The 56,314-nt window shown below is 72.6% G+C and carries 52 protein-coding genes and 4 tRNA genes (2 of these 56 only partly in view); 18 read left to right on the top strand and 38 right to left on the bottom strand.

Features of this window, described 5'->3' with window-relative positions:
* The 3 genes from betA to LN652_RS16550 all read right to left on the bottom strand — a co-directional run.
* Positions 1–1,699: the 5' portion of a choline dehydrogenase gene (betA, locus tag LN652_RS16560; RefSeq protein ID WP_230441698.1), read on the bottom strand. 20 nt of this gene lie to the left of the window's left edge; only the first 1,699 of its 1,719 coding nucleotides appear in the window; it begins with the start codon at positions 1,697–1,699; the stop codon falls past the left edge of the window.
* The gene (locus LN652_RS16555; protein ID WP_230441697.1) at positions 1,696–3,174 is read right to left on the bottom strand and encodes an aldehyde dehydrogenase family protein; all 1,479 of its coding nucleotides are present in this window, start codon (positions 3,172–3,174) and stop codon (positions 1,696–1,698) included. Before LN652_RS16555 ends, betA begins: the two co-directional genes overlap by 4 nt.
* A gap of 95 nt (positions 3,175–3,269) precedes the next feature.
* A complete protein-coding gene (locus LN652_RS16550; protein ID WP_230441696.1) occupies positions 3,270–4,100 on the bottom strand; it encodes an IclR family transcriptional regulator in 831 nt (276 codons plus the stop codon).
* 103 nt (positions 4,101–4,203) lie between these two features.
* On the opposite strand from LN652_RS16550, the gene purU reads away from it, so the two are divergent.
* On the top strand, positions 4,204–5,070 hold the full coding sequence (gene purU, locus LN652_RS16545) for a formyltetrahydrofolate deformylase (protein ID WP_230441695.1): 867 nt from the start codon (positions 4,204–4,206) through the stop codon (positions 5,068–5,070).
* 54 nt (positions 5,071–5,124) lie between these two features.
* Complete coding sequence (locus LN652_RS16540; protein ID WP_230441694.1) at positions 5,125–6,804, top strand: formate--tetrahydrofolate ligase; 1,680 nt, start codon at positions 5,125–5,127, stop codon at positions 6,802–6,804.
* Positions 6,805–6,826: 22 nt separating this feature from the next.
* Here LN652_RS16540 and LN652_RS16535 read toward each other — a convergent pair whose 3' ends face one another.
* Together LN652_RS16535 and LN652_RS16530 are read right to left on the bottom strand one after the other, a co-directional pair.
* Positions 6,827–8,260: a glycoside hydrolase family 68 protein gene (locus tag LN652_RS16535; RefSeq protein ID WP_230441693.1), complete on the bottom strand. Its 1,434-nt coding sequence runs from the start codon at positions 8,258–8,260 to the stop codon at positions 6,827–6,829.
* A gap of 228 nt (positions 8,261–8,488) precedes the next feature.
* Complete coding sequence (locus tag LN652_RS16530) at positions 8,489–9,928, bottom strand: trimethylamine methyltransferase family protein (protein ID WP_230441692.1); 1,440 nt, start codon at positions 9,926–9,928, stop codon at positions 8,489–8,491.
* Positions 9,929–10,034: 106 nt separating this feature from the next.
* Between LN652_RS16530 and LN652_RS16525 the strand changes: the two genes are divergently transcribed.
* From LN652_RS16525 to LN652_RS16505, 5 genes are read left to right on the top strand one after another with little or no spacing between them, the layout of a single operon-like run.
* Positions 10,035–10,841, top strand: coding sequence for an IclR family transcriptional regulator (locus tag LN652_RS16525; RefSeq protein ID WP_230441691.1), 807 nt, complete (start codon positions 10,035–10,037; stop codon positions 10,839–10,841).
* Positions 10,838–11,503, top strand: a complete 666-nt coding sequence (locus tag LN652_RS16520) for a corrinoid protein (protein ID WP_230441690.1) — start codon at positions 10,838–10,840, stop codon at positions 11,501–11,503. Before LN652_RS16525 ends, LN652_RS16520 begins: the two co-directional genes overlap by 4 nt.
* The gene (locus LN652_RS16515; protein ID WP_230441689.1) at positions 11,503–12,384 is read left to right on the top strand and encodes a dihydropteroate synthase; all 882 of its coding nucleotides are present in this window, start codon (positions 11,503–11,505) and stop codon (positions 12,382–12,384) included. The genes LN652_RS16520 and LN652_RS16515 overlap by 1 nt, the downstream gene beginning before the upstream one ends.
* A 10-nt stretch (positions 12,385–12,394) precedes the next feature.
* Entirely contained in the window at positions 12,395–14,383 is a 1,989-nt protein-coding gene (locus LN652_RS16510; protein ID WP_230441688.1) for an ASKHA domain-containing protein, read from the top strand.
* Between the two features lie 19 nt (positions 14,384–14,402).
* Positions 14,403–14,984 carry a DUF1638 domain-containing protein gene (locus LN652_RS16505; RefSeq protein ID WP_230441687.1) on the top strand — a complete coding sequence of 194 codons (582 nt, stop codon included), beginning with the start codon at positions 14,403–14,405 and terminating at the stop codon, positions 14,982–14,984.
* A 13-nt stretch (positions 14,985–14,997) separates the two neighbouring features.
* Here LN652_RS16505 and LN652_RS16500 read toward each other — a convergent pair whose 3' ends face one another.
* The 4 genes from LN652_RS16500 to rplJ all read right to left on the bottom strand — a co-directional run bounded on the left by LN652_RS16500 (position 14,998) and on the right by rplJ (position 18,009).
* The gene (locus LN652_RS16500) at positions 14,998–15,816 is read right to left on the bottom strand and encodes a hypothetical protein (protein WP_230441686.1); all 819 of its coding nucleotides are present in this window, start codon (positions 15,814–15,816) and stop codon (positions 14,998–15,000) included.
* 23 nt (positions 15,817–15,839) lie between these two features.
* The gene (locus LN652_RS16495; RefSeq protein WP_230441685.1) at positions 15,840–16,685 is read right to left on the bottom strand and encodes a methylenetetrahydrofolate reductase; all 846 of its coding nucleotides are present in this window, start codon (positions 16,683–16,685) and stop codon (positions 15,840–15,842) included.
* A gap of 203 nt (positions 16,686–16,888) precedes the next feature.
* Positions 16,889–17,281 (bottom strand): 50S ribosomal protein L7/L12, encoded by a 393-nt coding sequence (rplL, locus tag LN652_RS16490; RefSeq protein WP_056907137.1) that lies wholly within the window; start codon positions 17,279–17,281, stop codon positions 16,889–16,891.
* 77 nt (positions 17,282–17,358) lie between these two features.
* Positions 17,359–18,009: a 50S ribosomal protein L10 gene (gene rplJ, locus LN652_RS16485; protein WP_230441684.1), complete on the bottom strand. Its 651-nt coding sequence runs from the start codon at positions 18,007–18,009 to the stop codon at positions 17,359–17,361.
* A gap of 290 nt (positions 18,010–18,299) precedes the next feature.
* Here rplJ and LN652_RS16480 point away from each other — a divergent pair, with 290 nt between their 5' ends.
* Positions 18,300–19,298, top strand: a complete 999-nt coding sequence (locus LN652_RS16480) for a DnaB-like helicase C-terminal domain-containing protein (protein ID WP_230441683.1) — start codon at positions 18,300–18,302, stop codon at positions 19,296–19,298.
* Positions 19,299–19,363: 65 nt separating this feature from the next.
* Here the strand turns inward: LN652_RS16480 and LN652_RS16475 are convergent, their stop codons facing one another.
* The 6 genes from LN652_RS16475 to LN652_RS16450 form a co-directional block, all read right to left on the bottom strand.
* Positions 19,364–20,224, bottom strand: a complete 861-nt coding sequence (locus tag LN652_RS16475; RefSeq protein ID WP_230441682.1) for a hypothetical protein — start codon at positions 20,222–20,224, stop codon at positions 19,364–19,366.
* 148 nt (positions 20,225–20,372) lie between these two features.
* The gene (gene rplA / locus LN652_RS16470) at positions 20,373–21,095 is read right to left on the bottom strand and encodes a 50S ribosomal protein L1 (RefSeq protein WP_230441681.1); all 723 of its coding nucleotides are present in this window, start codon (positions 21,093–21,095) and stop codon (positions 20,373–20,375) included.
* Between the two features lie 95 nt (positions 21,096–21,190).
* A complete protein-coding gene (gene rplK, locus LN652_RS16465) occupies positions 21,191–21,619 on the bottom strand; it encodes a 50S ribosomal protein L11 (protein ID WP_056907132.1) in 429 nt (142 codons plus the stop codon).
* Between the two features lie 101 nt (positions 21,620–21,720).
* Complete coding sequence (nusG, locus tag LN652_RS16460; protein WP_230441680.1) at positions 21,721–22,533, bottom strand: transcription termination/antitermination protein NusG; 813 nt, start codon at positions 22,531–22,533, stop codon at positions 21,721–21,723.
* A 68-nt stretch (positions 22,534–22,601) separates the two neighbouring features.
* Positions 22,602–22,859 (bottom strand): preprotein translocase subunit SecE, encoded by a 258-nt coding sequence (secE, locus tag LN652_RS16455; protein WP_230441679.1) that lies wholly within the window; start codon positions 22,857–22,859, stop codon positions 22,602–22,604.
* A 41-nt stretch (positions 22,860–22,900) separates the two neighbouring features.
* Positions 22,901–22,973: transfer RNA gene (locus LN652_RS16450), tRNA-Trp, on the bottom strand.
* 114 nt (positions 22,974–23,087) lie between these two features.
* Here LN652_RS16450 and LN652_RS16445 point away from each other — a divergent pair.
* Entirely contained in the window at positions 23,088–24,137 is a 1,050-nt protein-coding gene (locus tag LN652_RS16445; RefSeq protein WP_230441678.1) for an adenosine deaminase, read from the top strand.
* Positions 24,138–24,261: 124 nt separating this feature from the next.
* Here LN652_RS16445 and LN652_RS16440 read toward each other — a convergent pair whose 3' ends face one another.
* From LN652_RS16440 to LN652_RS16395, 10 genes are all read right to left on the bottom strand, one after another.
* The gene (locus LN652_RS16440; RefSeq protein WP_230441677.1) at positions 24,262–25,329 is read right to left on the bottom strand and encodes a UDP-N-acetylmuramate dehydrogenase; all 1,068 of its coding nucleotides are present in this window, start codon (positions 25,327–25,329) and stop codon (positions 24,262–24,264) included.
* Positions 25,322–25,720: a MaoC/PaaZ C-terminal domain-containing protein gene (locus tag LN652_RS16435; protein WP_230441676.1), complete on the bottom strand. Its 399-nt coding sequence runs from the start codon at positions 25,718–25,720 to the stop codon at positions 25,322–25,324. The genes LN652_RS16440 and LN652_RS16435 overlap by 8 nt, the downstream gene beginning before the upstream one ends.
* Positions 25,717–26,115, bottom strand: coding sequence for an FAS1-like dehydratase domain-containing protein (locus LN652_RS16430; protein WP_230441675.1), 399 nt, complete (start codon positions 26,113–26,115; stop codon positions 25,717–25,719). The genes LN652_RS16435 and LN652_RS16430 overlap by 4 nt, the downstream gene beginning before the upstream one ends.
* Before the next feature lie 286 nt (positions 26,116–26,401).
* Complete coding sequence (gene rpmG / locus LN652_RS16425; RefSeq protein WP_090969093.1) at positions 26,402–26,572, bottom strand: 50S ribosomal protein L33; 171 nt, start codon at positions 26,570–26,572, stop codon at positions 26,402–26,404.
* A gap of 41 nt (positions 26,573–26,613) precedes the next feature.
* Positions 26,614–26,690: transfer RNA gene (locus tag LN652_RS16420), tRNA-Met, on the bottom strand.
* A 35-nt stretch (positions 26,691–26,725) separates the two neighbouring features.
* Positions 26,726–26,798 (bottom strand) — tRNA-Thr (locus LN652_RS16415).
* A gap of 59 nt (positions 26,799–26,857) precedes the next feature.
* The gene (locus tag LN652_RS16410; protein WP_230441674.1) at positions 26,858–28,261 is read right to left on the bottom strand and encodes an amidase; all 1,404 of its coding nucleotides are present in this window, start codon (positions 28,259–28,261) and stop codon (positions 26,858–26,860) included.
* Between the two features lie 22 nt (positions 28,262–28,283).
* Positions 28,284–28,871, bottom strand: a complete 588-nt coding sequence (locus LN652_RS16405; RefSeq protein WP_230441673.1) for a DNA-3-methyladenine glycosylase I — start codon at positions 28,869–28,871, stop codon at positions 28,284–28,286.
* Positions 28,872–28,904: 33 nt separating this feature from the next.
* Positions 28,905–29,819: a pirin family protein gene (locus tag LN652_RS16400; RefSeq protein WP_230441672.1), complete on the bottom strand. Its 915-nt coding sequence runs from the start codon at positions 29,817–29,819 to the stop codon at positions 28,905–28,907.
* A gap of 84 nt (positions 29,820–29,903) precedes the next feature.
* A complete protein-coding gene (locus LN652_RS16395) occupies positions 29,904–32,318 on the bottom strand; it encodes an FdhF/YdeP family oxidoreductase (RefSeq protein ID WP_268932192.1) in 2,415 nt (804 codons plus the stop codon).
* Positions 32,319–32,395: 77 nt separating this feature from the next.
* Between LN652_RS16395 and nemA the strand changes: the two genes are divergently transcribed.
* From nemA to LN652_RS16380, 3 genes are all read left to right on the top strand, one after another.
* Positions 32,396–33,490, top strand: a complete 1,095-nt coding sequence (nemA, locus tag LN652_RS16390) for an N-ethylmaleimide reductase (protein WP_230441671.1) — start codon at positions 32,396–32,398, stop codon at positions 33,488–33,490.
* Positions 33,491–33,579: 89 nt separating this feature from the next.
* Positions 33,580–35,463: an ABC transporter ATP-binding protein gene (locus LN652_RS16385; RefSeq protein ID WP_230441670.1), complete on the top strand. Its 1,884-nt coding sequence runs from the start codon at positions 33,580–33,582 to the stop codon at positions 35,461–35,463.
* Positions 35,460–37,382 carry an ABC transporter ATP-binding protein gene (locus LN652_RS16380; RefSeq protein ID WP_230441669.1) on the top strand — a complete coding sequence of 641 codons (1,923 nt, stop codon included), beginning with the start codon at positions 35,460–35,462 and terminating at the stop codon, positions 37,380–37,382. Before LN652_RS16385 ends, LN652_RS16380 begins: the two co-directional genes overlap by 4 nt.
* 6 nt (positions 37,383–37,388) lie before the next feature.
* On the opposite strand, the gene LN652_RS16375 is transcribed toward LN652_RS16380, so the two are convergent.
* On the bottom strand, positions 37,389–38,138 hold the full coding sequence (locus LN652_RS16375; RefSeq protein WP_230441668.1) for a TetR/AcrR family transcriptional regulator: 750 nt from the start codon (positions 38,136–38,138) through the stop codon (positions 37,389–37,391).
* Between the two features lie 183 nt (positions 38,139–38,321).
* On the opposite strand from LN652_RS16375, the gene LN652_RS16370 reads away from it, so the two are divergent.
* Positions 38,322–39,071 (top strand): mechanosensitive ion channel family protein, encoded by a 750-nt coding sequence (locus tag LN652_RS16370; RefSeq protein ID WP_230441667.1) that lies wholly within the window; start codon positions 38,322–38,324, stop codon positions 39,069–39,071.
* Between the two features lie 96 nt (positions 39,072–39,167).
* On the opposite strand, the gene LN652_RS16365 is transcribed toward LN652_RS16370, so the two are convergent.
* The 4 genes from LN652_RS16365 to LN652_RS16350 are packed head-to-tail and all read right to left on the bottom strand — an operon-like array spanning position 39,168 to position 44,927.
* Positions 39,168–40,391: a multidrug effflux MFS transporter gene (locus tag LN652_RS16365; protein WP_230441666.1), complete on the bottom strand. Its 1,224-nt coding sequence runs from the start codon at positions 40,389–40,391 to the stop codon at positions 39,168–39,170.
* Positions 40,388–42,226 (bottom strand): glycoside hydrolase family 15 protein, encoded by a 1,839-nt coding sequence (locus LN652_RS16360; RefSeq protein WP_230441665.1) that lies wholly within the window; start codon positions 42,224–42,226, stop codon positions 40,388–40,390. Before LN652_RS16360 ends, LN652_RS16365 begins: the two co-directional genes overlap by 4 nt.
* Complete coding sequence (gene zwf, locus LN652_RS16355) at positions 42,219–43,640, bottom strand: glucose-6-phosphate dehydrogenase (protein WP_230441664.1); 1,422 nt, start codon at positions 43,638–43,640, stop codon at positions 42,219–42,221. The genes LN652_RS16360 and zwf overlap by 8 nt, the downstream gene beginning before the upstream one ends.
* Before the next feature lie 51 nt (positions 43,641–43,691).
* Positions 43,692–44,927: a homogentisate 1,2-dioxygenase gene (locus LN652_RS16350; RefSeq protein WP_230441663.1), complete on the bottom strand. Its 1,236-nt coding sequence runs from the start codon at positions 44,925–44,927 to the stop codon at positions 43,692–43,694.
* A gap of 65 nt (positions 44,928–44,992) precedes the next feature.
* On the opposite strand from LN652_RS16350, the gene LN652_RS16345 reads away from it, so the two are divergent.
* Genes LN652_RS16345 through LN652_RS16330 form a run of 4 tightly spaced genes read left to right on the top strand, consistent with a single transcriptional unit; the run spans position 44,993 to position 48,699 of the window.
* A complete protein-coding gene (locus tag LN652_RS16345; RefSeq protein ID WP_230441662.1) occupies positions 44,993–45,829 on the top strand; it encodes a hypothetical protein in 837 nt (278 codons plus the stop codon).
* Entirely contained in the window at positions 45,826–47,058 is a 1,233-nt protein-coding gene (gene fahA / locus LN652_RS16340) for a fumarylacetoacetase (protein ID WP_230441661.1), read from the top strand. Before LN652_RS16345 ends, fahA begins: the two co-directional genes overlap by 4 nt.
* Positions 47,059–47,080: 22 nt before the next feature.
* Complete coding sequence (locus LN652_RS16335) at positions 47,081–47,989, top strand: phosphodiesterase (protein WP_230441660.1); 909 nt, start codon at positions 47,081–47,083, stop codon at positions 47,987–47,989.
* 29 nt (positions 47,990–48,018) lie between these two features.
* Positions 48,019–48,699: a histidine phosphatase family protein gene (locus tag LN652_RS16330; RefSeq protein WP_230441659.1), complete on the top strand. Its 681-nt coding sequence runs from the start codon at positions 48,019–48,021 to the stop codon at positions 48,697–48,699.
* A 141-nt stretch (positions 48,700–48,840) separates the two neighbouring features.
* Here LN652_RS16330 and LN652_RS16325 read toward each other — a convergent pair whose 3' ends face one another.
* The 4 genes from LN652_RS16325 to LN652_RS16310 all read right to left on the bottom strand — a co-directional run bounded on the left by LN652_RS16325 (position 48,841) and on the right by LN652_RS16310 (position 52,554).
* Entirely contained in the window at positions 48,841–50,181 is a 1,341-nt protein-coding gene (locus LN652_RS16325; protein ID WP_230441658.1) for an MFS transporter, read from the bottom strand.
* Positions 50,178–51,128, bottom strand: coding sequence for a carbohydrate kinase family protein (locus tag LN652_RS16320; RefSeq protein WP_230441657.1), 951 nt, complete (start codon positions 51,126–51,128; stop codon positions 50,178–50,180). The genes LN652_RS16325 and LN652_RS16320 overlap by 4 nt, the downstream gene beginning before the upstream one ends.
* A 7-nt stretch (positions 51,129–51,135) precedes the next feature.
* Positions 51,136–52,377 (bottom strand): AGE family epimerase/isomerase, encoded by a 1,242-nt coding sequence (locus tag LN652_RS16315; RefSeq protein WP_230441656.1) that lies wholly within the window; start codon positions 52,375–52,377, stop codon positions 51,136–51,138.
* Between the two features lie 95 nt (positions 52,378–52,472).
* Positions 52,473–52,554, bottom strand: a tRNA-Tyr gene (locus LN652_RS16310).
* Between the two features lie 85 nt (positions 52,555–52,639).
* On the opposite strand from LN652_RS16310, the gene LN652_RS16305 reads away from it, so the two are divergent.
* Entirely contained in the window at positions 52,640–53,131 is a 492-nt protein-coding gene (locus tag LN652_RS16305; protein WP_230441655.1) for a YajQ family cyclic di-GMP-binding protein, read from the top strand.
* Positions 53,132–53,173: 42 nt separating this feature from the next.
* Here the strand turns inward: LN652_RS16305 and LN652_RS16300 are convergent, their stop codons facing one another.
* The 4 genes in view from LN652_RS16300 to cysT are tightly spaced (at most 59 nt apart) and all read right to left on the bottom strand, a layout consistent with a single transcriptional unit that may run on beyond the window.
* A complete protein-coding gene (locus tag LN652_RS16300; protein WP_230441654.1) occupies positions 53,174–53,818 on the bottom strand; it encodes a cobalamin B12-binding domain-containing protein in 645 nt (214 codons plus the stop codon).
* A gap of 59 nt (positions 53,819–53,877) precedes the next feature.
* Entirely contained in the window at positions 53,878–54,855 is a 978-nt protein-coding gene (locus LN652_RS16295) for a sulfate/molybdate ABC transporter ATP-binding protein (RefSeq protein ID WP_230441653.1), read from the bottom strand.
* Between the two features lie 27 nt (positions 54,856–54,882).
* Positions 54,883–55,692: a sulfate ABC transporter permease subunit gene (locus LN652_RS16290; RefSeq protein ID WP_230441652.1), complete on the bottom strand. Its 810-nt coding sequence runs from the start codon at positions 55,690–55,692 to the stop codon at positions 54,883–54,885.
* Positions 55,685–56,314 carry the 3' portion of a sulfate ABC transporter permease subunit CysT gene (gene cysT / locus LN652_RS16285; RefSeq protein WP_230441651.1) on the bottom strand. 243 nt of this gene lie beyond the right edge of the window, so 630 of the gene's 873 nt are visible here — the last part of the coding sequence; its start codon lies beyond the right edge, outside the window — the gene reads right to left on this strand; its stop codon occupies positions 55,685–55,687. The genes LN652_RS16290 and cysT overlap by 8 nt, the downstream gene beginning before the upstream one ends.

Here is a 56,314-nt window from a genome sequence, read left to right as displayed (position 1 = left end):
CCCCCGGCGGGTGGAGGGGGCTGTCGTCGCGGTGGCGGTAGTAGGGGACGTCGGCCGGCGGCAGCGGCGTGTTGCCGGCGATCAGGTCGGCCGCCTTCTCCGCAACCATCATCACCGGGGCGTAGATGTTGCCGTTGGTGACGTAGGGGAAGACCGAGGCGTCGACGACCCGCAGGCCCTCGGTGCCGTGCACCTGCATGGTGGCGGGGTCGACGACCGCCATCTCGTCGGTGCCCATCTTCGCGGTGCACGACGGGTGGAGCGCGGTCTCGGCGTCCTTGCGGACCCAGTCGAGGATCTCCTCGTCGGTCTCGACCGACGGGCCGGGCGAGAGCTCGCCGCCGTTGAACGGCGCGAACGCCGGCTGGTTGAGGATGCTGCGCGCGACCTGGACGGCCTCGACCCACTCGCGCTTGTCGTTGGCGGTGGAGAGGTAGTTGAACAGCATCTTCGGCTTCTGCCGCGGGTCGGTCGACGCGATCCGCACCCAGCCCCGGGTGTCGGCGTACATCGGGCCGATGTGGACCTGGTAGCCGTGGGCGTACTTGTCCTGGCCCGCGGGCGGCGACCCGTCGTAGCGGATCGCGATGGGCAGGAAGTGGAACATCAGGTTGGGCCAGTCCACGTCCTCGTTGGAGCGGCAGAAGCCGCCGCCCTCGAAGTGGTTGGACGCCGCCGTGCCGGTCCGCTTCAGCAGCCACTCGAGCCCGACCAGCGGCCGGTTGTGCCACTTGAGGCCCTCGACGATCGACACCGGCTGGAGCGAGGCGTACTGGATGTAGACCTCGAGGTGGTCCTGGAGGTTCTCCCCCACCCCGGGCAGGTCGTGGACCATGTCGACGCCAAGCGGTCGCAGGTGCTCGGCGTTGCCGATCCCGGACAGCTGGAGCAGCTGGGGGGTGTTGATCGCGCCGCCGCACAGGATCACCTCGCCGGCGGTGACCGACTGGTGGCGGCGTCCGGCGCGGAGGAAGTCGACGCCGACCGCGCGGGTGCCGTCGAAGCGCACCTTGGTGGCGTGGGCGAACGTCTCGACCGTGAGGTTCTTGCGCCCCATCACCGGGTGGAGGTACGCCCGCGCCGCCGACATCCGCACACCCTTGACGATGTTGCGGTCGAAGCGGCCGAAGCCCTCCTGGCGGTAGCCGTTGACGTCATCGGTCAGCGGGTAGCCGGCCTGCTGGGCGGCCTCGAAGAAGGCGCTGAAGAGCGGGTTGGTGGCCGGGCTGCGCTCGAGCTTGAGCGGCCCGGCGCCGCCGCGCCAGGCGTCCGCGCCGACCATGCCGTCGGGCATGATCAGCGACTCCATCCGCTTGAAGTACGGCAGGCAGTGCCGGTAGTCCCACGCCTCCATGCCCGGGTCGGCCGCCCAGCGCTCGTAGTCCATCGGGTTGCCGCGCTGGAAGATCATCCCGTTGATGGAGGACGAGCCGCCCAGCACCTTGCCGCGCGCGTGGTAGACCCGGCGTCCGCCCATCGCGGGCTCCGGCTCAGACTCGTACCTCCAGTCGTAGAGCGGGTTGCCGATCGGGAAGGGCAGCGCAGCGGGCGCGTGGATGAGCGGGTCGAACCGGTCGGTGCGCCCGGCCTCCAGCACCAGCACGCTCGTCGACGGGTCCGCCGAGAGCCGGTTGGCCAGCGCCGACCCGGCCGAGCCCCCGCCGACGATCACGTAGTCGTAGGACCTCTCGCTGCTCATGACTCCCCTCCTCCGAACCACCGCTGCGGCTCGGGTGCGATGTTGTGCCAGACGTGCTTGGTCTCGCGGTACTCCTCCAGACCGGCCTGCCCGAGCTCGCGGCCGATGCCCGACTGCTTGTAGCCGCCCCACTCCGCCTGGGCGACGTACGGGTGGTAGTCGTTGATCCAGACGGTGCCCATCCGCATCCCGGCCGCCACGCGCTGGCCCTTGCCGGCGTCCTGGGTCCACACCGCGCCGGCCAGGCCGTAGATGCTGTCGTTGGCGATCCGCACCGCCTCGGCCTCGTCGGTGAACGTCTCGACGGTGAGGACCGGACCGAACGACTCGTCCTGGGTGACGCTCATGTCGCTGGTGCAGCGGTCGAGCACGGTCGGCAGGTAGTAGAAGCCGTCGGCGAGGGCCGGGTCGTCGGGGCGGGCGCCACCGCAGCGCAGCACCGCGCCCGCCTCCAGCCCGGCGGCGACGTAGGCCTCGACCTTGTCGCGGTGGGCGGCGCTGGTGAGCGGGCCGGTCTCGGCGGACTCGTCGAAGGGGCCGCCCAGCCGGATCTGCTGCGCCCGCTCGACGAGGTCGTCGACGAACCGGTCGTGCAGCGACTCCTCCACGATCAGCCGCGCGCCGGCCGAGCAGACCTGGCCGGAGTGCAGGAAGACCGCGGTGAGCGCGAAGTCGAGCGCGGTGTCGTAGTCGGCGTCGGCGAAGACGATGTTGGGGTTCTTGCCGCCGAGCTCGAGGGCGACGCGCTTCACGGTGCCGGAGGAGGCGGCCATCAGCCGCTTGCCGGTCGCGAGGCTGCCGGTGAACGACACGAGGTCGACGCGCGGGTCCTCCGCGAGCGGCGCCCCGACCGCCGGTCCCTCGCCCAGGACCAGGTTGCCGACGCCCGGCGGGAGCCCGGCCTCCTCGAGGACCTTCATCAGGTGGACCGACGTGTGCGGGGTGATCTCGCTGGGCTTGAGCACGAAGGTGTTGCCGGCGGCCAGGCAGGGAGCGACCTTCCACGCCGTCTGCAGGAGCGGGTAGTTCCACGGGCTGATCAGCCCGCAGACGCCGACGGGCTCGTGGACCACGCGGCTGACGACCGCCGGGTTGCCGGTGTCGACCACGCGGCCGGCGTCCGCGTCGGCGGCGCGGCCGAAGTGGCGGAACACCGAGACCACGTCGTCGACGTCGTACTCGCCCTCGACGAGGCGCTTGCCGGTGTCGAGCGATTCCGCACGCGCCACGACGTCACGGTCGCGCTCGAGCAGGTCGGCCACCCGCAGCAGCAGGTCGCCGCGCTCCCGGTTCGACCAGCCGGTCCAGGGGCCCTCGTGGAAGGCACGGTGCGCGGCAGCGATCGCGAGGTCGGTGTCGCCCGCGTCCCCCTCCGCGACCTCCCCCACCAGGGAGCCGTCCGCCGGGCAGCGGATCTCCCTGCGGCCACCCCCGAGGGCCGGTGTCCAGGTGCCGTCGATGTACAGGTCGGCCACGGTCGCCTCGCTCTCGTCGGAAAACGTTCCTCGGTCATATGTCGGTGGTCAAGGGTCCCCGTGGTCGAGCTCGACGTGGATTGTCGCGGATCCCGTCAGCGGTGTCCCCACCCGAGACGGTGGGACACCTCGCGGGCCGCGGCGACGACGAGTCGCACGACCTCCTCGACCCGTCCGTCGGGGAGCCGGAACGACGGCCCGGACACGCTCATCGAGGCGATCACGTCGCCGTGGGCGTTGCGGACCGGCGCCGCGACGGCCGTCAGGCCGACCTCGAGCTCGTCGACGGCGACCGCGTAGCCCTGCCGGTGCACCCGCTCGAGCTCCTCTCGCAGCTCGGAGCGGGCGGTGATGGTGCGCGGCGTGTACGACGCCAGGGTGCCGAGGACGGCGTCGAGCGCGGCGTCGTCGAGCCCGCCGAGGAGCACCTTGCCGTTGCTGGTGGCGTGCAGCGGGATGTGCTGCCCGACCCAGTTGTGCGGCTGCAGGGCCGACGACCCGGCGACCTGGTCGAGGTAGAGCGCCGAGCTCTCGGCCAGGACGGCGATGTTGACGGTCTCCCCGGTGTCGACGGCGAGCTGGCGCGCGATCGGGCGGGCCTCCTGCACCAGGTCGAGGCGCGCGGTCGTGGCACCGGCCAGCCGCAGCACACCGACGCCGAGGCGGTAGCGGCCGCGGTCGGAGGTCTGCTCGACGAGCCGGTGCGCCTCCAGCGTGGCGACCAGCCGCGACGCGGTGCTCTTGTGCACGCCCAGCTCGCCCGCGATCTGCGTGACGCCGGCCTCGCCGGCGCGCGCCAGCACCTCGAGGATCGCGAGCGCGCGGTCGACCGACTGCACCCCGGCACCGGTCACCGCCGGGCTCGGGTCGACCGGGTCCTCGTCGGTCCGGCGGGAGGGATCGCGCACCTCGGACAGGTCCACCATGGGTGGACACTAGCGCAGTCGCTGTTGCGTATCGCAGACTGCGTTTCGTCAAGCGCAACACCTCGGCCGCCGATCCGACGGCCGCACCGCACCGGGAGACCCCATGCCGCACCGCCCGACGGGTGCCGAGCTCGTCCTCGTCCTCTCCTGCCCGGACCGCCCCGGGATCGTGCACGCCGTGTCCGGGTTCATCCTCGCGCACGGTGGCACGATCGTGGAGAGCCAGCAGTTCGGCGACCGGCTGAGCGACCGGTTCTTCATGCGGATCGCCTTCGTGACCGACACCGGCGCCCGCGCCGAGGACCTGCGCGAGGCGTTCGCGTCCGTGGCCGCGGACTTCGCGATGCAGTTCGAGCTGTGGTCGTCGGCCGCGCCCTACCGCACGCTGATCATGGTGTCGAAGCACCTGCACTGCCTCAACGACCTGCTCTTCCGGGCCAGCACCGGGGCGCTGCAGATCGAGGTCCCCGCGATCGTGTCCAACCACCCCGACGCAGGCGCGCTCGCCCGGTCGTACGGCATCGACTTCCACCACGTCCCGGTCACCGCCGACACCAAGGCCGACGCCGAGCAGCGGCTGCTCGAGCTGGTCGAGGAGACCGGGTCGCACCTCGTCGTGCTGGCCCGCTACATGCAGGTCCTCTCCGACGACCTGTGCCGACGGCTGTCGGGGCGGGCGATCAACATCCACCACTCGTTCCTGCCGAGCTTCAAGGGGGCCCGGCCCTACCACCAGGCCTTCGACCGTGGCGTGAAGCTGGTGGGCGCGACCGCGCACTACGTGACCGGCGACCTCGACGAGGGGCCGATCATCGAGCAGGACGTCCTGCGCGTCGACCACGGCTACGACCAGGACCAGCTCGTCTCGGCAGGACGCGACGTGGAGGCGCAGGTGCTCTCCCGGGCCGTGCGCTGGCACAGCGAGTCGCGGGTCCTGCTCAACGGCGAGCGCACCGTGGTGTTCCGCTGAGCCCACCCCGACACCCACGGCACCGCCGACCCGCCTGAAGAGGGAGCCCCGCCCATGCAGTCCGACATCGAGATCGCCAACGCCGCCGTCCTGCGCCCCATCCGCGACGTCGCGGCCGAGACGCTGGGCATCGACGAGCAGCACCTCGTCCCGTACGGCCACCACAAGGCGAAGGTCGACATCGGCTACCTCGCCTCCCTGGCCGACCGCCCGCTCGGGCGGCTGGTGCTGGTCACGGCGCTGTCGCCGACGCCCGCGGGCGAGGGCAAGACGACCACCACGGTGGGGCTCACCGACGCGCTGCACGGGCTCGGACAGCGGGCGATCGCGTGCCTGCGCGAGCCCTCGATGGGTCCGGTCTTCGGGATGAAGGGCGGGGCCGCCGGTGGTGGCTGGAGCCAGATCGTCCCGATGACCGACATCAACCTCCACTTCACCGGCGACTTCGCCGCGATCGCCGCGGCCAACAACCTGCTCGCGGCGCTCATCGACAACCACGTCCACCACGGCAACGAGCTCGACATCGACGTCCGCAGCGTGACGTGGAAGCGCGTGGTCGACATGAACGACCGGGCGCTGCGCGACGTGACCGTCGGCCTCGGCGGCCACGCCAACGGCTTCCCGCGCTCCGACGGCTTCGACATCGTGGTCGCCTCGGAGCTGATGGCGATCTTCTGCCTGACCGAGTCGTGGGCCGACCTCAAGCGCCGCATCTCCGCGATCGTCGTGGGCTACACCCGGGCGATGGAGCCGGTCACCGCCGGCCAGCTCGGCGCGGCGGGCGCGATGGCCGCGCTGCTGCGCGACGCGCTCGCGCCCAACCTGGTCCAGACCCTCGAGGGCGCCCCCGCGTTCGTCCACGGCGGTCCGTTCGCCAACATCGCCCACGGCTGCAGCTCGGTGATGGCCACCCGCGCCGGGCTCCGGCTGGCCGACGTCGTGGTCACCGAGGCCGGCTTCGGCGCCGACCTGGGGGCGGAGAAGTTCGTCGACATCAAGTGCCGCAAGTCGGGCCTGCGACCGGACGTCGCCGTCGTGGTCGCGACCGTGCGCGCGCTGAAGTACCACGGTGGGGTGGCGCTGGCCGACCTCGCCACCGAGGACGTCACGGCCGTGGAGGCCGGCATGGCCAACCTGCGCCGCCACCTCGCCAACATCCGCGACGTCTACGGCATCCCCGCCGTGGTGGCGGTCAACCGGTTCCCGACCGACACCGACCGCGAGGTCGAGCGGGTCGTCGAGCTGGTGGCCGACGAGGGAGTGCGCGCGTTCCCGGCGACCCACTTCACCGACGGCGGGACGGGCGCCAAGGACCTCGCCGAGGGCGTGCTGGCGGTCCTGGCCGAGCCCTCGCCGCACGAGTTCTCCTACACCTACGACGACGCGCTGTCGCTGACCGAGAAGGTGGAGGCGATCGCCCGCCGGCTCTACGGCGCCGGCCAGGTGACGTGGGAGGCCCGGGCGCGCCGCCGGCTGCAGCGCATCGAGCGCGACGGCTACTCCGACCTGCCGGTCTGCGTGGCCAAGACCCAGTACTCCTTCTCCACCGACCCCACCGCCCTCGGCGCCCCGTCCGGCCACGAGCTGCACGTGCGCGAGGTACGCCTCTCGGCCGGCGCCGGGTTCGTGGTCGTCGTGTGCGGCGACATGATGACGATGCCCGGCCTGCCGAAGCAGCCGTCCGCGGCCCGCATCGACCTCGCGGACGACGGGACGATCCTCGGGCTGAGCTGACCTCGGCAGGTCGGGCAGGGCGTCAGCGGCGGCGCACCATCGCCGGGACGTAGGCGTAGTCCAGCTCCTCCACCAGCCGGGTGCGCGTGCGGCGCAGGTCGAGCCGGAGCGTCGGGGCGAGCGTGCCCCCGAAGACCTCGCCACCCGTCGCGGTCGGGACCGTGTCGATGAAGCTCTCCACCAGCAGGTTCGGCATCACGTAGTCGGAGTAGTTCTGCAGCGGCGCGCTGGGCGGGTTGCCGAGGGCGAGCCCGCTCCGGTTGAGCGCCCGGTAGTCGCTGCGCAGGCTCTCGCCGACGAACCCGTAGAGCCCGTCCGGACCCGTCAGCCCGGGCGCGAAGGTGAACGTGTGGCTGATCGTCCACAGGTAGTAGTGGCCGTCGTGGACGACCAGGTGCGGGCGTTCGGTCTGCTGGTTGGTGCACTCCGCCGACAGCAGGGGTGGCAGCAGCCGCCACCGGTCCATCGATGCTCCCCGGACACGGGCCAGTCCGATGTTGCCGGTGTAGAAGCGGGCGTCGGGCGGCACCTGGTGATCGGCTGGGACGCGCCCGATCTCCCACGGGTCGCAGGTGTGCGTGCCGGCGACACCGCCGTTGTTGCCCTCGAAGAGCGCGTAGATCCGTCGGTCCATGGGGTCACGGAAGACGAAGGGGTCGCGGAAGGCGTAGATGATCGGGCCGCTGCGCGACTGCTCCAGCGTCTGGTAGAGCGTGCCGTCGGCCTCGGCCACGATCGCGTGCTTCCTGAAGCCGCCGAACGAGACTCCCCTGCGGTCGGCACGGATGCGTCCGACGCTGTGGGCCAGACGTTGCAGGGCGTCGTCGTTCGGGCACGCGCCCGCCTCGTCGCCCGAGGCGGTGTAGAACTGGTGCACCCGTCGCTTGCCGGTCAGGATCGCGGACCCGGCCCACTCCCGGCAACCGAACGACCGGCCGGCCGGGAACAGGTCGCCCCCGTAGGTCCAGTCGCGGGCGTTGCGGGAGTAGAAGTACCCGATCCGCGCCGACCAGTGGCGGTCCGAGAAAGCCAGGTTGCGCGGGGCGGTCAACGAGAAGATCACGTTCCACCCGCGGAACTCCACCGGTCGCATGTCGAGGTCGGTCAGCGGCCAGGTGTCCCAGACCCAGACCTTCTTCGTCATGACCGGGAACCGCTCGGGGATGAGCGGCTTCGTGTTGTCGGCGGTCTGTCGCACCTGCAGCGCCTGACCGCGGGTCCAGTTCGCCGTGAAGGCCTCCTCGGGGAGGTACTCAGGCGACTGCGCGAGGTCGCCGACGTCGGGGCCCGTCGGAGTGAGGCCGCTCGCGGCGCGGACGCCCGGCGGGCCGGCGGCGGCCTGGGAGTTGGGCACGACGAGCAGCGCGGCCGGCAGCGTGAGCAGCGCCGCGAGCGCCGGGACGAGCAGGGGCCGGAGCGTCGTGCGGGCGCTCCGGCGTGGGGTCGGTTCGAGCATGACTGTCTCCCTCCGAGACAGCGGTGGTACGAGGGACGCCGACCGCACGTCCGTGGACACCGGCCACGGCGGCACGGGCGGGGACAGGAACCGCCCGTCGGGCACGTCGTCGGCGCGCCCACTCCTGCCGTGGTTCTGGATGACTTCGCCCACCCGCAGGTGGGCGGGCGAGCATCCAGCGAACCACTGCCTCGCGCCCCGTGGCAAGGGCGCGGCGTCGGCGTCCGGTCAGTCGCCGAGCTCGGCCCGCCGACGGATGACGTAGTCCTCGAGCTCCTCGCGGACCGCGTCGTCCAGCGGCGGCTGCTCGTAGTCCTCCAGCGTCTTCTGGTAGATCCCCTTCGCCCGCTCGTTGGCGTCGTTGCCGCCGTTGCGCATCCACCGCTCGTAGTTCTCCGACGACGAGAGCAGCGGGCGGTAGAAGCAGGTCCGGAAGCGCTCCATGGTGTGCATGGCGCCGAGGAAGTGACCGCCGTGGCCGACCTCCTGGTGGGCGTCGAAGGCCATCGACGCCTCGTCGATCTCCAGCGGCGTGAACTCGTGGCGGAGCATCTGCAGCAGCTCGACGTCGACGATGAACTTCTCGTAGCCCGCGACCAGTCCGCCCTCGAGCCAGCCGGCCGAGTGCATCACCCAGTTGGCACCGGCGAGGAAGGTCGGCATCAGCGTCATCAGCGCCTCGTAGCCGGCCTGCGCGTCGGCGACCTGCGAGGACGTCAGGCCGCCGCCGGTGCGGAAGGGCAGGCCGAAGTGGCGCGCGATCTGGCCGGTGCACAGCAGGCCGAGACCCGACTCCGGGGTGCCGAAGGTCGGCGATCCCGACTGCATGTCGATGTTGGACAGGAACGACCCGAAGATCACGGGCGTGCCGGGACGCACCAGCTGCGACAGCGCGATGCCCGACAGCGCCTCCACGATCTGCTGGACCAGGGCGGCGGGGATGGTGACCGGCGACATCGCGCCCATCAGCAGGAAGGGCGTCAGCACGACCGGCTGGCCGGCGGCGGAGTACTCGAGCTGCGCCTCGAGCATCCGGTCGTCCCAGCGCAGCGGCGAGTTGCAGTTGATCAGCGAGATCGTCGCGGGCTTCTGCTCGATCGCCTCGCGCGACCCGAAGAGGATCGACGTCATCGCGATGGTGTCCGCCGCGTTGACGCCGGACACCACGTTGCCCATGTAGACCTTGTCGGTCAGCGTCTGCAGCGCGTAGGTCATGTCGAGGTGGCGGCTGTCGAGCGGGGTGTCGTTGGGCTCGCAGATCACGCCGCCCGCCGAGTCGAGCACGGCGAAGGACTGCGCCAGCTTGGTGAAGCTGCGGAAGTCCTCCATCGTCGCGTCACGGCGTACGTCGCCCTGCCGCACGAAGGGCGGGCCGTAGACGGCGCCGAAGGCCATCGAGTCGCCGCCGATGTGGAGGTCGTGCGCGGGGTTGCGCGCCTGCACGTCGAACTCGCTCGGCGCCTTGGCGACCTGCTCGAGGACGAAGTCGGGGTCGAGGAAGACCGTGTTGTCCTCGACCCGCTGGCCGGCCTCGCGGAACAGCGCAAGGGCGCGCTCGTCCATGAACTCCACGCCGATCTCGGTCATCAGCCGGCGCCATCCCCGGTCGAGGGTGGCCATGGCCTCCTCGGACAGCACCTCGTAGCGCGGCATCGTGTTGCGGAACACGGGTCCTCCCTTGACCTCGGCTGACGACGGCTTCTAGCCTCATGATGTGGAACCACGGTTCCACATCATGGAACCCAGCGGAACCCCCCGCACGAAGGAGCCCACCGTGAGCGAGGCCGCCACCGGGACGCGCGCGCTGGACCGCGCCACCGACCTGGTCGCCACGGTCGTGCACGCCGACGAGCCGCTCAGCTTCGCGGACCTCCAGGACGCCAGCGGGCTGGCGAAGTCGACGACCTCGCGGCTGCTCACCGCCCTCGAGCGCTCCGGCCTCGTCGAGCGCGACCAGGACGGGTCCTACGTGGCCGGGCGGCTGTTCTGGCTCTACGCCGCGCGCCACGACCCGTGGGAGGAGCTGGTCCGGCTCGCCCGCCCGGTCATGGACCTCCTCGGCGGGGAGACCGGCGAGACCGTGCACCTCAGCGTGACCCGCGGGGACCGCGTGGTGCAGGTCGCCCAGGTCGACTCCACCTACCTCCTCGGCACCCGCGACTGGAGCGAGATCGAGGTGCCCGCCCACTGCTCCGCGCTGGGCAAGGTGCTGCTGGCGTGGGGTGCGCTCGACCTCCCCGCCGGCGACCTCGACCGGCCGACGCCGTCCACGCTGGCGGACCGGGAGGCGGTGCGCCGCGACGGCGTCCGCACCCGCGACCGCGGCTGGGCGCTCACCGAGGACGAGCTCGAGATCGGGCTGACCGGCATCGCGGTCCCGGTCTTCGGTGTCCGCGGCGACGTCGTCGCCGCCCTGGGGATCTCGGGCCCCACCCCCCGCCTGGCCCCGCGCCGCGACGAGCTCGGTCGTCGCCTGCTGAACCAGTCCGCCGCGCTGTCCTCCCTGCTGCGCGGGCCCGACCGACCCACACCCGCCAGCCGCAGCGCTCGCACCGAGGAGAACGAGGAGGTGGTCGCATGACCCCCGAGGAGATCCTGCAGGCCCTCTACGACGAGACGCTGGTGGGCAACGCCCCGCGCGTGCTCGACCTGACCAACGAGGGGCTCACGCTCGACATGGAGCCGCAGACGCTGCTCTTCGACGCGCTCATCCCCTCCCTCGAGGAGGTCGGTGCGCGCTTCGAGCGCGGCGACTTCTTCGTCCCCGAGATGCTCATCGCGGGCCGCGCCATGGCGGGAGCGATGGAGCGGCTGCGGCCGCTGCTGGCGGAGACCGGCGTGGAGACCGTCGGGAAGTTCCTCATGGGCACCGTCAAGGGCGACGTCCACGACATCGGCAAGAACCTCGTCAACATCATGCTCGAGGGCGCCGGCTTCGAGGTGATCGACCTCGGCGTCCAGGTGGCGCCGGAGAAGTTCGTCGCCGCGATCGACGAGCACCAGCCCGACATCGTCGGCTTCTCGGCGTTCCTGACCACCACGATGCCGATGTTCAAGGCCAACATGAACGCGCTCGAGAAGGCCGGGATGCGCAACGACGTGATCGTGATGGTCGGCGGGGCCCCCGTCACCCAGGAGTACGCCGACGCGGTGGGCGCGGACGGCTACGCGGCCGACGCCTCCCAGACGGTCAAGCGCGCCAAGGCCCTGCTCGAGGCCCGGCGCACCAAGGTTCCCGCCTGATGGCCGCCGAGCCACTGCGCACCGTGCTGCGCTCGGCCTCGCGCGAGGTCGTCATCGGGCACGACACCCGCTTCACGATCATCGGCGAGCGGATCAACCCGACCGGGCGGCGGATCTTCCAGGAGCAGCTGCGCGCCGGGGACTTCTCCGCGATCGAGCGCGACGTCCGCGCCCAGGTCGACGGCGGCGCCGACGTCCTCGACATCAACATGGGCGTCCCGCTGACCGACGAGCCCGAGCTGCTCGCCAAGGCGATCCAGATGGTCCAGGAGCTCACCGACCTGCCCATCTGCATCGACTCCTCCGTCGTCGAGGCCCTCGAGGCCGGGCTCGCGGTCTACCAGGGCCGCGCGCTGGTCAACTCGATCACCGCGGAGGACGACCGGATGGAGGCGATCCTCCCGCTGGTCAAGAAGTACGACGCCGCGATCATCGCCCTGCCCAACGACCACGACGAGATCCCGATGGAGGCCGACAAGCGCGTCGAGCTCACCGCGAAGATCGTCCGCGTCGCCACCGAGGAGTACGGCATCGCGCAGGCCGACATCGTCATCGACCCGCTGGCCATGCCGATCGGCGCCGACACCACCACGAGCCTGGTCACCTTCGAGGTGATGCGCCGCATCCGCGACGACTTCGGCGTCAACATGACGTGCGGCGCCTCCAACGTCTCCTTCGGCATGCCCGGTCGCCACACCCTGAACGCGACCTGGCTGCCGATGGCGATGGCGTCCGGGCTCACCAGCGCGATCATGGACGCCCGCACCCCGCAGGTGGTGGAGGCGGTCAAGGCCGCCGACGTCTTCCTCGGCCACGACGACTGGGGCATGGCCTGGATCTCCGCCCACCGGGCGAAGCAGGCGGCCGCCGAGGGTGCGTGACGACGACCCGATGACGCCGCCGCCCGAGGGACCGGACTTCTCGCTGGCGGACGTCGCCCGCGAGGGGCTGATCGAGCGCCCGGGGGTGGAGGCCGCCGCCCACGACGGCACCGGTCGCGTCGACCTGACGTTCACCGTGCGCACCACGGCCGAGGGCGGCGCGGAGGTCGACCCGGCGGTCCGGGGCGTACGCGTGCCGCCCGGGGTGACGGTCTTCGACGCCGCGTCGTGGAACGGCATCGCGATCGACTCGACCTGCGGCGGCCACGGCACCTGCCACAAGTGCCGCATCCGGGTGACCTCCGACGTCGAGGTCCCCCTGACCCGCCACGACGTGCGGACCTTCACCGCCGACCAGCTCTCCGACGGCTGGCGGCTCGGCTGCCTGCTGCACGCGACCCGCGACCTCGCCGTCGACGTGCCGCCGCTGGTCACCCGGCCGAAGGCCGCCACCGTCGGCATCGGGCGCCAGGTCATCCTGCGCCCGGCGCTGCAGAAGCGCTACGTCGAGCTCGCCGAGCCGACGCTCGAGGACCAGCGCACCGACCTGGTCCGGCTCACCGACGCGATCGACGACCTCGAGCTCACCGCCGACCTCCACGTCCTGCGCCGCCTCGCGACGGTGCTGCGCAGCGCCGACTTCAAGGTCACCGCCGTCGTCCTCGACGAGACGCTCGTCGACGTCGAGCACGGCGACACCACGGCCGCGCGCTACGCCATCGCCTTCGACCTCGGCACGACCACGGTCGTCGGGACGCTCCTCGACGTCGGCACCGGCACCCCGCTCGCCGTGGCCTCGATGCTCAACGCGCAGCAGCCCTTCGGCGGCGACGTGATCTCGCGGATCAGCGCCACGATGATGGACTCCGACGCGCTCGACCGGCTCCGGGTCGCCGCCGGCGCGACGCTCGCCGACCTCGCCCGGCGGGTGTGTGGCGAGGCCGGCGTCGACCCCGCCCAGGTCTACGAGGTCGCGGTGGCCGGCAACGCCACCATGACCGCGCTCGCGCTCGGCATCGACCCCGAGCCGCTCGGCGTCGCACCGTTCGTGATGTCGTCGGCCCAGCCCCCGCCCGTCCTCGCCTCCGACCTCGGGCTCGACCTGCACCCGCGGGCGCGGGCGTTCTTCTTCCCGGCGCTGGGCGCCTACGTCGGCGGCGACATCGTCGCCGGCATGCTCGCCACCGGCATGGACCGCGACAAGCGCACCCGGCTGTTCATCGACGTCGGCACCAACTGCGAGATCGTGCTGAGTGACGGCGAGACCATCCTGTCCACCGCCGCTCCCGCCGGCCCGGCCTTCGAGGGCGGCGCCATCCGCTGCGGCATGCGCGCCGCCGACGGGGCCATCGAGGTGGTGAAGGTCGACCCGCAGGCCGCCGACCCGGCCGACGCCGTCACGCTGGGCGTGATCGGTGACGTCGAGCCCAAGGGGCTGTGCGGGTCCGGGCTGGTCGACGCGGTCGCCGAGCTGGTCCGGGTGGGCCTGCTGGACAGCACCGGGCGCTTCGTCCCCGACGCCGACGCCCCCGGCATCGCCCCGGCCCTCGCCGACCGGATGTCGCTGGTCGGCGAGGAGCGGGTGTTCCTGCTCCACCGTCCCGCGCCCGACGCGGACCCGGCCGAGTGCGTCTACCTCTCCCAGCGCGACGTCCGCGAGCTGCAGTTCGCCAAGGCCGCGATCTCGACGGGGTGGTCGCTGCTGCTCGAGCAGCTCGGCCTCGAGCACCGCGACGTCCAGCAGGTGCTGCTGGCCGGGTCCTTCGGCAGCTACCTCTCCCCCGCCTCGGCCGTCCGGATCGGCCTGGTCCCCCAGCTCCCCGTCCTGCGGATCGTCGCCGCGGGCAACGTCGCCGGCGAGGGCGCCAAGATGGCGCTGCTCTCGGTCCGCGAGCGCGCCGGCGCGCTGGCGCTGCTGGAGGAGGTGACCTATGTCGAGCTCTCCGACCGCCCCGACTTCAACGACGCCTTCGTCGAGCAGCTCGCCTTCGGTTCCTGAGGAGGGCGCGCGGGACCGGGTGGCGCTGATCGCCTGTGGCGCGATCGCCCAGCCGGCGGCCGCGGTCGTCGCCCGCCACGGCTGGGCCGTCGACGTGCACCCGCTCCCGCCCCTGCTGCACAACCACCCGGCCCGGATCGTCGACGAGGTGCGCGCGCTGGCGCTCCGGCTCGCGCCGCGCCACGCCCGGGTCGTGATCGGCTACGCCGACTGCGGCACCTACGGCGCGCTGGACGAGGTGTGCCGCGACCTCGGCGCCGAGCGGCTCCCGGGACTGCACTGCTACGACCTCTACGCCGGCCCCGACCGGCTCGCCCGCTTCTTCGACGAGCAGCCCGGCACCTACCTGTTGACCGACTTCCTGGTGCGGTCGTTCGCCCGCACGGTCGTGCAGGAGATGGGCCTGGACCGCTACCCCGAGCTGCGCGACGCGTACTTCGGGCACTACTCGCGCGTGGTGTGGCTCGCGCAGTCGCCCGACGCCGAGCTGCACGCACTGGCCGAGGCGGCGGCGGCGAGCATCGGCCTGCCGCTCACCGTCGTCGAGACCGGCGACCAGGTCCTCGAGCGTGCGCTGGCGGACCTGCTGGCGACCGGGTAGCCCGCACCGGACGTCAGGCGTCGGCCACCGGGTACGCCGGCCGTGAGCCGACGCCGGCGTCGATGCCTCGCTGCCCGCGCCGGGCCGCGAGGAGGACGAGGGGTGAGACCGCGACGACCAGCGCGAGGACCAGCGCGACCCCAGCCGCCGGCGACTCGACACGCCATCGCACCAGCAGCGCCAGCCAGGCGAGCAGGACGACCGCGACCGTGCCGAGCCACACCCCGAGGAACAGTCGCCGGGACCGTCGGGACCGCCAGGCCGAGCACGCGGTGTCGTGGCGCGCGGCCCGGCGCCACAGCCGCACCGCCTGGTCCCGGTCGCGGTGCGCCACGGGCTCGCTGCCGCGGTCGCCGCCCACCTCCGCGACGTGCTGGGCGTGGCGCTCGAGCACCTCGACGACGGCGGCCGTGCGGACCAGTCGCACGGACCTGCCGCGGGCCTCGCCCAGGACGAAGCCTCCCAACGCGTCGACCCGCGTGCGCGGCAGCAGCGCCCCCTCCGGCGCGACACCGACGGTCTCGACGAGCGACCCGTCTGCGAGCGCCGTCCGGAGCCGCAGCACAGCGGCGTCGCCGAAGGTGTCCACGGTCGCGAAGGCCGACCCGTCCCCCGCCACCACGAGCGTCGCCGCGGGCCGTGCGTGCCACGTCGCCAGGCGATGGCGCTCGGTCCGGTCGTAGAGGCGGTCGTCCCGTCCCGCGACGGTGGACAGCGTGGCCAGCCTGCCGATGACGACGAACCCGCGCTCCTGCAGCGCGTCGACCACGCTGGGCAGCGGCCCCGGGCGGTGCTCGGTCTCGGTCGCGTCCACGACGGTGGTCGTCCTCATGCGCGCACCCTAGGGCGTGGCCGTCAGGACTGCAGCCGCTCCAGCAGACCCGTGCGCCACGCCTCGGTCTCGGCGACCTGGTTGAAGGTGAACACGTGCAGGCCCTCCACCAGCGCGCCGTCCTCGCCGAGCGCGGGGGCGCACTTCTCGAGGAAGCTCTCGCCGGTGAAGCCGCCAGGTGCGGCCAGCCGCGCGAAGAGGCCCTTGTTCTTGGCCAGGAACCGCGTCGACTCGCCCACCCCGATCTTGGTGGCCATGCCGAGCAGCTTGGTGCGCTCGACCGGGCCGGGGATGCCGAGCAGCAGGGGCATGGTGACGCCGCGGGCGCGCAGCCGGTGCACCCAGTCGCGCACGAGGGCGGGGTCGAAGGTGAGGTTGCTGACGATGTGGGTGGCGTAGCGCCGCTTGTCCCACATCGACTGCACGGTGAGGTCGTCGTGGATCGTCGGGTGCGACTCGGGATAGCCGGTGATCCCGACGTGCGAGAACGGCGAGCCCAGCTCCTTCAGGTCCTCGAGCAGGGCGAGGGCGTCGGGGTAGTCGCCCACCGCCTCCGCGTCCCCGCCGGGGACGAACACCCGGGAGACCCCCTTGCCCCGCAGCCGCTCGACGACCTCGGTCAGCTCGGCGCGTCCGGACACCATCCGGGCGGCGAGGTGGGGCACGACGTCGTAGCCGTGGCCGGCGAGCCGCTCGGCGAGGTCGAGCGTCGCCTCCATCCCCTTGGAGGGCGAGGCGGTCACGGTGACGACCAGGTCGCGCGGCACGTGCGCGAGCACCTTGTCCTCGGTGCTCGCGGTGGGCAGCACCTCGTAGCGCGCGTGCTCGAGCAGGCGGACGAGGGTGGCGGCGGTCCGTTTGTTGCGCATGGAGCAACTCGATTCGTGATGCGCATCAGTCGAGGTCACTCTAGTGGGTGGGCGACGCCGCGAGAAGACCCTCCCACGCCGAGCACCCCGCGGCAGCACGACCCCGGCACGCCCCCGGGGACGCCACAGGGCGGCCACCCCTCGTGGGGTGACCGCCCTGGGCGGTGCGACGACGGACCCGCGAGGGGTCCGCCGTCAGTGGGTCACTTGACGGTGACGGTGGCGCCGGCGGCCTCGAGGGCCTCCTTCGCCTTGTCCGCAGCGGCCTTGTCGACGTTCTCGAGGATCGTCTTGGGGGCGGCCTCGACGAGGTCCTTGGCCTCCTTCAGACCGAGGGAGGTCAGGGCGCGCACCTCCTTGATGACGTTGATCTTCTTGTCGCCGGCGGCCTCGAGGACGACCTCGAAGTCGGTCTTCTCCTCGGCGGCGGCGTCGCCACCGGCGGCACCACCGGCGGCCGGGGCGGCGGCCACGGCGACGGGGGCGGCGGCGGTCACGCCGAAGGTGTCCTCGAACTGCTTGACGAACTCGGAGAGCTCGATCAGGGTCATCTCCTTGAACGCGTCAAGGAGCTCGTCGGTGCTGAGCTTCGCCATGGTGGCGGTTCCTTCCGTGTGTGGCGCGGCCGCGATCGTGCGGCGCGCCGGGTTTCAGGTGGTGTACGTCGGCCTGGTCAGGCGTCGGTGGACTCGGCAGCCGCGTCGGCAGCCTCGTCGGTCGCCTCGGTCTCCTCGGCCGCGGGGGCCTCGTCGACCGGAGCGTCCTCGGCAGCGGCCGGCGTGCCGGCACCACCTGCGAGGATCGAGGGGTCCTGCTCGGCCTTGGCCTGCAGCGCACCCGCGAGACGGGCGGCCTGGGCGATCGGGGCGTTGAGCAGGTAGACGGCCTGGGACAGGCTGGCGAGCATCGCGCCCGCCATCTTGCCCAGCAGCACCTCGCGCGACTCGAGATCGGCCAGCTTGGCGATCTCGGCAGCGTCGAGCGGCTTGCCGTCCAGGACTCCACCCTTGATGACAAGGGCGGGGTTCGCCTTGGCAAAGTCACGCAGACCCTTGGCGGCCTCGACCACGTCTCCATTGATGAAGGCGATGGCGGTGGGGCCGGTCAGCAGGTCGTCGAAGCCTTCGATTCCCACCTCGGTGGCGGCAATCTTGGCCAGCGTGTTCTTGACCACGGCGTAGTTGGCGTTCTCGCCGAGGGAGCGCCGCAGGTCCTGCAGCTGCTTCACGGTGAGCCCGCGGTACTCGGTCAGCACAGCGCCGGCGGAGCCGTTGAACGAGTCAACGATCTCTGCGACGGCGGCAGTCTTCTCTGGCCGCGCCATGGGTCTCCTTCCGGGGTTGACCACCGGCGTCGGGCCCACAGACGACGAACGCCCTGAGCACAGGCTCAGGGCGTGGGTGCGGCTCACGCCGCTGCTCTGAATCCTGCGCCGGCCGCCCGCTGCTGCGGACCTTCGGTCACGGGCAAGGAGCTCGTGACAACCTGCGGTCTCTGGTTTCAGGACCGAACACTACGCCGCGGCCGCGGGCCGGCCAAATCGTCGGTCCGCCCCGGGACGGACCGGGTCACGATCCGCGCATTCGGCTGCCGGGCGCCTTCCTGACTGGTTCCATGGTGCGCGTGGACATCCAGCTCACCACCATCGGTGCCTCCCTCGTGCGCAGCGACGAGCGCATGCTCACCGGGCGCAACGCCGCGGGGCGTGTGTGGAAGACCGGCTTCGGCGGCCTCGACCCGCTGATCGGCGGCGGCATGCGCGCCGGCTCCCTGCTGCTGCTCGCCGGCCCCCAGGGCATGGGCAAGTCGACCTTCGCGCTGCAGATCGCCCGGAACAACGCCGCGACCGGCCGCCCCGTCCTCTACTTCTCCTACGAGCACGACGCCGAGGACATCAGCCAGAAGCTGCTGGCCCTCGAGGCCGGCGAGCTCGACGAGTCCGACCAGGTCCGGATGACCAACATCCGCGCCATCTTCGACGACCTCTGGGTCAGCTCGCTCGAGCGCCGGCTGGAGTCGGTGCCGGGGGGCGTCGAGGCGCTGACCCGGATGGAGCGCTACGCCGACCAGCTCTTCGTGCACCGCTCGACCGGCAGCCGGACCGACCTCGCGGCGATCTCGCAGACCATCGACTCGGTGCGCGCCTCGACCGGCACCGCCCCGCTGGTCGTCGTCGACTACCTGCAGAAGGTGAAGTCCACCCAGCTCGACGACGAGAGCCGGTCGACCGAGGTGGTCGAGGGGCTCAAGGACCTCGCCATCGACACCGGCGCCCCGGTGCTGGCGATCGCGGCGGCCGACAAGACCGCACTCCGCTCCGGCACCCGCATGCGGGCCGCCGACCTCCGCGGCTCCAGCGCCCTGGCCTACGAGGCCGACGTCGTGATGGTGCTCAACAACAAGTTCGACATCGTCGCGCGCCACCACCTGACCTACGACCTCACCAACGCCGAGCGCTTCAAGGACTGGGCGGTGCTCACCCTGGAGAAGAACCGGTTCGGCCGCGACGGCGTGGTGCTGCAGTTCCGCACCCGCTTCGACCAGGGCCGCTACGAGTCCGAGGGCGTCGAGGTCAAGGAGCAGCTGATCGACGACCGGGTCTTCCGGGAGTGACCCGGGAGTGACCGCGCGTGGCCCGGCCGGGCGGCGTGCCCGGCCGGACCAGGGAGCGCGCTGCCTCAGGCGCCGCCGAACATGTCCTCGGTGACCTCGTCTGCCGGGGGCGCCTCGATCTCGACGTCGACGCCGAAGTCGGAGTACGTGCCCTCGGTGGTCGAGGTGGTCGGCTCGCCGCCGCCCACGCCGGGGATCTCGACGGTCTGGGAGAACTTGCGCGGCAGGTCGTCGGCGTCGACCCACATGTCCGTGACGAGCTCCTCGGGCATGAGGTCCTTCATCGCCGCCGGGAACTGCATCGCCTCGAGGTACTTCGTGGGGTCCATCGTGATCCGGTAGTGGTTGGTGGCCACGCCGTCGACGTCCTCGGCCCCGATCAGCTCGAGCTTCTTCGGCTCCTCGAGCGCCTTGAACATGACCTCCGGGTCGGTGGCCTTGCCGATCATGCCGAAGAGCGAGTTGGGGTCGCTGAGGTCGATCTTGAGCCACTTGTCGCCGGTGCCGAGGTCGGCGGACTTCATGTACATCGCCTTGTCGACGAGGATCATCTCCATCGACTGGGCGCCCGTGCCGGAGGCCTTCATCTCGATGCCGTCGTCGCCGAAGCGCGCTTGCCCGGCCATCTCCTGCGTCTGGCCCGCCGTGCCGGACGTGGAGGTGAAGGCGAACGACTCGGCGTCGCGCAGCGCACCCATCACGGTGGGGTAGAAGTCGGCGGCGGAGAGCTCGGCCGGCGCGTCGTCCGCGGCCTCGGCGTCCTCGCCGGAGTCGCTCGCGCTGCTGGTGTCGTCGGCACCCGCGTCGGTGGCCGAGCTCGTCGAGTCGTCGGAGGACGAGTCGCCGCTGCAGGCGGTGAAGCCGGCGCCCAGCGTCACCACCAGGGCGGCGGTGCCGAGACGACGGGCGAGGGGCGTGAGGCGCATGTGTGTGGCTCCTTGGGGCGTACGTGGCTGCGTACCAGCCTTCCTACCCGATGCTTCCACACCGAAACGACGGCCACCGAAATGCACCGCGGCCCGGCCACCCACGAGGGGTGACCGGGCCGCGGGACGACCTGGTTGCGGGTCGAGGTCAGGCCTGGACGGCCTCGTCCTCGGACGCGACGTTCTTGGTGCGGTTCGGGTCGACCTGGATGCCGGGGCCCATGGTCGTGGAGACCGTGACCTTCTTGATGTAGCGGCCCTTGGAGCTGGCCGGCTTGAGACGCAGCACCTCCTCCAGGGCGGCAGCGTAGTTCTCCGCGAGCTGGGTCTCGGAGAAGGACGCCTTGCCGATGATGAAGTGCAGGTTGGCGTGGCGGTCGACGCGGAACTCGATCTTGCCGCCCTTGATGTCCGTGACGGCCTTCGCGACGTCGGGGGTCACCGTGCCGGTCTTCGGGTTCGGCATGAGCGAGCGCGGGCCGAGGACGCGACCGAGGCGGCCGACCTTGCCCATCATGTCGGGGGTCGCGACGACGGCGTCGAAGTCGAGCCAGCCGCCGGCGACCTTCTCGATCAGCTCGTCGCCACCGACGAACTCGGCGCCGGCCTCACGGGCGGCCTCGGCCTTGTCGGCGTTCGCGAACACCAGGACGCGGGCGGTCTTGCCGGTGCCGTGGGGCAGGTTCACGGTGCCGCGGACCATCTGGTCGGCCTTGCGCGGGTCGACGCCCAGGCGCATGACGACGTCGAGGGTCTCGTCGAACTTCTTCTTCGAGCCGCCCTTGGCGATCTTGATGGCGGCCAGCGGGGCGTAGAGCTCGTCCTTGTCGAACGTCTCCGCCGCCGCGCGGTAGGTCTTGCTGCGCTGCATGATCTGTCTCTTTCGTTTGCTGGACGCAGGGCGTCCGAGAGTGGAGTGGTCGGCGAGCCAGCGCGGCTCTCCCACATGCCTCTAGTCAGGCACTGTCAGTCGGTCGTGACGCCCATCGAGCGGGCGGTGCCCTCGACGATCTTCATCGCCGCGTCGATGTCGTTGGCGTTGAGGTCGGGCAGCTTGGTCGTCGCGATCTCGCGGACCTGGTCCTTGGTCAGCTTGCCGACCTTGTCCTTGTGCGGGACGCCGGAGCCCTTGGAGAGGCCGGCGGCCTTCTTGATCAGCTCGGCGGCCGGCGGGGTCTTGGTGATGAAGTCGAACGTACGGTCCTCGTAGATGGTGATCTCGACGGGGATGACGTTGCCGCGCATGGACTCGGTCTGGGCGTTGTAGGCCTTGCAGAAGTCCATGATGTTGACGCCGTGCGGACCGAGCGCCGTACCGACCGGCGGGGCCGGGGTGGCCGAACCGGCCTGCAGCTGCACCTTGACGAGTGCGGCGATCTTCTTCTTGGGAGGCATTGCTCTTCTTTCTCTCATGTGGTCATGACGAGGGCACCTGCCCCCTGCCACGGGTTGTCGCTACTGCAGTGTCCGCCTCGACGGCGGACGGAGTGAAATCCTCAGACCCGCTGGATCTGGCTGAAGGACAGCTCGACCGGGGTCTCGCGGCCGAAGATCTCGACGAGCGCCTTGACGCGCTGCGACTCGGCGTTGATCTCGGTGATCGTCGCGTGGAGCGTGGCGAACGGGCCGTCGACGACCATGACGGAGTCGGAGACCGAGAAGTCGGCGACCTCGACCGGCTTGCGCGGGGTGGTGGAGGAGCCCTTCTCGCCGGACGCGGCGGCCTCGGCCTCGGCGACGGCCACGACGGCCGGCGCGAGCATGTCCTCGACCTCGCTCATGCTCAGCGGCACGGGCTGGTGGCTGTGGCCGACGAAGCCGGTGACCGACGGCGTGTGGCGCACGGCGGACCAGGACTCGTCGGTGAGGTCCATGCGGACCAGCACGTAGCCGGGCAGGACGGTGCGGGTGACCATCTTGCGCTGGCCGTTCTTGATCTCCGCGACCTCCTCGGTGGGGACCACGATCTCGTGGATGTAGTCCTCCATGTTGAGGGAGATGATGCGGTTCTCGAGGTTGTGCTTGACCCGCTTCTCCATGCCGGAGTAGGTGTGCACGACGAACCAGTCGCCCGGCTTGGCCCACAGCTCGCGGCGGAACGCCTCCAGCGGGTCCTCGTCGGCCGGCTCCTCGGCGGGCTCGTCGTCCTCGTCCACGGGCTCGTCGGCCTCGTCCTCGTCGGACTCGACGATCTCGTCGGCCGGCGCGTCCAGCTCGTCGTCCGAGGTGGCCTCGGCGCCCTCGTCGAGGTCGAGGTCGTCCTCGCTCACCTCGTCGACGGAACCGACCTGGTCCTCGACCTGGTCCACGTCATTGCTGTCCGACACGTCTCACTCCGTACTCGTTGCTGGGGGGCGGGGAACCACTGCCCCGTGGGTCACTGGGTGTTGCTGCCGGTGAAGATCTCGAAGACCAGCTTTCCGAAAGCCAGGTCGAGCACCGAGACCAGCGCCATCACCACGGTGACGAAGACGAGCACGACGATGAAGTAGGTGATCAGCTGCTGCTGCGTCGGCCACACGACCTTGCGCAGCTCGGCGACCACCTGACGCAGGAACGTGGCCGGCCCGGTGCGGCCACGGTCGTCGCCGCGCGAGTCCCTCCGCGCGTCCTGAACCGCGTTGCCGTCGGCCACGTCTTCCACCTTCTCGTCGGTTGCTGTGCAGTGTTTCCTCGCAGGGCACGAGGGACTTGAACCCCCAACCTTCGGTTTTGGAGACCGATGCTCTGCCAGTTGAGCTAGTGCCCTCCGGTGGTCGCACCCCATGGCCCCGGGCAGGCCGAAGCATGTGGGCAAACCACCAGTCCGGAAGCATACGGGGCCGGGCCAGCCGAGTCGAACCGAGGCCCCTACGATGCCCGCATGGCTGGTCCGGACGGGGGTGCGCGCCGCCGGCGCGACGTGACGGCGCTGCCCAAGGCGCACCTGCACCTGCACTTCACCGGCTCGATGCGCCACGCGACGCTGCTCGAGCTGGCCGAGCGCGACGGCATCGCGCTGCCCGACTCGCTGGTGGAGGACTGGCCGCCGCGGCTCAGCGCGGCCGACGAGAAGGGCTGGTTCCGCTTCCAGCGGCTCTACGACGTGGCGCGGTCGGTGCTGCGCACGCCCGACGACGTACGCCGCCTGGTCGTCGAGGCCGCCGAGGACGACGTGCGCGACGGCGGCCGCTGGCTGGAGATCCAGGTCGACCCCAGCGGCTACGCCGCACGCTTCGGCGGGGTCACCGCGTTCACCGACCTGGTCCTCGACTGCGTGCGCGACGCGTCCGCGCGCACCGGCCTCGGGATCGCCGTCGTCGTCGCCGCGAACCGCACCCGCCACCCCCTCGACGCGCGGACGCTGGCGCGCCTCGCCGCGCAGTACGCCGGGCGCGGCGTGGTCGGCTTCGGGCTGTCCAACGACGAGCGTCGCGGCACCACCGCCGACTTCGAGGGCGCGTTCCGGATCGCCGAGCGCGCGGGCCTGCTGCTGGTCCCCCACGGCGGCGAGCTGCTCGGCCCCGACCACGTCCGCACCTGCCTCGACCGGCTCGGCGCGCAGCGGCTCGGCCACGGCGTACGCAGCGCGGAGGACCCCGCGCTGCTCGACCGGATCGTGGCGCAGGGCGTCGCGCTCGAGGTGTGCCCGGTGTCCAACGTCGCGCTCGGCGTCTACTCCGACCTCACGTCGGTGCCGCTGCCGCAGCTGCTGGCGGCCGGTGCCACGGTGGCGCTGGGCGCCGACGACCCGCTGCTGTTCGGCTCGCGGCTGGCCGGGCAGTACGCCACGATGCGCGCCGCGCACGACCTCGACGACGCGACGCTGGCCCGCATGGCCGAGATGTCGTTCGAGGCCTCGCGGGCCCCGTCCGACGTCGTCGCCGCCGCCCGGCGCGACATCGCCGCCTGGCTGGCCGCTCCCGCCGCCTGACCCTCCCGGTATCTACGGACGTTCTGGTGGGCGAAACCGGCTTCTGACCCACCAGAACGTCCGTAGGTACCGGGTCGGGGTGCCGAGTCGGTGTGCCGAGGGGTCGGCGGGGGCCAGACGTCGGTCAGAGGGAGCAGCCGACCGTCACGGGCTCGTTGACGAGGGTGACGCCGAACCGCTCGCCCACGCCGTCGCGGACCTCGCGGGCCAGCACGAGCAGCTCCTCGGTGGTCGCACCGCCGCGGTTGGTCAGCGCGAGCGTGTGCTTGGTCGACAGGCTGACCCGCTCCCCCGCCGCCGCGCTCGTGTGGCCCTTGCCGAAGCCGGCGTGCTCGATGAGCCACGCCGCGCTCGACTTCACCGAGCCGTCCGGCTGCTCCCAGCGCGGCGCGTCGTCCGGCAGCCGGGCGGCCTGCGCGGCGTCGAGCACCGGGTTGGTGAAGAACGACCCGGCCGACCAGGTGTCGTGGTCGCCCGCGTCGAGGACCATGCCCTTGCCGCGGCGCAGCGCCAGCACGGCGTCGCGCACGTCGGCGAGCGGGGCGCGCGCGCCCTGCTCCACCCCGAGGCGGCGCGCGAGCTCGGCGTAGGCCACCGGCCCGGACAGGTCGCCGACCCGGAGCTGGAAGGTGACGTCGAGGACGAGGTGGCGTCCCGGCTCTGCCTTGAACCGGCTGTGCCGGTAGCCGAAGCCGCAGTCGGCGGCGGTGTAGGTGCGCTGGGTGCGGTCGACGCGGTCCCAGGTGCGGACGCGGGAGATCGTCTGGGACACGTCCTGGCCGTAGGCGCCGACGTTCTGGATCGGGGTGGAGCCGACCGCCCCGGGGATCCCGGACAGCGCCTCGACCCCGGCCCAGCCGTGGTCGACGGCGGTCGCCACGAAGCGGTCCCAGTCCTCGCCGGCCGCGGCCGTGACCTCGATGCCGCCGCAGCGGGGGGACGCGTCGTCGACGTCGCCGGCGTCGGTGCGCACGCCGGAGGTGGCCACCTGCACGACCAGGCCGTCGAACCCGGCGTCGGCCACGACGAGGTTCGAGCCGCCGGCGAGGACCAGGACGGGCGTGCCGGCCGCGTCGGCGTCCGCCACGGCGCCCACCAGCTCGTCGTCGGTGGTCGCCCGGACCCACGCCCGGCCGGGCCCGCCGAGGCGCAGCGTGGTGTGGTCGCGCAGGGCCGGCACCGGGTCAGGCACGGACGACGGCCTTCGGCATGCCGAGGACCTTCTGCCCGTCGCAGGTGACCTCCAGGGCCAGCGTGGCGAGGCCGTCGGCCACGGACTTCACCGTGCCGGCGACGCGCACCTCGGCGCCGCCCTCGGCGGGCACCACGACGGGGCTGGTGAACTTCGCGCCGAGGTCGACGACCTCGGCGCCGTCGGTCCACTCGGCGACCGCGCGGCCGACGAGCGCGAGGGTGTACATCCCGTGCGCGATCACGCCGGGGAGGCCGACGCTGCGGGCGACGTCCTCGTCCTGGTGGATCGGGTTGTGGTCGCCGCTGGCCGCGGCGTAGGCAACCAGGTCGGCGCGGGTGACCGTGAAGGTCCTGACCGGCAGTGCGTCGCCGGCGGCGAGCAGGCTCATGCGGCACCTCCGTGGACGAGGGTCGCCTTGCCGGTGCACACGACGGCCCCGGTGGCGTCGGTGATCTCCGAGGCGGTGGCGATGATGTCGGCGCCGCCGATCTGGCGCAGCCCGGTGACGGTGAGGGTCGCGCTGAGCTCGTCGCCGACCGCGAGCGGCCGGGCGTAGGCGAAGCGCTGCTCGCCGTGCACGATGCGGTGCAGGTCGACCTGCTCGGCGTCGAAGAAGGCCATCATCGCGTCGAAGGCGAGCACGATCGGGAAGGTCGGCGGCACGACGCCGGGTCCGCCGGGGTGGCCGACGGCGGCGGCGAAGTCGGCGACGCGCTCGGCGGTGACGGTCAGCGGCGTGGGCGCGGGGAACGCGCGCCCGACCAAGGAGGGGTCGACGGGCATGTCACGACCCTAGCCGGGCGCGAGGGACGAGCGCACGGCGTGGGGCGGGAGGTTGAGCAAGCGCGCGAGCGAGCCTGCGAGCTCGCGACCGCGCGTCGAAACCCAGCTGGTCCGGGGCGCGAGGGACGAGCGCACGGCGTGGGGCGGGAGGTTGAGCAAGCGCGCGAGCGAGCCTGCGAGCTCGCGACCGCGCGTCGAAACGCAGCTGGTCCCGAGCGGGAGGGACGAGCCGAAAACACAGCGACCCGCCCGAGTGGCTCGGGCGGGTCGCTGGTGACGGAGAGCGTCAGCGGGTCTCGCGGTGCGCGGTGTGGTTGCGGCAACGCGGGCAGAACTTCTTGAGCTCGATCCGGTCGGGGTCGTTGCGCCGGTTCTTCTTGGTGATGTAGTTGCGCTCCTTGCACTCGGTGCACGCGAGCGTGATCTTGGGGCGAACGTCAGAAGACTTGCTGGCCATGGGAGATCCTCGGGTTTGCGGGTGGTGCGGTGTAGGACTGGTGGTAGCGGGGGCGGGACTCGAACCCGCGACACCACGATTATGAGCCGTGTGCTCTAACCACCTGAGCTACCCCGCCGCAGGAAGCCGGACACCTCGCGGAGTCCGACCCAGAGCCCCTTTACGGAATCGAACCGTAGACCTTCTCCTTACCATGGAGACGCTCTGCCGACTGAGCTAAAGGGGCAACGACGGAGAACGATACACACGCCCCGACGTGATGCGAAATCGGGTGGCCGCCGGTCGTCAGGAGGCCTGGATCCGGGCCCATCCGACGGCCTCCTCGAGCTCGTGGGCGAGCCCGAGCAAGCGTGCCTCGCGGCCCGCTCCGGCGCCCAGCATCATGCCCTGCGGGAGGCCCGAGGAGGTCGTCGCGAGGGGCAGCGAGATGGCCGGCTCACCGGTCGCGTTCTGCAGCGGCGTGAAGGCCACCCAGTCCATCAGACGGCCCATCACCTCGTCGTAGTCCTGGTCGGGGCGCAGGTGCCCGACCAGGGGCGTCTCGGTGGCGAGCGTCGGGGTCAGCGTCACGTCGTACGACGCCCGGTGGCGGGCAGCGAGCCGCGACGAGGCGCGCAGCACCGCGATCGAGAACGGCTGCTTGTGCAGGTTGCGGGCCGCGTGCCGCGCGAGGCCGAGGGTCAGGTTGTCGAGCCGGCTCGGGTCCCAGGTCGGGCCGAAGTCCTTCTGCCCGCGGCGGACGATGACGAGCGCGAGCAGCGACCAGAACCGCACGAAGTGGTCGGGGAAGCTCGCTGGGACCGGGTTGTCGACCTCCTCCACGTGGTGGCCGAGGCGCTCGAGGATCGCCGCCGTGCGCAGCGTGAGGTCCCTCACCTCCGGGCTGCAGTCGCGGCCGATGCCCTGGGTCACCACGGCGACCCGCAGCCGTGCGCGGCTCGGCCGGGTGACGTCGCCGACCGGGGCGAGGACCGGGTTGCGCCACACCTTCTCGGCCTCGCGGTAGAACGCGGCCGTGTCGCGGACGCTGCGGGTCAGCACGCCGTCCGAGACGATCCGCACCGGCATGTCGCGCATCATCCGGTCCTGTGCGAGCCGTCCGCGGGTGGGCTTGAGCCCGACCAGCCCGTTGACGGCGGCGGGGATCCGGATCGATCCCCCGCCGTCGTTGGCGTGCGCGATCGGGACCGCACCCGCGGCGACCAGCGCGGCGGACCCCGCCGAGGAGGCGCCGGCGTAGTGGTCGGTGCTCCAGGGCGAGCGCACGGGCCCGAGCCGGACGTGGTCGGCGGCGCCGGAGAACCCGAACTCGGAGAGCTGGGTCTTGCCGAGCGGGACCAGTCCCGTGGCGAGGTACATCCGGGCGAAGTCGCCGTCGGCGGCCGCCGGGGTCGCGGTGAAGGCGTCGGTGCCGTGCTGGGTGGGCATGCCGGCGACGTCGCAGTTGTCCTTCACGAACGTCGGGACGCCGGCGAAGAAGCCGCCGCGCGGGTGGCGGGCCTCCTCGCGCGCCCGGTCGTAGGCGGCGTGGGCCACCGCGCCGAGCCGGGCGTCGACCTGCTCGGTGCGGGCGATGGCCGCCTCGACGACCTCCGGGACCGAGACCCGGCCGGCGCGGAGCGCCTCGACCAGGCCGGTCGCGTCGAGGTCGGCGAGGGCGTCGTCGGTGAAGGCGTGCACGCGCGTCATGGCGCGAGGCTAGGGCGAGGGGTCAGCCCGCACAACCACGCCGGTGGCAGTCGGCGAGGTGGTCGTCGACCAGCCCGATCGCCTCCATCAGGGCGTACATCGTGGTGGGGCCGACATGGGCGAACCCGGCCTTCTTCAGCGCCTTCGCGAGCGCCACCGACTCCGGGGAGGTCGTCGGCACGTCCGCGGTCGTCCGCGGCGCGGGGCCCGGGTCGGGACGGAAGGACCAGATGAACGCCTCGAGCCCGCCCTGCTCCCGCAGCGCGACGGTGGCGCGGGCGTTGGTGATCGCGGCCTCGACCTTGCGCAGGTTGCGGACGATGCCGGCGTCGGCCATCAGCCGGGCGACGTCGTCGGGTCCGAAGTCCGCGACCCGGTCGGCGTCGAAGCCGGCGAACGCCGCCCGGAAGGCGGGGCGCTTGTCGAGGATCGTGCGCCAGGAGAGCCCGGACTGGAACGCCTCGAGGGTGAGCCGCTCGAGGTGGGCCGCCTCGCCCGCGACCCGCAGCCCCCACTCGGTGTCGTGGTAGGCCGCGTTGACCGGGTCGGAGGTGGCCCACGGGCAGCGGGCCACACCGTCGTCGCCGATCACGGCACCCCTCGCGTCCATGCGTGCATCCTCGCGCACGTCACCGACACCGGGTCAGCGGCGCTCCTTGAGCCTCACGTTGGGGAGCACGGGCGCGGGGATCGGCTCCAGGTCGGTGTCGACCAGGCCGAACCGACCGTCGGTCAGGCCGCCCTCGACCTGCTCCATCCACGCGCGGCGGTGGCCCGCGACCTCGTCGTGGGAGCGGCCGATGAAGTTCCACCACATCACGATCGCCTCGCCGAAGGGCGGGCCGCCGAGCAGCAGCAGCCGCGCCTCCTCGTGGGCGGTGACGGTGAGCGTGCGGCGCCCGTGCGGGACGTAGGCCAGGTCGCTCGGCTTGACCTCGGCGCCCTCGACCTCGATCACCCCGACGTCGAGCAGCACGCCGTGCTCGAAGGCCTCGTCGACCTCGACCTCCAGCGTGCGCCCCGGGGCGAGCATCAGCTCGGCGCCCAGCAGCGGCGTGTGGGTGGGGACCGGGGAGGACGCCCCGAGCACCTCGCCGAGGAAGACCCGCACCTCCCAGCCCGGTCCGCGGACCGGGTCGGGGGCGTAGTGGTGGAAGCCGGGGTGGGCGTCGCGGGTGGCGTCGGGCAGCGCGACCCAGAGCTGGGCGCCGTGCAGGACGGTCGTGGCGTCGGTGGAGACCTCGGTGTGGCTGATGCCGCGACCCGAGGTCATCAGGTTGAGCTCGCCCGGGCGGACCGTCGCGTGGTTGCCGGCGGAGTCGCGGTGCTCGATCTCGCCCTCGAAGAGCCAGCTCACCGTCTGCAGCCCGGTGTGCGGGTGGGGCGCCACGACCATGCCGCCGGTCTGGTCGACCTCGTCGGGGCCGAAGTGGTCGACGAAGCACCAGGCGCCGATGAGCGAGCGGTGGCGCTGCGGGAGCGTACGGCGCACGCGCATGGCACGGGGTCCCCCCAGCGGGACCTCGCGCGAGGTGAGCACCTCGATCTGCGCGACCATCGAGCGCCACGGTACCCGCGTCCGGCAATCCGTGCGCGGCCCCCGGGACGAGCTCCGACTTTGGTCGGAGACGTCCCGGGTGGCTCAGCTCAGGTGGTGCGGGTCGTCCTGCCGCATCGAGCCGGTGCCCTGGTCGCTCGAGCCGTGCGAGCCGCCGTCCGTCGCGCCGCCCGTCGTGCCCGGTCGCTCGATGCGCACGACGACGGACTTGTAGACCGGCTGGTTGCTCTTCTCGGCCGTGGAGTCGAGCGGGACGAGCGGGTTCGCCTCGGGGTAGTAGGCCGCGACGCAGCCGCGCGGCTGGTCGTAGGGAACGACCCGGAAGGACCGGGCGGTGCGCTCGACGCCGTCCTTCCACTCGCTCACCAGGTCGACGAGGTCACCGTCGGCGAGCTCGAGGTCGCGCAGGTCGTCGGGGTTGACGAAGACGACGCGGCGTCCGCCCTTGACGCCGCGGTAGCGGTCGTCGAGGCCGTAGATCGTGGTGTTGAACTGGTCGTGCGAGCGCATCGACTGCAGCAGGAAGCGACCGCGCGGCACGTCGAGCACGTCCAGCGGCGTCGAGGTGATCACCGCCCGCCCGCTCGGGGTCTCGAAGATCCGGTTGTCGCGGGGCGGGTGCGGCAGGACGAACCCGCCGGGCTCGTCGACCTTCTCGTCGTACGCCGCGCAGCCGGGCACCACCCGGGCGATGCGACGCCGGATCTCGGTGTAGTCCTCGCGGAACGCCGCCCACGGGACCGGCGACTCCTCGCCGAGCGTGGCGATCGCCATCGAGCAGACGATGTCGACCTCGGAGCGGACGTGCTCCGAGGGCGGGTCGAGCGGGCCCTGGGAGGCGTGGACCGCGGACATCGAGTCCTCGACCGTGACCCGCTGCACCCGGCCGCCGGTGAGGTCCTTCTCGCTGCGGCCGAGCGCCGGGAGGATGAGCGCCTCGGACCCGGTGACGACGTGGGAGCGGTTGAGCTTGGTCGAGACGTGCACGGTGAGGGCCGCGTTGCGCATGGCCTTCTCGGTGGCCTCGGTGTCGGGCGCGGCGCCGACGAAGTTGCCGCCCATGCCGAAGAAGACGCGGATCTTGCCGTCGCGCAGCGCCTGGATCGAGCCGACCGTGTCGAGGCCGTGCTCGCGGGGCGGCTCGAAGCCGAACTCGTCGCGGATCGCGTCGAGGAAGTGGTCGGGCACCCGCTCCCAGATGCCCATCGTGCGGTCGCCCTGCACGTTGGAGTGGCCGCGGACGGGGCACACCCCGGCGCCGGGCCGGCCGATGTTGCCCTGCAGCAGCGCGACGTTGACGATCTCCTTGATCGTGCCGACCGCGTTGTGGTGCTGGGTGATGCCCATCGCCCAGCAGGTGACGGTGGCCGGCGAGTCCGCGACCATCCGGGCCGCCTCGGTGATCTGCTCGCGGGTCAGGCCGGTCGAGGCCTCGACCTTGGCCCAGTCCAGGTCGGCCACGTGGGCGACGTAGTCGTCGAGGCCGGTCGTGTACTGCTCGAGGAAGTCGTGGTCGAGGGCGTCCCACTCGACGAGCAGCGCGCCGATCGCCTGGAAGAACGCCAGGTCGCCGTTGAGGCGGATCGGCAGGTGCAGGTCGGCCAGCGGGGTCCCGACGGCGAGGCCCTTGGGCTTCTGCGGGTTCTTGAACCGGACCAGGCCCGCCTCCTCGAGCGGGTTGACCGAGATGATCTTCGCGCCGCGGGACTTGGCCTCCTCCAGCGCCGACAGCATCCGCGGGTGGTTGGTGCCGGGGTTCTGCCCGACGACCAGCAGCAGCTTGGCCTGGTGGATGTCCTCGAGGCTGACCGAGCCCTTGCCGATGCCGATGGTCTCGCTGAGCGCCGAGCCGGACGACTCGTGGCACATGTTCGAGCAGTCGGGCAGGTTGTTGGTGCCGAGGCTGCGGGCGAAGAGCTGGTAGACGAACGCCGCCTCGTTGGAGGTCTTGCCCGAGGTGTAGAACGTCGCCTGGTCGGGGCTGTCGAGCCGGCGCAGGTGGCCGGCGATCGTCGCGAACGCGTCGTCCCACGAGATCGGCTCGTAGTGGGTGGCGCCGGGGCGCAGCACCATCGGCTCGGTGATCCGGCCCTGCTTGCCGAGCCAGAACTCGGTGCGCCCGGCGAGGTCCTCGACCGAGTGCTCGGCGAAGAACGCGCGGTCGAGGTGCTGGCGGGTCGCCTCCTCGGCGACGGCCTTCGCGCCGTTCTCGCAGAACTCGGCGACGTGCCGGTGGCCCGGGGCGGGGTCGGGCCAGGCGCAGCCCTGGCAGTCGAACCCGTCGACCTGGTTGAGGCGGGTGAGCGTGGAGGCGGTGCGGCGCACGCCCATCTGCCCGATCGCACGGCGCATGGCGACCGCGACCGCCGTCGCGCCCGCCGCCGCGTGGGACGTCGACTCGACCTCGACGCCGTCCTCGTCGATGTCGTGGGTGGGCACCTGCCGGGCCTCGTTGCGGAGCCTGGCCGGTACGTCTCGCAGCTGGGAGAGGAGCGTCACGCTCCCCATAGTGCCCCACGGTGTGATCCGGGCAACCACCCGGAATAGCGGTCCCCCGCCCGCGGTTGGCGCCAGTCATGCCTTCGTTGTTCGAACCCCTCGACCTCGGCGCGGTGACGATCCCGAACCGCGTCCTCATGGCCCCACTGACCCGGATGCGGGCGACGCCGCCCGGCGACGTCCCGAACGCCCTCATGCGCGACTACTACGTCCAGCGCGCGAGCGCCGGGCTGCTGGTGTCGGAGGGCACCCAGATCAGCCCCGAGGGCAAGGGCTACATGGACACCCCCGGCATCCACAGCGCCGAGCAGGTCGCCGGGTGGCGGCAGGTCACCGACGCGGTGCACGAGGCGGGCGGGCTGATCGCCGCCCAGCTCTGGCACACCGGCCGGGTCTCGCACGAGTCGTTCCACGACGGGCAGCCGACGGTCTCGGCCAGCGCCGTGCCCTACCGCAACCGCACCACCGTGCGCGGCGAGGATGGTCGCCCCACCCGCGTGCCGTGCCCGACCCCGCGCGCCCTCGCGCTCGAGGAGCTCCCGCGCGTCGTCGACGACTACCGCAAGGCCACCGTCAACGCGCGCGAGGCCGGGTTCGACCTGGTCGAGATCCACGGCGCCCACGGCTACCTGCTGCACCAGTTCCTCGCCGCGGACGCCAACCAGCGCGACGACGAGTACGGCGGCTCGCTGGCCGGCCGGGCCCGGCTGATGCTCGAGGTCGTCGACGCCGTGGCCGACGCCTGGTCCGCCGACCGCGTCGGGATCCGGATCTCCCCGATCGGCTCCTTCAACGGCACCGAGGACCCCGAGGGGGCCGAGGCCGGGCTGTTCGTCGCCGGCGAGCTCGGGCGCCGCGAGCTGGCGTTCCTGCACCTCTCCGAGCCCGACTGGGCAGGGGGCCCCGAGCTCGACGACGACTACCGGCGCGCGCTGCGCGAGGCCCACCCCGGCCCGATCGTCGGCGCGGGCGGCTACGACCGCGAGAAGGCCGACCGGCTGCTCGAGGCCGGCTTCGTCGACGCCGCCGCCTTCGGGCGTACGTTCATCGCCAACCCCGACCTGCCGCGCCGGCTCGCCGAGGGCCTGCCGCTCAACCCCCAGCGTCCCGAGTCGTTCTACGGCGGCGACGCCGAGGGCTACACCGACTACCCGGAGCACGGCGCCGCCTGACCCCGGCACCCACCGTGGCGTGTCACGCCCCACATCGGCCGTAAACGGGTCGTGCCGGTGTGGGGCGGCCGCCTAGGGTCGTCCTCGACATGCAGGACTTCCCTCCCCGGGTCGCGACGTTCTTCACCGGCACCGACGACGCGCCCAGCCCGGACCCCGACACCCGTTCGCCCGCAGCCTTCCTCCGGTGGGTGCTGGGGCAGCAGAAGGCGCTCATCGCGCTCTCGTCGCTGTGCTACGCCCTGTGGTTCCTGCCGATGACGCTGGGCCCGTGGATCTTCGGCCGGGCCATCGACCAGGGCATCGTCGGCGGCTCGACGTCCGCGCTCCTCGGGTGGGCCGCGCTGCTGCTGCTCGTCGTCCTCATCGGCGCGGTCTTCGGGATCGTGTCGCACACGCTGGTGGTGCGCAGCTGGCTGGTCGGCCTCTACGGCACCCTCGAGATGGTCACCCGCAAGGTGGCGCAGATGGGGCACGTGCTGCCCCGCCGCTCCCCCACCGGCGAGGTGCTCAGCGTCGCCTCCAGCGACTCCGACGAGTTCGGCGCGCTCACCGAGATCGTGGCGCGGGCGCTCGGCCAGCTGGTGTCCTACCTGACCGTCGCCACTATCGTCCTGACGATGTCGTGGCAGCTCGGCGTGCTCACCCTCGTCGCCGCGCCGGTGCTGCTCGGCGCCGCGCTCCCGCTGCTGCGGCCGCTGCACCGCCGCCAGCAGGTCGAGCGCTCGCGCACCTCCGACCTGACCTCGCTCGCGACCGACATCGTCGCCGGCCTCCGGATCCTCCGCGGCATCGGCGGCGAGCAGACCTTCGGCACCAACTACGACCGGCAGTCGCAGTCGGCGAAGCGGGCCGGCGTCGCCGCCGGCATCTGGCAGGCGGCGGTCGAGGCCGTGGGCGTGCTGCTCTCCGGCGTCTTCCTCGTCGCCCTCGTCTGGCTCGGCACCCGCGAGGTCGCCTCCGGCGAGCTGACGGTCGGGGAGCTGATCACCTTCCTCGGCTACGGCCTGTTCATGGTCGGCCCGATCCGCACCTTCTTCGAGCTCGCCCAGAAGGGCACCCGGTCGCTGGTCAGCGCCCGCAAGGCGATCGCGATCATGGAGCAGCGCCCGCCGTGGCGCGACCCCGCGTCGGCCGTCGCGCTCGACGGCACGGCCGCGCTGCACGACGCCGCGAGCGGCCTCACCGTCGCGCCGGGCCAGCTGACGGTCGTGGTCAGCGCGGTGCCCGAGCAGAGCGCGGCGCTCGCCGACCGGCTCGGCCGCTACCTCCCCGCCGACACCGAGCCGGTCGCGGCGGACGACGAGGACGGCCTCAAGGGTCGCGCCGCCCGCCGCTCCCGCGCCGCCCGCGCGCAGGAGCGTGCCCGCATCGCCGCGCTCGACGAGGAGCGCGCCGCCCGCGAGTGGGGCGTCACCCTCGGCGGGGTCGACCTGTCGCGCGCCGCGCTCGACGACGTACGCCGCCAGGTGCTGGTGAGCGACACGTCCAGCCAGCTCTTCGCCGGCACCCTGCAGGACGCCGTCGACCCGCACGGCCGGCTGACCCGGGAGCAGGCGGAGCACGCCCTGCGCGTGGCCAACGCCGAGGACGTCTACGACGCGCTGCCCGAGGGCTGGCAGGGCCAGCTCGACGAGCGCGGCCGCGGCCTGTCCGGCGGCCAGCGCCAGCGCGTCGTGCTCGCCCGCGCGGTCGCCGCCGACCCGCCCGTGCTGGTGCTGGTGGAGCCCACGTCGGCGGTCGACGCCCACACCGAGGCCCGCGTCGCCGAGCGGGTCGCGGCGACCCGTCGCGGCCGCACCACCGTCGTGACGACCGTGTCGCCCCTGTGGCTGCACCACGCCGACCGCGTGGTGCTGCTCCACGACGGCACCGTCGTCGCCGAGGGCCGGCACGCCGACCTGCTGGCCGGCGACCCGGACTACCGCCGGGTCGTCGCCCGCGCGCTCGACGACGAGGAGGTGTCCCGGTGACCACCGACCTGCTCGCCACCTCCGCCGAGACCTGGCGTGACCGCACCGACGACCCGCCCGTGGTCCCCGACGCGCTGCGCCCGCCGACCGGCGGCACCGTCCGCGAGCGGCACCACGCGCTGTGGCAGCGCCACGACCTGCGCCGTCAGCGGGCCGAGGACGTCTATGCCGCGTCCCGCAACCCGGTGCGCGGCTGGCCGGTCTCGGGCAACCGCGCCGTGCTGCACTTCTTCGCCGACCTGGTGCGCAGCAAGAAGCGGTCCTTCGCGCTGCTCGTGCTGCTCAACGCCCTCGCGGCCGGGTCGGCGCTGGTCGTCCCGCGGCTGCTCGGCGCCCTGGTCAACCGGGTCGAGCAGGGCGACGCCGTCGAGGGACTGGACGCGCTCGCGCTCACCGTCGTCGGCGTCGTGGTGCTGCAGGCGCTCTTCACCTTCGGCGCCCAGCGGACCTCCACCCACTTCGGCCAGGACCTGCTCGCCTCCGCGCGCGAGTACGTCGTGCGCACGATCCTGCGGCTGCCCGTCGGCCGGGTCGAGGGCGCCAGCACCGGCGACCTGGTCACCCGCGTCACCCGCGACGTCGGCACCATGGCCCGCTCGGTGCAGTGGGGCGTGCCGCGGCTGCTGATCTCGCTGCTCACGGTCGTGCTGTCGGTCGTGGCGATGCTGCTCAACTCGCTGGTGCTCGCGGTGCCGGCGCTCGTCGTCTTCGCGCTCTGCACCCCCGCGGTCCGCACCTACCTCCGGCGCGCGCCGAAGGCGTACATCACCGAGGGCGCGACGTACTCGCGGATCAACACCACCCTCACCGAGACGGTCGAGGGCGCGCGCACCGTCGAGGCGCTCGGCCTCTCGGGCGCGCGGGTGCGCGCCGGCAGCGACGACATCGAGGTCTCGGCCCAGGCCGAGCGCTACGGCATGACGCTGCGCAACGTGCTCTTCGCCGCGCTCAACGGCGCCTTCCAGGTGCCGCAGGTGGTGACGCTCGTCGTCGGCGCGTGGGGCTACTCCCAGGGCTGGGTCGACCTCGGCCAGATCACCGCAGCGATGCTCTACGTCGTCGCGCTGGGCGAGCCGCTCGACGCCGTGATCGGCGAGGTCGACCGGTTGCAGGTCGGCGCGGCGTCGACCAGCCGCCTGCTCGGCATCGCCGAGGTCCCGCCGGACCGCGAGCCCGGCGACCGGCTCCCCGACGGCGTCGAGCTGGTCGGCGAGGACCTGCGCTTCGCCTACCGCGAGGGCCACGACGTGCTGCACGGCGTCGACCTGCGCCTGCGCACCGGCGAGCGGCTCGCGGTGGTCGGGCCGAGCGGCTCGGGCAAGTCGACGCTCGGTCGCCTCCTCGCCGGCATCAACCGCCCCCGCACCGGGACGGCCCGGGTCGGCGGCGTCGACCTCGTCGACCTGCCGCTCGAGGTGCTGCGCACCGAGGTCGCGCTGGTGACCCAGGAGCACCACGTCTTCATCGGCACCGTGCGCGACAACGTCGTGCTGGCGCGCGAGGACTCCTCCGACGACGCCGTGCGCGAGGCGCTGCGCGCCGTCGGTGCGCTCGGCTGGGTCGAGCGGCTGCCCGACGGCCTCGACACCACCATCGGCTCGGGCCGCCAGGCGCTCACCCCCGCGCAGGCCCAGCAGGTCGCGCTCGCCCGGCTGATCATCGCCGACCCGCACACCCTCGTGCTGGACGAGGCGACCTCGCTGATCGACCCGCGCACCGCGCGCACCCTCGAGGGCTCGATGAACAGCCTGCTCGAGGGACGTACGGTCGTCGCGATCGCGCACCGGCTGCACACCGCCCACGACGCCGACCGGATCGCGGTGGTGATCGACGGGCGGATCGTCGAGCTCGGCAGCCACCACGAGCTGATCGACCTCGACGGCGAGTACGCCGGGCTCTGGCGCGCCTGGACCTCGTAGCCGCGTTCAGGCCAGGTGCTCGTTGCGCAGCAGCGTCATCCGGTCGAGCAGGCCCTCCAGGCTCTCCTCGAACTCGACCGCGGCCCGGTCCTGGGACAGCGCGGCACGCAGCCGCTGGACCGTCGGGTACGCGTCGAGGCCTTCGGGGGTGCCCTGCTCGTCGTCCAGCACGTCGAGCGGGCCCACGTCGGCGCCGTGGTTGGCGACCTCGAGGAGCAGGTGGCCGAGCAGGAAGCTGGTGTAGGCGCGGTAGGCGGCGACCGCGGCCTCGTCGGTGAACCCCTCCGACAGGAGGCCGGTGAGGAAGACCTCGACCCAGTCGAGGCTGCGCAGCGGCGGCCGCAGCCACGGGGCCTCCGGCGGTCGTGAGGCGACCAGCGGGAACGCCTTCGGGTGCTCCAGGGCGATCCGCCGGACGCCGTGCGCGAGCCGCACCAGGAAGTCCTGCCAGCCGTCGCGCGGCTCGTCGAGGACGTCGGCGTCGGCGCGCATGCGGGCGATCATCCGGTCCACGACGGCGTCGAGCAGGTCCTCCTTGCCGGGGACGTAGCGGTAGAGCGCCATCGCCTCGACGCCCAGCTCGGTCCCGAGGCGACGCATCGTCAGGCCCGGCAGGCCGTGCTCGTCGATGAACGCGACCGCGGCGTCGACGATCCGCTCGGTGGACAGCGGCTGCCGCTCGGACGGCAGCGGGTCGCCCGCGATCGCGGCCAGGTCGGGGTCCCCCGGGCCTCCGGGACGGTCGGCGGACGTCATCCCTCTCCTCGCGGCAGGGCCGCCCCGGTGGGGCGCGCGGTGCTCCCGACTGTAGCCAGACGCGGGGCACCGACCTCACCCCTGGGAGCGGCGGAGGTTGCCGCGCAGGGAGCGGCCGTGGTCTGTTTACAACGTAAACCGACGGGCGCGCACCTCGCCCGCCCCGCCTAGGAAGGCCCCACCATGCAAGACACCCTCGAGGACGGCGTCAGCGACGGCATCGCCGTCATCTCTGACTTCGTGCCGAAGCTGCTGCTGTTCCTGATCGTCCTCATCGTCGGACTGCTCGTCGCCAAGGGCATCGCCAAGGCGCTGGACGCGGTGCTCGAGCGCGTCGGCTTCGACCGCGCCGTCGAGCGCGGCGGCGTGAAGAAGGCGCTGGCCAACTCGAAGATGGACGCCAGCGACGTGGTCGCCAAGCTCATCTACTACACGCTCATGCTCTTCGTGCTGCAGCTCGCCTTCGGCGTCTTCGGCCCGAACCCGATCAGCGACCTGATCGAGCGCGTCATCCTGTTCCTCCCGAGCCTGATCGTGGCGATCATCATCATCGTCGTCGCCTCGGCCATCGCGGCCGCGGTCAAGACCCTCGTCGAGGGCACCCTCGGCGGCCTGTCCTACGGCCGCACGGTCGCCAACGTCGCGTCGATCTTCATCCTGTTCCTCGGCATCGTCGCCGCGCTCAACCAGGTCGGCGTCGCCACCACCGTCACCACCCCCGTCCTGGTCGCGATCCTCGCCACGGTCGCCGGCGTGATCATCGTCGGCGTCGGCGGCGGCCTGGTCCGTCCCATGCAGCAGCGCTGGGAGGGCTACCTCACCAAGGCCGAGGAGGAGGCCCCGCGCATCAAGCAGCACGCGGCCGCCGCGCCGAGCGTGACCGAGCAGGCCCAGCAGGCCCGGGCCCGCGTCGAGCAGGACGCGCAGTACTGATGCGCTGACGCCCTCGTCGCCGCACCCGTGGCGGTGCGTGAGGCGGGTTTCCCGAACGGGGAATCCCCCTCACGCACCGCTCGGGCAGTGGCGGGCTCAGGCGCGGGAGGCGCGCTGGTGCGAGCGCCAGCAGGCCCAGCCCAGCACCACGCAGACCGCGGCGGCCACGGCGAAGCCGAGGACGGAGCGGCCGGCGTAGGGCGCGAGCAGCGCCGCGCTGGCCGCGTTGAAGACGAGGGTCACGAAGGACGCCGCCGACATCACCGCGCCGCGCCGGGTCGGCACCAGGTCGAGCATCAGGAGCTGGATGTTGGGGTAGGCCAGACCGTTGCCGAAGGCGATCAGCGACACCCCGACGACCGCCCACGGCAGCACCTCGCCGGCCGGCGTGAGCGCGACCGCCACCCCGAGCAGGGCACCGGCCGTGCTGACGGCGTAGCCGATCGACACGAGCCGGCTGCTGGAGACCAGCCGGCCGTAGCGGCCGCTGCCGATCGAGCCGACGACCATCGCGCCGATCATCGGCACGAACAGCTTCCAGAAGTCGAGCTCGCCCTCGCCGAGCAGGTCCACGACGAAGATCGAGGCGCCGCCGATGTAGAGGAACTGCGCGCCGAACACGAAGGTGCCGGCCCAGGCCATCCGGTGGAACGCCGGCACCCGGACCACGGCGGCGAGCCCGCCGAGGACCGCGCCGACGCGCAGGGGCGTACGCCGCTCCGGCGGGTGGCTCTCCGGCAGCAGCAGGGCGCAGGCCGCCACCAGCACCAGCGCGAGCACGGCCATCGCCCAGAACACGGTCTGCCACGGACCGACCTGGACCAGCAGCCCGCCGACGACCGGGGCGATCGCGGGCGCGACGCCGAAGATCACCGCGACCTGGCTCATCATCCGCTGCGCCTCGCGGCCCTCGAACAGGTCGCGGATCACGGTACGGCTCACGATCGTCGAACCGCCGGCGGCCAGGCCCTGCACGACCCGCCCGAGCAGCAGCAGCTCGAGGGAGGTGGCGAACGCGCAGGCGACCGACGCGACGGCGTAGACCCCGAGCGAGCCCAGGATGACCGGGCGCCGGCCGACGGCGTCGGACAGCGGCCCGTGGAAGATGCTCATCGCCGCGAAGGCGAGCATGTAGGCGGTGACGACGAGCTGGAGCTGGCCGGTCGAGGCGTCGAGCGCACGGCCCATCGAGGTGAACGCCGGGAACGGCGTGTCGATGCTGAACGGGCCGATCATCGACAGCATCGCCAGCACCAGCGGGATGCCGATCGCGACCCGGAGGGAGCGATCCTGCGGGACGGTGTCGGTCGGCGAGGTCACCGGCTGAGGCTACGGTCCAGGTTGATCACGGCGCTGACCAGGCTCAGGTGGGTGAACGCCTGCGGGAAGTTGCCGAGCTGCTCGCCGTTGAGGCCGACCTGCTCGGCGTACTGCCCGAGGTGGTTGGCGTAGGTGAACATCTTCTCCAGCGCCAGCCGCGCGTCGTCCAGCCGCCCGGAGCGGGTGAGCGCCTCGACGTACCAGAACGAGCAGAGCGAGAACGTGCCCTCTCCGGCCTCGTCGCCGTCGCCGTCCCCGACGCCGTCGTCGAACGTCTCGGCGTCGTAGCGCAGCACCAGGCTGTCGGTGACCAGCCGCTCCTCGACGATCGCCAGCGTGGAGAGGAAGCGCGGGTCGTCCGGGGCCACCATCTTCACCATCGGCATCAGCAGCGTCCCGGCGTCGAGGACGTCGCCCCCGGCGAACGCGGTGAACGCGCCGAGCTCGTCGTTCCAGCAGTCGGTCATCACCCGCTCGTAGATCGCGTCCCGGGTCGCCGCCAGCGCGGAGAGGTCGCCGGGCAGGCCGCGGCGCCGCGCGATCCGCATCATCCGCTCCACCGCGACCCAGCACATGACCAGCGAGGTGGTGTGGGTGCGCGGCTCGCCGCGGATCTCCCACATGCCGGCGTCGGGCCGGTCCCAGTTGTCGGTCAGCCAGCCGACGATGCGGGTCAGGTCGGTCCACGCGTCGTGGCTGATGCCGCGGCTGTGCTTGTCGTAGAGGTAGACCGAGTCGATCAGCTCGCCGTAGACGTCGAGCTGGAGCTGGTCGACGGCCTGGTTGCCGACCCGGACCGGGCGGGAGCCGCGGTGGCCGGCGAGGTGGTCGAGCTCGCGCTCGTGCGGGATCCCCCCGTCGAGGTCGTAGAGCACCCGCAGCGGTCCGAGCCGCTCGGCCTCGTCGCCGTCGTCCGCGGCCTCGCCGAGGCGCTCGGACAGGAACCGGACGAAGGCCGAGGCCTCGTCGGTGAACCCGAGCCTGAGCAGCGCGTAGACGCTGAACGCGGCGTCGCGGACCCAGACGTAGCGGTAGTCCCAGTTGCGCGAGCCGCCGATCGTCTCGGGCAGGCTGGTCGTCGGGGCCGCGACGATCCCGCCGCTGGGCTCGTGGCACAGCAGCTTGAGGGTGAGCGCGGAGCGGTCGACCCACTCGCGCCAGCGACCGGTGTACGTGCTCTGCGCGAGCCACCCGCGCCAGAACGCGGCGGTGGCGTCGAAGAGCTCCTCGACGTCGTCCTCGCAGCAGCCCCGCGACTCCTCGCCGGGGGCGAGCACCTCGAGCACGAAGAGCACGGCCTCGCCGGCGCCGAGCGCGAGCCGGGCGGTCGCCGCGTGGTCCTCGACCTCGAGGTCGGCGGTGCTGGACAGGGCGAGGTGCACGTCGCCGTCGGCGAACCGGACGACGCCGTCGTGCACGTCGAGGTCGGGGTCGGTCTCGCCGTAGTCGGGCCGCGGCGCCATGTGCATGTAGAGGTCGACGGACCCCCGCAGCCCGACCACCCGCCGGACCAGGCGCTGGTGGTGGTCCGGATCGTGGGCCCGCAGCACCGGCATGAAGTCCTGCACCTCGACCACGCCCCGCTCGGTCATGAAGCGCGTGACGAGGATGTTGGTCTCGGGGTGGTAGTACTGCTGGCTGCGCGCCTCGGGGTCGTCGGGGCCGAGCCGCCACGCGCCGGCGTCGGGGTCGAGCACCGACGCGAAGACGCTGGGCGCGTCGAAGCGCCCGGGGCAGAACCAGTCGATGGTGCCGTCGGTGGCCACCAGCGCGGCGGTGCGGAGGTCCCCGACCAGGCCGTGGTCGGCGATGCGGGGAGCGTCGCGCTCAGGCACCCTCGCCCCCGAGCCGCCACCCGCCCTGCGGCAGGTCGAGCGCCTCGCGCGGCCCCCACGACCCCTGGTCGTACGGCAGCGGGTCCGGGCGGTCGTCGAGGACCGGCTGGCAGACCTCCCACAGCCGCCGGGTCTCGTCGGCGTGGGCGAAGAGCGTGTGGTCGCCCTCCATCACGTCGAGCAGCAGCCGCTCGTAGGCCTCCAGCGGGTCGTCGTCGGGCAGCTCCTCGCCGAGGTCGAGGCGCATCGTCGCGGGCGCGAGGTCCATCTCGGGCCCGGGCCGCTTGCCGAGCAGGTCGACGTGCACCTGCGCCTCGTCGGTCAGCTCGAGCACCAGCTCGTCGACCGCGGGCACGGGGGCGAACACGGTCGAGTCGGGCTGGCGGAAACGCAGCGTCACCGTGCGCCGGGTCTCGGCCATCGCCTTCCCGGTGCGCATCAGGAACGGCACGTCCCGCCAGCGGTCGTTGTCGACGAACGCCTCCAGCGCGACGAAGGTCTCCACGTCGGAGTCCTCGTCGACGTCGTCCTCCTCGCGGTAGCCGTCGTACTGCCCGAGCACGACGCGCGACGGGTCGAGGGGGCGTACGTCCCGGAAGACCGCGGCGCGCGCCCGCCGCACCGCGGCGGCGGACCACTCCCCCGGGTCCTCCAGCGCGACCGCGCCGAGGATCTGGAACAGGTGGGTGGACACCATGTCGCGCAGGGCGCCGGTCGACTCGTAGAACGAGCCGCGGCCCTCCATCGCCAGCGTCTCGGGGACGTCGACCTGCACCGAGGCGATGCTGCGCCGGTCCCAGGCCGGCTCGAAGAGGGCGTTGGCGAAGCGCAGCGCGAGCAGGTTCTGCACGGCCTCCTTGCCGAGGAAGTGGTCGATGCGGAAGACCTGCTCCTCGTCGAAGACCTCGTGGACGTCGTGGTCGAGCTCCTCGAACGACTCGAGGTCGAGGCCGAACGGCTTCTCGATGACCAGCCGCGCCCGCTCGGCGAGGCCCTCGCGGCCGAGCATGGCGACCATCCCGGACATCGCGGTCGGCGGGACGGAGAGGTAGACGAGCCGGCTCACCTCGCCGTCGCCCCCCAGCGACTCCTCGACCTCGCGCACGTGGTCGGCGAGGTCGGAGCCGTCGTCGGCGTCGGAGGTGCGGAAGGTGACCCGCCCGAGCAGGTCGCGCACCAGGTCGTCGTCGAGGTCGTCGACGCTCTCGCGCAGCCCGTCGCGGACCTCGTCGCGGAAGTCGTCGTCGCTGCCGGGCGAGTGCCGCCCGCTGCCGATCACGGCGTAGTCGTCGGGCAGTCGTCCGGCGGCCGCGAGCCGGTAGAGGCCGGGGAAGAGCTTGCGTGCGGCCAGGTCGCCCCGTGCACCGAAGAGGAGGAAGACGTACGGAGGCAGCGTGGCGCCGGAGGTCGTCATGCCGTCGACGCTAGTGACCACCCGAAGGGGCGGGAACGCCCGCGGGGAGGGTCAGGAGTTGCTGTAGACCGCCGGCCCGCCGTCGCCGCCGGCGGAGTCGGGACCGCGGCCCGCCCAGGTCCAGGCGTAGGCCGGGTCCTCGACCGCGCGGCCGCCCTCACCGAGCTCGAGCGGGGCGAAGGTGTCGACCATGACGGCCGACTCCTCGAAGTACTGCACCCCCAGCGACGCCTCGATCGCGCTCGGCTGCGGGCCGTGGGCGTGGCCGCCCGGGTGCAGGCTGATCGACCCGATGCCGATGCCGGAGCCCTTGCGGGCCTCGTAGTCGCCGCCGACGTAGAACATGACCTCGTCGGAGTCGACGTTGGAGTGGTAGTACGGCACCGGGATGGCGAGGTCGTGGTAGTCGACCTTGCGGGGCAGGAAGTTGCAGATCACGAAGTTCCAGCCCTCGAAGACCTGGTGGACCGGCGGCGGCTGGTGGACCTTGCCGGTGATCGGCATGTAGTCCTCGATGTTGAACGTGTACGGGTAGAGGCAGCCGTCCCACCCGACCACGTCGAAGGGGTGCGTGGCGTAGGTGAACCGGGTGCCGACGACGCCGGCGCTGGTGCGGTGCTTGACCAGCACCTCGACGTCGGTGCCCTCCGCCTCGAACGTCTCGCTCGGCCCGTGCAGGTCGCGCTCGCAGTAGGGAGCGTGCTCGAGCAGCTGGCCGAAGCGGGAGAGGTAGCGCTTGGGCGGGTGGATGTGGGAGTTGGCCTCGATCGCGTAGAGCCGCGACGGCTCGGCCGGAACCCAGCGGTGGTCGGTGGCGCGCGGCACCACGACGTAGTCACCGGCGCGGTAGGGCACCACGCCGAAGACGGTCTCGACGGTGCCGGAGCCCGACTCGACGAAGACGCACTCGTCGCCGATCGCGTTGCGGTAGAGCGGGGACGCCTCGGTGCCGGTCACGACGTAGGCGATCCGGACGTCGTTGTTGCCGAGCACGAGCCGGCGTCCCTCGACCGGGCACGACCCGCGGCCCTCCCCCGGGAAGGGCAGGTCGTGCAGCTTGAGGTGGCGGGGCTTGAGCGGGTGGTTGGGCGTGCGCGACTGGTCGGGCAGCTCCCAGACCTGGCTGTCGACGATCGCGCTCGGGACGCCGCGGCGGTAGAGCAGCGAGGAGTCCGAGGAGAAGCCCTCCTCGCCCATCAGCTCCTCGCGGAAGAGGTGGCCGTCGTCGTCGCGCAGCTGGGTGTGACGCTGCCGCGGCAGCCGTCCGAGTGCTCGGTAGTGGGCCATGGATCCGCTCCGTCCGTCCGATCATCGGACGTTTCCGTCCGCTATCTGGTGGCTAGAGTAGCCCCGTGACCCCCGATCCCGCACCCCTCGTGACCGACCCCTGGCGCGGCCTGGTCGACGACGCCGCGATCTTCCCGCCCGGCGACGCGCCGCTGCACGACGCGACCGCGGCCCACGCCGCCCGCGCCGGGGAGTGGTGGGCCGACCTGGTCGGCACCTTCGTGCTCCGCGACACCGACCTGCCCCTGGTCCGCGGGTTCGGGGCGCCGCTGTCGGTCGTGGTGACCGGAGGCGCCGGACAGCTCGCCGGACCGCTCGGTGCCGCGGCCCGCCTCGGCCTCGACGTCGCCGCGGTGGAGATCGCGCTGCGCGACCCCGACGACCTGGTCGGCAACGTGCGCCGCGTCGACGCCGCCGCGCGCGCCGCGGAGATCGACGTACCGCTGTTCATCGAGGTCCCCGGGCCCGCGACCCCCGCCTGGCTGGCCGCCGCCGACGAGGTGGCCGCGCTCGGCCACCGGCTCAAGCTCAGGCTGGGCAACGTCGACCACGACCTCGTGCCCGACGCCGCCACGGTCGCCACCTGGGTGGACGCGGCGCTCGACCGGGAGACACCCTTCAAGGCGACCGCCGGCCTGCACCGCGCCGTACGCCACGACCCCGAGGGCGGCGGCGCGCACGGCTTCCTCAACCTGCTGGCCGCGACCCAGCTGCTCTGGGACGGTGGGTCCGTGGCCGACGCGACCGACGTGCTCGAGCAGCGCGACGGCGCCGCGCTGGCCGCCACCGACCTGTCGTCGGCCCGCCGCTGGATGACCTCCTTCGGCTCGTGCTCGGTCATCGAGCCGCGCGACGACCTGATCGCCCTCGGACTCCTCACCGACCCCACGGAGCAGCCATGAGCACCCCGCCCCTCCCCCACCGGCCCACCTGGGTCGAGTCGGCTGCCGGCTCCGGCTTCGACGTCGACCACCTGCCCTACGGCGTGTTCGCCCGATCCGGCGAGCGCCCCCGCGTCGCGGTCCGGATCGGCGACCAGGTGCTCGACCTGAGCGTCGTCGCCGCGGCCGACATGGTCGACACCCACGCGCTCTTCGACCAGCCGACGCTCAACCCGTTCATGGCGGCCGGACCCGCCGTGTGGGACTCGACCCGCGCGTGGATCAGCGGCCTGCTGACCGACCAGACCGAGCGCGACCTCGTCGAGCCGGCGCTCGCCCCGGTCGACTCGGTGACGATGCGGATGCCCTTCGAGGTCGGCGACTACGTCGACTTCTACGCCTCCGAGCACCACGCGTCCAACGTCGGACGGATGTTCCGTCCCGACGCCGAGCCGCTGCTGCCGAACTGGAAGAACCTGCCCGTCGGCTACCACGGACGCTCCGGCACGGTCGTCGTCTCCGGCACCGACGTGGTGCGCCCCTGCGGCCAGCGCAAGGCACCCACCGACGACCTCCCGACCTACGGCCCCTCGCAGCGCCTCGACATCGAGGCCGAGCTCGGCTTCGTCGTCGGCGTGCCGTCGGCCATGGGCGAGCGGGTCGCGACCGCCGACTTCGCGCGGCACACCTTCGGCGTCGTCGGGCTCAACGACTGGTCGGCCCGCGACGTCCAGGCGTGGGAGTACGTCCCGCTCGGCCCGTTCCTCGGCAAGTCGTTCGCGACGTCGATCAGCGCGTGGGTCACCCCGCTGGCGGCGCTCGCGGCCGCCTGGACCGACCTGCCCGGCCAGGACGACCCGCCGGTGCTCGACTACCTCCGCGTCGAGGGCCCGGCCGGCCTCGACATCGACGTCGAGGTGGTCCTCGACGGCGAGGTCGTCGCCCGACCGCCCTACCGGACGATGTACTGGTCGCCGGCCCAGATGCTGGCGCACACCACCGTCAACGGCGCGAGCCTGCGCACCGGCGACCTGTGGGGCTCGGGCACCGTCTCCGGCCCCGAGCGCGACCAGCGCGGCTCGCTGCTCGAGCTCAGCTGGGGCGGCAAGGAGCCGTTCACGGCCGCGGGGCGCGAGCGCACCTTCCTCGAGGACGGCGACGAGGTGACCCTGCGCTACTCCGCGCCGGGCGCCCTCGGCGGCCGGATCACCCTCGGCGAGGTCACCGGGCGGGTGCTGCCCGCCCGCTGACCCGGGCCCTAGGCTGGCCGGCGTGAGACAGCTCGGCCAGTACGCCCCTCCGCGCCACGTCGTCGCGCACCTCTCCGACCCGCACCTCCTCGGCGGCGGCGAGCTGCACTACGGCGTCGTCGACAACACCGCCCACCTGCGGCGCGCGCTCGAGCGGCTCGCGGCCGTCCGCCCGGCGCCCCAGGTCATCGTCTTCACCGGAGATCTCGCCGACCGCGCCGAGCCGGAGGCGTACGCCACCCTCCGCTCCGTCGTCGAGCCGGCCGCGGCCCAGATGGGCGCCACCGTCGTGTGGACGATGGGCAACCACGACGAGCGCGAGCCGTTCGCACGGGCGCTCTTCGACTCCGACGACGACGGCTGCCAGGACCGGGTCCACGACGTCGACGGGCTGCGGGTCGTGGCGCTCGACACGAGCGTCCCGGGCTACCACCACGGCGAGCTGACGCCCGACCAGCTGGCCTGGCTGGCCGACGTCCTCGCGACGCCCGCCGAGCACGGCACCCTGCTGGCGATGCACCACCCGCCGCTGCCGGTGCCGATGCTCCGCGCCGCCGAGCTGATCGAGCTGCGCGACCAGCAGTCGCTGGCCGACGTCGTCGCCGGCACCGACGTCCGCGGCATCCTCGCCGGGCACCTGCACCTGACGACCTGGTCCACCTTCGCCGGCGTCCCGGTCTCGGTCGCCTCGGCGAGCTGCTACACGATCGACCCGGCGCCGGTCGACCGCTTCGTCTCCGGCGTCGACGCCGGGCGGTCGTTCACGATGATCCACGCCTACGAGGACCGGCTGGTGCACACCCTGGTCCCGCTCGAGCGCGGCACCGAGGTCAGCGGCCTCGGCACCGACATCGAGGAGGGCCTCGAGACGATCCCGCTCGAGCAGGCGATCGAGCTCGCCTCGTCCAAGACCTCGCAGTTCAACTCCTGATCCCCGATCCACCCGAGGAGACCCCCGCAGTGCGACTGCTGCTCATGCGCCACGGCCAGACCCACGGCAACGTGTCGGGCGAGCTCGACACCGCCCACCCAGGGCTCGACCTGACCGACCTCGGACGCGCCCAGGCCGAGGCGGCCGCGACGGCGCTGGCCGACGAGCGGATCGACGCGGTCTACGTCTCGAGCCGGGTGCGTACGCACCAGACCGCCGCGCCCACCGCGCTCGCGCGCGGCCTGCGGCCGGTCGAGCTCGACGGCCTCGAGGAGGTCCAGGCGGGCGACTTCGAGATGCGCAAGGACCACGACGCCGTCGCCGGCTACATCGAGACCGTGGCGGCCTGGCTCGAGGGCGACCTCGAGCGCCGGATGCCCGGGAGCGAGACGGGCGCGGAGTTCCTCGCCCGCTTCGACGCGGCCGTGCGCACCATCGCGGACGCGGGCCACTCGTGCGCCCTCGTCGTCAGCCACGGGGCCGCGCTGCGGACGTGGGTCTCGACCCGGATGACCCCGCACCCCGACGCTCCCCCGGCCACCCAGCCGCTGCACAACACCGCGCTGGTCGTCCTCGACGGCGACCCGGACACCGGCTGGGAGATGGTGTCGTGGCAGGGACACCCGGTCGGCGGCGACCTGCTCGAGGACCCCACGGCCGAGGACCCCACCGGCGACCTCGACGCCGACGGGGACGGCGAGGTCGGCTGACCGGCCGGGTCCCTCGCTCGGAGCGGTGTCCCACCGACATTCCGGGCCGGAGAAACGTGGCTCAGCCACCGCTCCCGACGCCCGCATCCCGGTGGACCGGACGAGCCCTCACCGCAGCACGTCATGGCCCGCCGAGGCGGCCTACACGCCCTCGGTGCCGATCCCGGGGTGGACGAAGGGCTGCCCGGCGCGCATCTGCTCGATCGAGCCCGGGTGGACCCGGTCGAGGTGGGCGAGGCCGCGGCGGCGGTAGCGCAGGATCTGCCAGATGCCGAAGGCCCAGAAGAGGTACTGCACCGACAGCGCGAGCTTGAAGTCGCCGAGGTCGTAGGCGTCCATGCCGCCGGGCTGGGCGAGGTCGAGCACGACGCCGATCAGCGCCATGGTCAGCAGCGAGGCGGTGAAGCCGCCGACGTTGACAAGCCCGTTGGCGCGGCCGATCGCGTGGGCCGGGGTGAAGGAGCGCGCGAGGTCGAAGGCGACCATCGACGCCGGACCGCCGCTCGCGGTGGCGAAGGCCATCACCACGACGAGCCACACCGGCGCGGCACCCGGCCACAGCAGCACGGCCGTCCACGGCACCACCATCGCCAGCACGACGCCGATCACGATGAACGAGCGGTAGTAGGGCAGCCGCGCGACGAGCCGGGCCAGCACGAGGCCGCTCACGACCGCCCACGCGGTCATCGCCATCAGCAGCGTGCTCGCCTCGCCGGTCGTCCAGCCGAGTCCCTGCACGAGGAACGGGTAGCCCCACAGCAGCGTGAAGACGGTCGCGCCGAACTGCGAGGTGAAGTGCGACCACATCCCGAGCCGGGTGCCGGGGTTGCCCCAGACGGTGCGCACGGACTCGGCGAGGGCGCGGAGCTTGACCGCCACGACCTCGTCGCGGCGGTAGGGCGAGTCCTTGACGAGCAGCACGACCGCCACCAGCAGCACCACGCCGACGCTGGAGGTGAGCGCGAAGGCGCGGGTCCACCCGAGCTGGTGGAGCAGGAACGACAGCGGCCCGGCCGCGACGATCGCGCCGAGCTGGCCGGTGAGCCCGGTGAGCTGGGTGACCAGCGGCGCCTGGCGGACCAGGAACCACACGGTGACCAGCCGGATCACGCTCACGAAGATCATCGCGTCGCCCGCACCCACCAGCGCCCGCGCGGCCACGGCCGTCGCGAACGAGCCGGCGAAGGCGAAGGCGAGCTGGCCGACGGTCATCAGCGCCAGCCCGGACAGCAGCATCACCCGGGAGCCGAAGCGGTCGAGGAGGACCCCGACCGGCACCTGCATGCCGGCGTAGACGACGAGCTGGAGCACGGTGAACGTCGCCAGGCTGGTCGCGTTGATGCCGAACCGGTCGGCGGCGATGATGCCGGCGACGCCGAGCGAGCTGCGGTGGAAGACCGCGAGGACGTAGACCGCGAGCGCGACGACCCAGATCACCCAGGCCCGACGCTTCCCGATGTCGTGGACCTGCTCCGGATTCACTCCTGGTCCGCCCCGGGGCCGAGGGCCGCGGTCAGCTCGGCGCGCGACGGCGGGTCGGCGCCGGGGCGCGAGACGTTGATCGCGGCGCCGACGGCGGCGGCCATCACCGCGCCGAGGACGTCGCGGTCGGACAGCCCGCGCAGGACGGACGCGCCGTCCGCCCCGCGTACGCCGAGGGCGAGGAGGGCGTCGACCAGCACGCCGCTGAAGGTGTCACCGGCGCCCACCGTGTCGGCGACCGCGACCGGCACGCCGGGCACCTCGAGCACGGTCCCGTCGGGGCGCACGGCCACCGCGCCGTCGCCACCGCGGGTGACGACCACGAGGCCGGGGCCCTGTGTGGCCCAGCGGGTCGCGACGGCGACGTGGTCGTCGTCGGGGTGGAGCCAGGCGAGGTCCTCGTCGCTGACCTTGACCACGTCGGAGAGGCCGACCAGCTCCTCGACCCGCGCCACGACCGGCGCGCGGTCGGGCGTCAGGGCGGGGCGGGCGTTGGGGTCGAGGGAGACGACCGCGCGGCCGCGGTGGGCCCGGACCGCGGCGAGCACGGCGTCGGCGCCCGGCGCGAGCACGGTCGCGACGGAGCCGACGTGGAGCACGTCGTGCTCGTCGTCGGGCGCCGACGCGAGGTCCCACTCGAGGTCGAAGACATAGCTGGCGGCGCCGTGCTCGTCGAGGGTGACCGTGGCGCTGGACGTACGCCCGCCCGCCGGGGCGTACGCCTCGACCACGACGCCGCTGCGCTCGAGCCAGGCCCGCACCTGGCGGCCGCGGTCGTCGTCGGCGAGGACGGTGACCAGCCGGACGTCGCGCTCGAGCCGGGCGAGGGCGATCGCGACGTTGGCAGGGCTGCCGCCCGGCAGGTCGCGCGGGGTCCCGGTGTCGTCGGGCACCACGTCGACGAGCGCCTCGCCGACGACCAGGACGCGGGGCTGCTCGTCGGTCATGGGGACATCATGCCGCCGGCGGGCCGCCGAGGCACCGGGCGGTCCCCGCCGCGAGACCCGGGGCGAGCGGGAGCCGGGGAAGGAGCGTGGCCTGGACCGCGTGGTAGAGGTCGGGCTTGCCGGGCCAGACGGTCGCGGCGGGCCGGTTGTGCGGGTCCAGCTCGTGGTGCCACGAGCCGCGCTCGACGTCGCGGACGTGCGCGTCGACGTAGGCCCACCACGCGGCGTACCGGTCGGCGTACGCCGTCTCGCCGGTGCGGCGGTGCAGGGCGGCCGCGGCGCCGATCGCCTCGGCGGCGACCCAGTGGAAGCGCTGGCGCACGACCGGCGTGCCCGCCCAGTCGGTCGTGTAGACGAAGCCCGGTGCGCCGTCGGCCGCCCAGCCGTCGGCGACCGCGCGGTCGAAGAGCAGCCGCGAGGTGTCCAGCAGGCCGGAGGGGGCGTCCGCGCCGAGCGTGGCCTCGACGTGGAGCAGCAGCCGCGACCACTCGAGGGCGTGCCCGACGGTCGCGCCGAACGGCTTGAACGGGTCGTCCGGGCGCTCGCGGTTGAGCTCGAGGTCGGGGGTCCAGTCGGGGCCGAAGTGCTCGGGGAGGCGCCCGTCGTAGGCCGCCGCGAGGTCGACGGCCAGGCCCGAGAGCCGCGCCGCCCGCTCGTGCCAGGCACGGTCGCCGGTCGCGTCGCCGACCGCGAGCATCGCCTCGACGGAGTGCATGGCGGCGTTGAGCCCGCGGTAGTCGTCGGGCGCGGTCCAGGCCCGGTCCCACGCGTCGACGACCCGCCCGGTCGCGTCGTCCCAGAACTGCCGCTCGAACACCTCGGCGGCCTCGTCGAGCAGGTCCTCGCCACCGGGGACGCCGGCGGTGGCCGCGGTGGCGCCGGCGAGCGCGACGAACGCGTGGGCGTAGCACTCCTTGGCGGTCTCCGCCGGGCTCCCGTCGGGGGCGACGGACCCGAACCAGCCACCGTGCTCGGGGTCACGCAGCGTCGTGCGCAACCCGTCGAGGGCCGCGGTCGCGACCTCGCGGCTGCCGTCGACGCCGAGCAGGGCACCGAGGCCGTAGACGTGGACCGTCCGGGCCGTGATCCAGGTGTGCACCGGCCGGGCGAGGTCGGGGGTGCCGTCGTCACCGAGCCAGGCGGCCCCGCCGAGCGGGTGGACGACGCGGCGTCCGGTGGCCCCGAAGGACAGCAGGCGACGCGTCTCGGCGTCGAGCCAGGCGTCGTCGGGCGGTGGGGTGGCGTCCATCCGGGCAGTCAAGCAGCCCGGCGCCGGACGCACGACCCCGGACGCAGCAGGACCCCCGTCGCACGACGGGGGTCCTGGTGCCTGGATGTCTCCAGTGGCAGGTAGAGGATTCGAACCTCTGTAGGCAATGCCGGCTGATTTACAGTCAGCTCCCTTTGGCCGCTCGGGCAACCTGCCGGGGCGTGCGGAAGAATAGCAAGGCACGGACTTCACCACGAATCGCCGGGGCACCCTCGGGAGGCCCCTCAAGGAGGCAACACAGATGGCTGACTCGAGCTTCGACATCGTGAGCAAGCTGGACCGCCAGGAGGTCGACAACGCCCTGAGCCAGGCCGCCCGCGAGATCGCGACCCGCTTCGACTTCAAGGGCACCGGGGCGAGCATCGAGTGGAAGGGCGAGAAGGCGATCGAGATCACCGCCTCCGCCGACGACCGCGCGAGCGCGGTGCTCAGCGTCTTCCAGGACAAGCTCATCAAGCGCAACCAGAGCCTGAAGATCCTCGACGCGTCCGAGCCGCGCCAGTCGGGCCAGGTGTCCAAGATCGACATCGCGCTCAAGGAGGGCATCACCTCCGAGGACGCCAAGAAGATCTCCAAGCTGATCCGCGACGAGGGCCCCAAGGGCGTCAAGGCGCAGGTGCAGGGCGAGGAGCTGCGGGTGTCGTCGAAGAAGCGCGACGACCTCCAGGCCGTGCAGCAGCTGGTGAAGTCGCAGGACTACGACTTCGCGGTGCAGTTCACCAACTACCGCTGAGCAGCACCGCCCACGCGCGACGCCGACCCGGCGCCGCGGTCGTCACCTGGCGAGGACCGTCGTCAGGAAGGACACCGCGGCGACCGGGTCGTGCGGCATCAGGTGGGCGTTCAGCCCCTCGGCCACGCCCTGGGTGGCGCCGCGACCGGCGACGAAGACCGGGTGCTCGACCGCGAGCCGGGAGATGGCGGTGGCCTCCGCGGTGAGCGCGGTGTCGCGGGTCGCTGCGAGCACGACGGCGTCGGCCTGCGAGGCCCGGGCGGCCGCGACGATCGCGGGCATCGGGGTGTCGGCGCCGAGGTAGCGGGTCCGGGCACCGCTCTCCCCCAGCAGCAGCGAGAAGCTGAGCAGGACCAGGTCGTGGCGCTCCCCCGGCGGGCAGGCCAGCAGCACCACGGGGCCGTCCGCCACGGCACCGTCGTCGCCCGGCCGACCGCCGAAGGCCCAGAGCCAGCGGCGCAGCAGGTTGCTGACGAAGTGCTCGTGGGCGACCGACAGCCGGCCCTGCTCCCAGCGGTCGCCGAGCTCGCCGAGGAACGGCAGGACCACCTGGGTGATCGCGTCGGCGAGCGAACGCTGCCAGAGCAGGTCGGCGAGCGTGGTGTCGGCGACCTCACCGTCGTAGGTCTCGACTGCGGCCCAGAGCCGCTCGGTGGCGGCGCTCAGCGGGGTGGGAGCGATGGTCACCGGCAAACCCTAGTGGGCGCCGCCCGGCGGACGGCACCCACTTCCGGATGGGACGCCGCTCACCCGACGGCGCGCATCGACGGCACGACGGCGGCCCCGGGCGCCGGGGTGATCCAGACGGTGCTGCCCTCCGCCAGGTCGAGTGCGCGCGCCTCGGCGCGCGACAGGACCACGCTGACGTCGTCGCCGGCGACGGTGAGGACGTGGAGGCGGACCTCGAAGCCGACCTTGAGCAGCCGCGAGACGGTGCCCTCGGTGGAGCCGGCCAGGACCGGGCTGGTCGACACGTCGATGTCGTGGGGACGCAGCGAGACGCCGCCGAGCTGGGTCACGTCGCCCAGGAAGGACATCACGAAGTCGTTGGCGGGCGCCTCGTAGAGCTCGTCGGGGGTGCCGACCTGCTCGACGCGGCCCTCGTTGATGACCACGATCTCGTCGGCGACCTCCATCGCCTCCTCCTGGTCGTGGGTGACGAAGACGGTCGTCACGTGCACCTCGTCGTGCAGGCGCCGCAGCCAGTCGCGCAGCTCCTTGCGGACCTTGGCGTCGAGCGCGCCGAACGGCTCGTCGAGCAGGAGCACGCTCGGCTCCACGGCCAGCGCGCGGGCGAGCGCCATGCGCTGGCGCTGACCGCCCGAGAGCTGCGACGGCATCCGGTGGCCGAACTGCGAGAGGTGCACGAGCTTGAGCAGCTCGTCGACCCGCTCGACGACCTGGGCCTTCGGCTTCTTGCGGATCTCGAGGCCGAAGGCGACGTTCTTCGCCACCGTCATGTGCTTGAAGACCGCGTAGTGCTGGAAGACGAAGCCGACGTTGCGCTTCTGGGGCGGCAGGTGGGTCGCCTCCGTGCCCTCGATGGTCACCGTGCCGGAGTCCGCCTTCTCCAGTCCGGCGATGATCCGCAGGAGGGTGGACTTGCCGCCGCCGCTCGGGCCGAGGAGGGCGGTCAGCTGACCGGTCGGGATGGTGACGTTCACGTCGTCGAGCGCGACGAAGTCGCCGAACTTCTTGTTCAGCCCGGACACGTGGATGCTCATGGGGTTGCCTTTCGTGGTGCGAGGTGCTCAGTCATGAGCCTTGGGACGGAGGAACGCGACGACGATCAGGCTGGCGACGCACACCATCACCAGCAGGAAGGCGATGGCGTACGCCTCGCCCTGCGCGAAGTTCTGGTAGCTCTTCTCGACCGCGAGCGTCGCCGTCTGGGTCCGGCCGGCGACGTTGTCGGAGACGACCTTGACCGCGCCGAACTCGCCGACCGAGCGGGCCAGGCTGAGCACGACGCCGTAGACGACCGCCCACTTGATGCTGGGCAGGGTGATCCGCCAGAACGTCTGCGGGCCGTTGGCGCCGAGGCTGCGCGCCGCCTGCTCCTGGTCGTCGCCGATCTCGTGGAGCACCGGGACGACCTCGCGGATCACGAGCGGGAGGGCGACGAAGCAGGTCGCCATCACCAGTCCCGGCGTGGCGAAGATGATCGCGATGCCACGCTCGTCCAGGCCGGGACCGAGCCAGCCGTCGCGGGTGTTGTAGACGAGCACCAGCGCCAGGCCGACGACGACCGGCGACACCGAGAGCGGCACGTCCACGAGCGCCGAGAGGGCCCGCTTGCCGGGGAACTCGTAGCGCACCAGCAGCAGGGAGATCGTCACGCCGAAGACGAGGTTGATCAGCACGGCGGCCAGCGCGATCTTGCCGGTCAGGGCAAGGGCGGCGACCACGTCCTCGTCGCCGAGGGCGTCGGTGAGGTTGGTCAGGCCGCCGTCGAACGTGCGCTGCACGAGCAGCCCCACCGGCCAGGCGACCAGGAAGAACACGTAGCCGACCGCGACCAGGCGCAGCAGCCACCGGACGATCGGTGAGGGCTTAACCACGGCGGGCCACCCTTCGCTGGAGGAGGTCGAGGGCGACGATCACGACGAGGGCCACGAAGAGCATGACCGATGCGAGCGCCGCCGCGGAGGAGTAGTTGCCGTTCTCGATGAAGGACAGCACCCGGACCGAGACGACCTCGGTCTGGTTGGGCCGGTTGCCGCTCAGCAGGACCAGCGAGCCGTACTCGGAGATCGCCCGCGCGAAGCTGAGCGCGGCGCCCGACGCGATCGCGGGGAACAGGCTGGGCAGGACGATCCGGCGCACGATGGTGGCGCGGCTCGCGCCCAGGGAGGCGGCCGCCTGCTCGGCGTCGGTGTCGAGCTCCTCGAGCACCGGCTGCACGGTCCGCACGATGAACGGCAGCGTGACGAAGGCGAGCGCGAGGGTCACCGCGTTGGGGGTGAACGCCCACTCGACGCCGATCGGGCTGTTCGGGCCGTAGAGGCCCAGCAGGACCAGGCCGGCGACGACGGTCGGCAGGGCGAAGGGGACGTCGATGATGACGTTGAGGAGCTTCTGCCCCCAGAACCGGTCACGGACGAGGACCCAGGCGATCACCGTCCCCACCACGACGTTGATGAGCGTGACGACCAGCGACTGGGTGACGGTGAGCTGGACGGC

This window comes from Nocardioides okcheonensis, from assembly GCF_020991065.1.
In the GTDB taxonomy this organism is placed as follows: Bacteria; Actinomycetota; Actinomycetes; order Propionibacteriales; family Nocardioidaceae; genus Nocardioides; species Nocardioides okcheonensis.
Note: the sequence above shows the minus strand (reverse complement) of the source record. Positions and strands in the feature narration are given on the sequence as shown.

What these genes read in the sequence shown, in the direction of transcription:
- LN652_RS16550 (WP_230441696.1), bottom strand. Translation starts at nt 4,100, where the DNA reads ATGGTGGACCTGTCCGAGGTGCGCGATCCCTCCCGCCGGACCGACGAG.
- purU (WP_230441695.1), top strand. Translation starts at nt 4,204, where the DNA reads ATGCCGCACCGCCCGACGGGTGCCGAGCTCGTCCTCGTCCTCTCCTGC.
- LN652_RS16540 (WP_230441694.1), top strand. Translation starts at nt 5,125, where the DNA reads ATGCAGTCCGACATCGAGATCGCCAACGCCGCCGTCCTGCGCCCCATC.
- LN652_RS16535 (WP_230441693.1), bottom strand. Translation starts at nt 8,260, where the DNA reads ATGCTCGAACCGACCCCACGCCGGAGCGCCCGCACGACGCTCCGGCCC.
- LN652_RS16520 (WP_230441690.1), top strand. Translation starts at nt 10,838, where the DNA reads ATGACCCCCGAGGAGATCCTGCAGGCCCTCTACGACGAGACGCTGGTG.
- LN652_RS16515 (WP_230441689.1), top strand. Translation starts at nt 11,503, where the DNA reads ATGGCCGCCGAGCCACTGCGCACCGTGCTGCGCTCGGCCTCGCGCGAG.
- LN652_RS16510 (WP_230441688.1), top strand. Translation starts at nt 12,395, where the DNA reads ATGACGCCGCCGCCCGAGGGACCGGACTTCTCGCTGGCGGACGTCGCC.
- LN652_RS16500 (WP_230441686.1), bottom strand. Translation starts at nt 15,816, where the DNA reads ATGAGGACGACCACCGTCGTGGACGCGACCGAGACCGAGCACCGCCCG.
- LN652_RS16495 (WP_230441685.1), bottom strand. Translation starts at nt 16,685, where the DNA reads ATGCGCAACAAACGGACCGCCGCCACCCTCGTCCGCCTGCTCGAGCAC.
- rplL (WP_056907137.1), bottom strand. Translation starts at nt 17,281, where the DNA reads ATGGCGAAGCTCAGCACCGACGAGCTCCTTGACGCGTTCAAGGAGATG.
- rplJ (WP_230441684.1), bottom strand. Translation starts at nt 18,009, where the DNA reads ATGGCGCGGCCAGAGAAGACTGCCGCCGTCGCAGAGATCGTTGACTCG.
- LN652_RS16480 (WP_230441683.1), top strand. Translation starts at nt 18,300, where the DNA reads ATGGTGCGCGTGGACATCCAGCTCACCACCATCGGTGCCTCCCTCGTG.
- LN652_RS16475 (WP_230441682.1), bottom strand. Translation starts at nt 20,224, where the DNA reads ATGCGCCTCACGCCCCTCGCCCGTCGTCTCGGCACCGCCGCCCTGGTG.
- rplA (WP_230441681.1), bottom strand. Translation starts at nt 21,095, where the DNA reads ATGCAGCGCAGCAAGACCTACCGCGCGGCGGCGGAGACGTTCGACAAG.
- rplK (WP_056907132.1), bottom strand. Translation starts at nt 21,619, where the DNA reads ATGCCTCCCAAGAAGAAGATCGCCGCACTCGTCAAGGTGCAGCTGCAG.
- LN652_RS16445 (WP_230441678.1), top strand. Translation starts at nt 23,088, where the DNA reads ATGGCTGGTCCGGACGGGGGTGCGCGCCGCCGGCGCGACGTGACGGCG.
- LN652_RS16435 (WP_230441676.1), bottom strand. Translation starts at nt 25,720, where the DNA reads ATGAGCCTGCTCGCCGCCGGCGACGCACTGCCGGTCAGGACCTTCACG.
- LN652_RS16430 (WP_230441675.1), bottom strand. Translation starts at nt 26,115, where the DNA reads ATGCCCGTCGACCCCTCCTTGGTCGGGCGCGCGTTCCCCGCGCCCACG.
- rpmG (WP_090969093.1), bottom strand. Translation starts at nt 26,572, where the DNA reads ATGGCCAGCAAGTCTTCTGACGTTCGCCCCAAGATCACGCTCGCGTGC.
- LN652_RS16410 (WP_230441674.1), bottom strand. Translation starts at nt 28,261, where the DNA reads ATGACGCGCGTGCACGCCTTCACCGACGACGCCCTCGCCGACCTCGAC.
- LN652_RS16405 (WP_230441673.1), bottom strand. Translation starts at nt 28,871, where the DNA reads ATGGACGCGAGGGGTGCCGTGATCGGCGACGACGGTGTGGCCCGCTGC.
- LN652_RS16400 (WP_230441672.1), bottom strand. Translation starts at nt 29,819, where the DNA reads ATGGTCGCGCAGATCGAGGTGCTCACCTCGCGCGAGGTCCCGCTGGGG.
- nemA (WP_230441671.1), top strand. Translation starts at nt 32,396, where the DNA reads ATGCCTTCGTTGTTCGAACCCCTCGACCTCGGCGCGGTGACGATCCCG.
- LN652_RS16385 (WP_230441670.1), top strand. Translation starts at nt 33,580, where the DNA reads ATGCAGGACTTCCCTCCCCGGGTCGCGACGTTCTTCACCGGCACCGAC.
- LN652_RS16375 (WP_230441668.1), bottom strand. Translation starts at nt 38,138, where the DNA reads ATGACGTCCGCCGACCGTCCCGGAGGCCCGGGGGACCCCGACCTGGCC.
- LN652_RS16370 (WP_230441667.1), top strand. Translation starts at nt 38,322, where the DNA reads ATGCAAGACACCCTCGAGGACGGCGTCAGCGACGGCATCGCCGTCATC.
- zwf (WP_230441664.1), bottom strand. Translation starts at nt 43,640, where the DNA reads ATGACGACCTCCGGCGCCACGCTGCCTCCGTACGTCTTCCTCCTCTTC.
- LN652_RS16350 (WP_230441663.1), bottom strand. Translation starts at nt 44,927, where the DNA reads ATGGCCCACTACCGAGCACTCGGACGGCTGCCGCGGCAGCGTCACACC.
- fahA (WP_230441661.1), top strand. Translation starts at nt 45,826, where the DNA reads ATGAGCACCCCGCCCCTCCCCCACCGGCCCACCTGGGTCGAGTCGGCT.
- LN652_RS16320 (WP_230441657.1), bottom strand. Translation starts at nt 51,128, where the DNA reads ATGACCGACGAGCAGCCCCGCGTCCTGGTCGTCGGCGAGGCGCTCGTC.
- LN652_RS16315 (WP_230441656.1), bottom strand. Translation starts at nt 52,377, where the DNA reads ATGGACGCCACCCCACCGCCCGACGACGCCTGGCTCGACGCCGAGACG.
- LN652_RS16305 (WP_230441655.1), top strand. Translation starts at nt 52,640, where the DNA reads ATGGCTGACTCGAGCTTCGACATCGTGAGCAAGCTGGACCGCCAGGAG.
- LN652_RS16295 (WP_230441653.1), bottom strand. Translation starts at nt 54,855, where the DNA reads ATGAGCATCCACGTGTCCGGGCTGAACAAGAAGTTCGGCGACTTCGTC.